The sequence below is a fragment of the Pseudorhizobium xiangyangii genome, from assembly GCF_020531965.1.
GTDB classification, from domain to species: Bacteria; Pseudomonadota; Alphaproteobacteria; order Rhizobiales; family Rhizobiaceae; genus Neorhizobium; species Neorhizobium xiangyangii.
In genome coordinates this window covers 1-57,671 of the sequence record NZ_JAJAWH010000024.1, presented here as the reverse complement: position 1 = coordinate 57,671, position 57,671 = coordinate 1, and the positions used below count along the sequence as shown (strand labels likewise).

Below are 57,671 nucleotides of genomic sequence, written 5' to 3'. Positions count from 1 at the left end.
TTGCCTGCCTTTCCGATCGTGGCCGAAATGGCTGAGCGCTTTGGGAACACCCGCATCATCATCGACCATCTGGCGCGCACCGATATTGCCGATGGCCCCCCTTACGCCAACGCACGTCCGCTCTTCGAATTGGCGAAATACGAGAATATCTACCTAAAGGTTACCCCGCGCACTTTTGACCTCGCAGCCTCGGGCGCGGCATCACCAGAGACTTTCTTCCCGGTTCTGGTCGAAGCATTCGGCGCGGACCGTTGCTCCTTCGGCTCAAACTATCCGGCATCGGAAGGCTCTCTCGCGCAGATCGTGGAACGCGCCAAGCAGAACCTTTCTTCCCTGTCGGAGGCGGATCGCGACATGATCCTCGGTGGTACCGCCGAGATACTGTATCCACGTTTGGCCTAAGCGATAGCCATGCAGAAGACTTACGCAAGCCAAGGTCCAGTAACGCTCGCGACGCTCTTAGGCAGCAACGCCAGTACCAGGTCTATGAAATCTGGACAGATCGCGAGCGACCTGATCCGCTTCGATTACACTGAGTTTCCGCAGGTCTTCGACGGCTTCAAGGACATGGTTCGTCAAGATCGTTTCGACTTTGGCGAACTGGCCATCGTAACCTATCTTCAGGCTCACGCATTTGGAAAGCCATTGATTTTGCTGCCCGCAGCGATCGGTGCACGGTTTCAGCATCATTGCATCTGCTATAACGCCCAGCGCGGGGTCATCAAACCAATGGATCTGCCGGGGCTGCGCGTCGCAGTTCGCTCCTATACGCAAACAACGGGTGTGTGGGTGCGCGGTATCCTGCAGGACGACTATGGGCTCGATCCGGACAGCGTGACTTGGGTTTGTTTCGAGGATTCTCATCTCGAAGAGTTTCGCGATCCCCCCAATGTCGTCCGGGCGGAGGAGGGGAAAAGCCCGCTGGGAATGTTGCTTGCCGGCGAGGTCGATGCTGCGCTCCTGGGAAGTGACATGCCTGACGATCCGCGCCTGCAGCCCGTCATTCCGGATCCGAAGGCCGCCGGGCTTATCTGGCACCGACGAACTGGCATTGTGCCGATGAACCACATGGCAGTCGTTCATGCAGATTTGGTCGAGCAACGGCCCGATGTGGTGCGCGAACTCTATCGCCTTCTGATCGAGAGCCGTGACCGGGACACGCCTCCGGGTAATGACATTCAGATGCGCCAGTTTGGTGTGGAAGCGCTGCGCCCCTCGCTGGAGGCCGCTGCGCGCTTCGCCTTCGCACAAGGCGTGATCCCGCGCCCGATCAATGTGGATGCACTTTTTGACGACACGACGCGTCTTCTGGGCGCGCCCGCCGGCTGAACGAACCGCGGACTTTCAAGGAATGGGTGGAGAACAAAATGACTAGATTGAACTCGGTGATCGGCGCTTTCGAACAGGGGCGTAAAGCGTTTGGTACTTTCGCGGCCGCCGGCATGGAATCGGCATTGTGGGTCACCGAGGCGCCTTATGACGGCGTCATCTACGAAATGGAACACCGCCCGTGGGATCCGGCCCAGCTGCGCGATACGTTGCAATGGATGGTGAGCCGCAAGTCCATCGCCGCAACGGGCGCCCCTGCGGTCACGCCTATTGTGCGCATTCCGGCAAACGGCGGGGAAATGAACCAGTTTCTCGCCAAGCAGGCCCTGGACATGGGGGCATTCGGTGTCGTCTGGCCCCATGTCAGCACCGCCGAGCAGGCCTACAACGCGGTTGCCGCCTGCCGTTATCCCCGGCTCTCGACAGCGCCGCTTTACGAGCCGCAGGGCATTCGCGGCGACAGCCCCAAAACGGCTTCACGGCTATGGGGTGTGGGCACGGGCGAATATTATAGCAAGGCCGATGTATGGCCGCTGGCGCCGGAGGGCGAAATCCTGGTTCTCCTCATGATCGAGGACACGGTCGGGATCGCCAACCTCGATGAAATGCTGACCAGAGTGCCGGGCATCGGGGTGGTCATGATCGGGGAGGGCGACCTCAGCCAGGAGCTCGGGCATCCCCGTGAATACGATCATCCCGAGGTTGTTTCCGCCATGGCCGAGATCGTGCGGATCTGCAAGGCCCACGGCGTTCGCGTCGGCCATCCCCACGTCGGCTCCAAGAATGTCGAAAAGGTTCTGGCCGATGGCTTCGACCTGCTGCTCGCCGCGCCGGTGCGGACGTTTTCCGCACTGGAAACCGGCCGCCGTTTGAGTGGCCGTAGCTGAAGCAGATATCATAGAGAGGAATGCGCCGATGGCCGACACACTTCGCCTGACCATATCCGTCCGCAGCGCGGGCCATACCAATCCCGTGAAGAACGGCACCGTCAAGCTGGATGGAATCGAATTCGAGTTCGTCGAGGTGGAACCGCAAATTGCTGCCTATCGCCGCATGGTGCGGGACCTGGAGTTCGACGTCTGCGAACTGGCTTCCACGACGTACTACATTGCCCGCTCGCATGGCGCTCCGTACACAGCGCTGCCCATCTTCTTCGAACGGAAGTTTCATCACACCGGGTTGGTGATCCGCCCCGATGCAGGCATTACGGCCCCTAAGGATCTCGAAGGTAAGAAAGTAGGCGTGCGCGCCTACTCGGTAACCACGGGTGTGTGGACGCGTGGTGTCCTGCAGAACGAATACGGCCTCGACTGCTCCAAGGTCACTTGGGTCGTGGACGATGAGGAGCATGTGGCGCAGATGGTTCTGCCGCCCAATGTTGTCCATGCGCCGCAGGGGCAATCTCTTGCGCAGATGATGGCGGCGGGGGAGCTGCACGCCGGTTTCACGGCAAATGCAGGGATCGGCCGCGCCGGCCCGCCCACCGCCGATTGGGCCGCGTCAACCAAGCCGGCCGACAGCTATCCCGAGCTTCTCGCAAATGGCAAGCAGGCTGAGGCGGAATGGTATGCCCGTACCGGCATATTGCCGATGCATTCGACGCTGGTCATCCGCGACGAGATCTTGGCGTCAAGACCGGACGTGGCGCCAAAGATCTACAATGCATTTCTCCAGGCCAAGGAAATCTATATGGGCCGTCTTCATTCCGGCGAGGCGGCGACCAAGCAGGATGAAGGCCGACGCAAATTGATGAAGACCGTCGGCAGCGATCCGCTTCCCTATGGATTCTCTGCAAACCGCGCCTCGATAGAGGCACTCAAGCTCTATGCCGAACAACAGCAGCTTATGGCGCGTGATGTGCCCATAGACGAGTTGTTTATCGATGAAGCCGGTTTCTGAGCCCTCCCGCTGATCTAGGATAAAGCAGATGATTATCGATTGTCACGGACACTACACCACTGCCCCTGCCGCAATGCAGGCCTTCCGCGCTCACCAGCTGGAAGCCTTCAGGGCGAAGACGGCCGCGCCGCACAAGGATGAGCTTGTCATCTCGGATGACGAGATACGGCAGACACTTGAGGACAACCAGGTGTTGCTTCAGCGCGAGCGTGGCACCGACCTGACGCTGTTTTCGCCCGGAGCAGGCAAGATGGCTCATCACCAGGGAGATGCGAAGGTCTCCCAGCAGTGGACCGAAGTCAGCAACGACCTGATCTATCGCGCGACGCAACTATTCCCGAAAAGCTTCATTGGAGTGTGCCAGCTGCCCCAATCTCCCGGTGTGCCACCGGCCAATTGCATTGGCGAGCTGGAGCGCTGCGTGACCGAATTGGGTTTCGTCGGCTGCAACCTCAATCCCGATCCGTCTGGTGGCTACTGGACGGATCCGCCGCTGACCGACCGCAGCTGGTATCCGCTATACGAAAAGCTGGTTGAGCTTGAGGTGCCGGCAATGGTGCATGTCTCCTCGTCCTGTAATCCCTGCTTCCACGGGACCGGCGCCCATTACCTCGCGGCGGATACCACGGCGTTCATGCAGTTGCTGCTGTCGGACATCTTCAAGGACTTCCCGACACTGAAGTTCGTCATACCTCATGGCGGAGGAGCGGTGCCTTATCACTGGGGCCGCTACCGCGGGCTCGCGCAGGACCTCAAGCGGCCTCCACTGCCCGAGCTGCTTCTCAATAATGTCTTCTTCGATACCTGCGTCTATCACGATCCGGGCGTGCAGCTCCTGACCAAGGTGATCCCGGTAGAAAATGTGTTGTTTGCCTCGGAAATGATCGGTGCGGTCAAGGGAATCGATCCCGAAACCGGCCATCGCTTCGACGATACCAAACGCTATATCGACAATGTCACCTGGCTGACCGAGGAAGATCGCCGCAAGATCTATTATGAAAATGCCCTCAAGGTTTACCCACGGCTTGGCGCTGCGCTGGCGCGAATAGACGCGTGAGCCTGGACCCGGCACGATGATCGACTGGTCGGCGGGCAGAATAGCAAAGGCCTTTTCAGCGCTGAGCCACCGAAACTATCGCCTGATGTGGACAGGAACGCTGGTTTCCAACACCGGTGACTGGATGGATCAGGTTGCGCTGAATTGGCTCGTCGTCTCGACGACCGGTTCGGCGTTCCATCTGGCCCTTGTCAACCTGTGCCGTGGCCTGCCGATTCTGCTCTTTGTACTCGTTGGCGGCGCCATGGCAGATCGTCTGCCACGCCGCCGCCTGATGATGCTGACTCAATCAGCCGCCATGGCTCTGGCTACGTTTCTCGCGGTCATGGTTATCTGGGGCGGTGCGCCGATATGGGCCATTCTACTGGTGGCCACGGGCAGAGGCATCTTCACCGCTTTCAACATGCCGGTCCGCCATTCCCTGATTTCGGAGCTCGTGCCCAAGAGCGATCTACCCAATGCAATCGCCCTCCATTCCATGACTGTGAACCTGACGAAGATAATCGGCCCCGCGCTGGCCGGGCTCATCATCGGGACGCTTGGCACGGGGGTCTGTTTTGCCCTGAATGCCGTGAGCTTCATCGTGGTAATCCGCTCACTTCAGGCCATGCGTTTTCCGCCGGATCCTCCTCGGGCGCCGTCACAGTCGCTTGGAAGAAGTATCCTTGAAGGCATCACCTATGTTCGTGGTGAGCGTACCGTGCTGCTGCTGGTGATGATCGCGCTGGTGCCGACGTTTTTCGGCCAACCCTATCTCAGCATCCTCACTCTGTTCGCTCATGACGTCTTCCGTATCGGACCGGAAGGTCTCGGTATTCTGATGGCCTTTGCCGCAGGCGGTTCTGTTCTTGGCGCACTTTTGCTGGCGAGCTTTCCAGCCTTGGCGGCCTCCGGGTGGTGGATGACAGTATTCCTGATTGGATTCGGCGCAGTATTGCTGGCTTTTGCAGCCAGTCCCTATTTGATGTTGGCGCCGCTGCTCCTGTTTGCGGCCGGTGCGTTCCAAATCGCCTACAATGCCACCAACAACACAATCCTGCAGATGCGGGTGCCCAACGATGTTCGCGGGCGTGTAATTTCCATTCTCATGCTGAACAGGGGACTCGTGCAACTGGGCACCGCCGCGACGGCGGGCGTCGCGGGCATGATCGGTCCACGCTGGGCCATGGCCGGCAATGGCTTGGTTATCCTGCTGCTTGGGGCATTCATCCTTTTGCGGGAGCGACGCGTGACGACGCTTACCGGTAACCAGGAGACCAGTTTGAGCGACCGCGCGAGCGAATAGGCACAAGAATACGGTGGAGGCGCGTGCTGTCTCCGCCAAAAAAATCCGAGGATAGAGGAGAACCGAAATGGCTGAGACGCAGACTCCGATCTACACACTTCTGGCTGAGTATGGCGTTACCCGCGCACTTCGCAACGGCGAAGTCAGCTCCCCACTGCTGCGGCTGGAATACGCTGACTACGACCCATCGAACCTGGGCTTCAAGGCCTTTGTTCGGGAGGCGGCCTTCCAGGCGGGGGAGCTTGCGATCGTGACGTTCCTGATGGCGAAGGCGCGCGGCGCCCCGCTTGTGCTTGTCCCTGCCCCGATCTCGGGACGCTTCCAGCATCACTGCATCGCCTACAATGCAGAGAATCGTGTGCTTCAACCGCGGGATCTGGAGGGAAAGCGAGTGGGCGTCCGTGCTTACACACAGACCACCGGCGCCTGGGTCCGAGGTATCTTGCAGAACGAGTATGGCGTGAACCTCGACAAGATCACATGGGTTTGTTTCGAGGACGCCCATGTCGAGGGATACCAGGAGCCGGCGAACGTGACGCGCGGCGAGCCTGGCCAGAAGCTCGTGAATATGTTGCTGGACGGCTCTCTGGATGCGGCGATGCTCGGCAGCAACATGCCCGACGATCCGCGTCTCAAGACCGTAATTCCCGATCCGCATGCCGCCGCTCAAGCCTGGTTCGAGCGAACCGGCGTCATTCCCCTGAACCATGTCTTTGTCGTGCGTCAGGATCTTTCGAAGGATCGTCCCGACCTCGTTCGCGAATTGTATAGCATGCTGAAGGAGAGCAAGGCGAAAGCTGGATTGAAGGGTTTCGACACGCGCCCCTATGGCGTCGAAGCAAATCGCGCAACGCTCGAGACCATTATCAACTACTCTTACCAGCAAGGGCTTATTGACAGGATACTGAGCGTCGATGAACTATTCGATGATCTGACAAGAAGCCTCGAATAACAAGCACATTCCAGCCGATTTAATAGACAAATCGAACGGCTGGGCGCCGGCTATCAAAGCTCAAGTTGTGTATTCAATAGGACCTCAGCTGTGGTTTCCGGCGGTATCTGCATGAGGATGCTCTGCTAACGGATGTAGGCGCGATCCGGCGCTTTGAAAGAGATCGACGCCGATCCGGCCGAATTCGTAGCGCACGCCTTCTTGTAACTATTGGGCGGAAGCGAATTTGCTGAGCTCTCTCAAGATGAGCGCACCGACGGTCGCGCCCGCATCCTGAAGACCGACCGTTTTCTCTTGGAAGGCCGCGGCCTTGCCATGCTGGGCGACCAGCGTCTTGGTCTGTTCCAGCGCGTCTTCTGCCGCAGCCGCCGCTGCGGCAAGGGCGGGAGCCAGCGAAACGCCGGCTGCTGCCTGTTCCTCCAAGGTGCGGGCAACCGGGTCGAGAACATCGACGATGGTCTTGTCGCCAACCTTGGCCTTGCCGCGTTCCGCGATCCCGTCACGATAGGCCGCCCAAAACGCCGCCATCTCGGGCGTGCCAAGCGATGCCGCAGTTTCTACGGCCTTGCTGGCACGCAGGAAGCCCGTTGCCGTCAGCGTACCCATGGTGGAAGGCGCCGTCCGCGCCATGGTGGCGCCGGCGGTGCGCAGCAATTTGGCGATGCCGGCGGCTTCGCCTTCGGCTTCAACGGCTTCGGCCGCCGCTGCAAAGGATTTGCTCATGGTGATGCCTAGATCGCTGTCGCCGACCTTGCCGTCGAGAGCGATCAGGAATTCCCGCTGTTCAGCGAAAAGCTGCTTCCAGGCACCGAACAGGAGGATCAGATCGGAAGCTGTGATGGCGTCCATGGCCTCTCGTCCTCAGTTTGAGAAATGTTTGAAGAAGGGTGTGTTGGCCGGTGCCGCGACGAGGCGATCCAGTTCCGCATCGAGATGCAGGATCGAGACGGAAGCACCTGCCATCTCCATCGAGGTGGCGAATTCACCGACCCAGACGTGCTTCGCCTTGACACCGCGGCCTTCCAGCAACTGCGCAACGCGGCGGAACAGGATGTAGAGTTCTTCCAGCGGCGTGCCGCCGAGCCCGTTCATCAGGACAGCCACTTCGTCGCCGGACTTGTAGTCCTGCTCGGCGAAGATGCGTTCCATCATCTCGTCGACGACCGCATCGGCAGCGCCGAGCTTCTTGCGGCTGATGCCCGGCTCGCCATGGATGCCCATGCCGATTTCCATCTCGTCCTCGCCGATGGAGAAGGTTGCATGGCCGATTTCCGGCACGACGCAGCTCGAAAGCGCGACACCCATCGTACGGGTGCGCAGGCGGGCCTTCTCGGCAAGCCGGTGAACCTCGTCGAGTGACAGGCCTTCGGCTGCAGCAGCACCCGCTGCCTTGTAAACGAAATAGATGCCGGCCACGCCGCGGCGCTTGTGTTCCTCGCCGACCTTCGAAGAGGCGACGTCATCATTTCCGACGCATTGCTTGACCTGGATGCCGTCGAGATCTGCGAGTTCGGCGGCCATGTCGAAGTTGATGATGTCGCCGCTGTAGTTTCCGTAGATGTAGAGAACGCCGGCGCCCTGATCGATCGCCTTGGTGACTTGATACATTTGCTCGGAGCTTGGCGATTGGAAGACGCCGCCGACGGCCGCCCCGTCCAGCATGCCGTCACCGACATAACCGAGGAAAAGCGGCAGGTGGCCGGAGCCGCCGCCGGTCGCGATGCCGACCTTACCGGTCTTCGGCTTTGCGGTGACCATGCAGCGTTTGTCTTCGGCCGTATAGGTCACTTCGGGATGGGCGCGGTAGATGCCGTCCAGCATCTCGTCGACGAAGTTCACGGGATCGTTCAGGAATTTTTTCATGGGTTCCTCCGGATAAGCCTATTTATTGCGTTGGCGCGTGACGAAGAACGCCGCCGCCAGCAGGATGAAGACACCGACCACCAGCCGCTGCCAGGTGCTGGGAATGCCGACAAGCACGAGCACACTGTTGATGACGACGATCAGGAGCACGCCCAAAATGGTGCCGAGCACCGTGCCGGTGCCGCCGGTGATCTTGGCGCCGCCGAGCACGACTGCGGCGATGACGTTGATCTCGGTGCCGACGAGATCGAAGGGATTGGCCTGGCGGTTGGCGCAGACATGGATGATGCCCGCAAGACCGGCTAGAGCGCCGGCATAACCGAAGATGAAGATATGCAGCTTCTTCAAGTTGTAGCCGAGGCGGCTGGCAATGTTCGCATTGCCGCCCATGGCGAAGATCGCGCGGCCCATCAGCGTGCGGTTCAGGATCAGCCAGGTCACGAAGGCGGCGATCGGCAGCACAAGGAAATAGAAGGGCAGGGTGATCGTCGCGCCATTGGCGGATTCGAACTGCAGCAGCGGAAGTCGGCCGAAGGCACCCATCTGCGGCGGCAGCGACATGATCCAGACCGTGCCGATGAAGGACAGAAGAAAGCCGCGGAAGAGATATTGGGTGCCGATCGTGACGATCAGAGACGGCACCCTGAGATGGTGTACCAGCAGCCCGTTGATGACACCGAGCAGTGCGCCGCCGACCGTGGCGATCACTAGGATAACCGTAATCGGCAGGCCTGGCAGATGGTTCTGCACCAGTACCGTTAGCGAATACATCGTGAAGGCTGCAATGGCGGTAAACGATACGTCGATACCGCCGGCCGCGAGGATGACGAGAACGCCCAGCGCAAACAGTCCCATCACCACGCTGGCGCGGCCGATATCGACCAGGGTCGAAGGCTGCAGGAAGGCCGGGTTGGCAACCGCAACGATGATGCAGATTGCGACAAGCAGTGCAGCCGTGATTGTCTCAGGCCGTCGGCGAACGAGTTCGCCAATGCTGAAGGATTGCCGCTCCGCCGCGCCTTGCTGTAATTCTTCCAGTCGCGAAGTAGTCATGGGGCCGTCTCCAGCTTGGATGTCAGCATGGCCTGGTAGAGCCGGTCTTCGGTGGCCTGTTCGGCATCGAATTCGGCAACGACCTTGCCGCCGTTCATGACCAGGATGCGGTCGGCGTTCTGCAGCAGTTCGGGAAGATCGTCGCTGACGATGATCAGCCCTATGCCCCGCTCGGCGAGCGCCTGTATGGCTCGGTAGATCGTGTCTTTGGAGCCGACATCGACACCGACGGTCGGGCCGTGCAGCACCAGCAACTTCGGCTCGATGCTAAGCCAGCGGCCGATCAGCACGCGCTGCTGGTTGCCGCCCGAAAGGGCGCCGACCGGCATATCGAGATCCTTGGTGTTGAGGCGCATCTCCTCCGAGAGCCTGGCCGCAGTCTCGCGGCCGGCCCGCTTGTCGATGACGCCAAAACTGTTGCATAGCCGTGTCAGGATCAGCGCGATCTCGTTTTCGAGGATCGACTTGTCGAGGAAGAGCCCTTCCGCCAGCCGGTCTTCCGGCACATAACCGATCCCGTGATTGATCGCGTCGGCGGGACGGCGGATCGTCACCTGCCGGCCATCGAGCGTGATCGTGCCGGATCGGGCCGGCGACACGCCCGTGATCGCCATCGCAAGTTCGTTGCGGCCGGAATCCGCCAGTCCGGTAATACCGAGGATCTCGCCCTTGCGGAGACTGAAATCCAGCCGCTCCACGCCCGCGGCACTCAGGCCCTTGACCGAAAACAGTTCGCCGTCCATCGGTTCGGCCGTGCGGTAACGGGCGGAATCGATCGCCCGGCCAGTCATCAGTTCGGCGATCTGTTTCTTGGTGTAGTTTTCGATCGGCCCCTGGGCGACGCATTGCCCGTCGCGGAACACCACCGCATTGCCGCCGATCCGGTAGCATTCGTCCAGCTTGTGCGTGACGAAGAGCACGGCGACGTTTTCCTGCCGCAGCCTCTCGACCACGTGGATGAGATTGTCGACCTCACGGCGCGTCAGCGACGTAGTGGGCTCGTCCATGATCACGAGCTTGGCACGCGTGGCGATGGCGCGAGCGATTGCTACCAGCTGGCGCGCGGCCAGTGGAAGGTCCGAAACGATCGTGTTGAGAAAGCTGCTGCTAGTGGGCAGGCCGACGGTCACCAGCGCTTTTTCGGCGGTCTCCTTCAGTCGCTTGCGATCGAAGAAGCGACCAAGCCTGCCCTGACCGGACACCAGTTGTTCGTTCAGCGCGACATTTTCGGCAACCGTCAGGTTTGGCAGCAGCGAAAGGTCCTGATACACGGTCTCGATCCCGGCGCTCAGCGACTGGATCGGCGTCATCGCCGAATGCGTTTCGCCTTCGAGAATGATCTCGCCGGCACTGGGCGGAATTGCGCCGGACATGATCTTGATGACGGTGCTTTTGCCACAGCCGTTCTCGCCGAGGAGGTGATAGGCCTGGCCTAGATCGAGCCTCAGGTCGATGCCGCGTAGTGCGTGCACGCCGCCGAACCATTTCTGGATATTACGAAGTTCCAGAAAACGGCCGGATGCCTCTTTGGTGTTGGAAGTCGCCGACAATGAACAAGTCCTCTTTCATTGCGCATCGCCACCATGGGCGCGCCTGGTCCGGCCGGCGCATGGATCGCGCCGGCCGGAATGTTAGGGAGGATCAGAACATGTGTTCCTTGTAGGTCGCCTTGTCGGCCAGAACCATGCCGTTGCCGACGATCAGCAGACCGTCACCGGCACCCTTCTTGACGGTTACCTTTTCGTAGCCCGGAACGCCGAGGTCGATTCCGTCCTTGACTTCCTTCTTCTCGATCAGAAGTCTGGCGACAGCATTCATCGCCATGCCGGCCTTCTGCGGATCCCAGAAGCCAATTGCGGTGATGGCGCCGGACTCGAGCAGGTCTGCGGACGGGTTCGGCAGGCCGGTGCCGACGAGGCATACCTTGCCTGACAGGCCGGCTTCATCGATGGCGCGGCCGACGCCGAGAACGTCGTTGCCGGCCGAAGTCTGGAAGCCTTTGATATCCGGGTGCTTGCGCAAGATCTCCTTGGCCTTTTCGTAGGTGGCGTTGGCATCGTCGAAGGACTCGTTGTTCGGATCGACGAGTTGCATGTCCGGATGCTTCTTGGCGTTTTCTTCGCCGGCCGTGACCCATTGGATGTGTGTGCGGCTGCCGAGCGAGCCGACGAAGGTCGTCCACTTGCCCTTGTTGCCCATGCATTCGGCCAGGCGTACGTTCAGCGCCGCACCATAATCAGTGTTGTCGAAGGCCTCGACATCAGCGTGGGTGTTCTTCTGGTTGTCGGCCTCATGGGTGACGACGACGATGCCGCGGTCCATGGCACGCTTCAGCGTTCCTTCGATTACGGCCGGATCCATCGGTACGACGGCAAGCGCGGTGACGCCCTTGGCGATCAGGTCCTGGATGATCTGCAACTGCTGGGCTGCATCGGCGGTTGCCGGGCCGCTCTGGGTCGCGACGACATCCGGATTGGCCTCCTGGTAAGCCTCGACGCCAGTGTTCATGCGGTCGAACCACGGAATGCCGCTGATCTTGACGACCGTTGCGATGACCGGCTTATCCTGGGCCATCAGCGGTCCAACGGTGCCGGAGAGAAGGGCGGTGATTGCGACGCCGCCGATCAGAATATGTTTCGATATTGCTTTCATTTTCTCCTCCACGAGATCCCTCAGTTGTTTGGCTTCGGTGCCTGAGGGCTTGGCGCCGAAGATTTGAGTTGTCCTTTGAAAGGCATCAGGAAGCCGACGACGTCGTAGCGACCGACGGCGAGGAAGGTCAGGAGCAGCAGCCCCCAGGCGAAATCGCGCACGAAGTTGGACAGGCCGCCGAAATTCAAGAGGCTCGACATCAGCTGCAGCGCGATAGCGCTGAGGACGACGCACACGACCCGGCCGTAGCCGCCTTCCGGCTTTACCCCGGCCATCACGACGATCAGGATCGCGATCAGCAGGTAGGAGCTGCCGTAGTCGAACTTCACGTTGACGTTGCGGGCGGCTATGATCATCCCGGCGAGGCCGGACAGCGTGCCGCTGAGCGCATAGGTACCAACGATAATGCCCGTGCGCGGGAAACCAGCATAAACGGCAGCCTTCGGGTTCGTACCCATCAGCATCAGCCAGAGGCCGTAAGGGGTGAATTTCAGCACGGCGGCAATCAGCGCCGCGACGATTGCAAAAATCAGGAAGCTGATCGGCATTCCCAGAAACATATCGTTGCCGATGCGGGACAGCAGATCCGGACTGCCAACCGTCGTCGCCCTGCCGCCAGACACGACGACCGCAAGACCCATGAAGGTCATCTGGGTGCCCAGCGTGCAAAGGATCGGCGTGATGTTGAGTTTCGAGATGAGCAGGCCGTTGATAATCCCCCCTGCCAAGCCGACGCCGACGGTCATGGCCATGAAGGCGAGGCTGAAGGCCATTTCGCTGTCGGAGCTCGACAGGAAGGACGAGAGGATTACCGCCGACAGGACACCGGAAAGATTTGCGAGTGCAATTCCCGACAGGTCGATGCCACCATTGCCAGCACACATCGCCAGCATGACGCCGATCGCGAGCAGGCCGATTTCCGGTACCTGGCTTGCCATGGATTGAAGATTGAACACAGAGAGAAACGTACCGCCTGAAATTGCAGCACCTACTGCAAGCAGAACGCAGTTGATCACGACAAGCATGACCAGCTGCTCGCCGGTTTTATGCATGGTCTCCTCCCCATGTTTAGTAAACAAGCGCGAGCTTTACTAAAGGGCTACCAAAGCATTTTTCCTTTAGCAAGTGGTTTTTTGGTTGGCCTTTACGGTTGCGCGGGGCCATGAATTGTCATAACGCTCGGATAGATGACTGGACCGTTTACTAAACATACTTGGATGCTTGAACTGATTTAGAGGTCCTCAGCCCGAATGAAAACGGCGAAGAAACTGACACTTCGGGATATCGCGCAGGCGGCTGGGGTCTCCCCGGCAACCGTCTCCCTTGTGCTCAATGGTAAGGGCGATATTCCCGGCGTGACGCGCGCCCGGGTGCTGGAAGCGGTCGCCAGGCTTAATTACGTTCCGCGCAGCCTGAAGGGCGGTAGCGAAGGCGGCGGCGAGACGCTTCGATTCCTCAAGATTTCCAAGCACGGCCATACGGTGAACCGCGATCACAGCGTCTTCATCTCGGACTATATCGACGGAATGTCAGCAGAAGCGACAAGGCGGAACTACACGCTGGAGGTCGTCAGTTTCGAGGGGCAGGCGATCAGTGCCGTCGCGGAATCGCTTGCCGGCGCGCCGATCAGCGGGGTCATCGCGCTCGGCACGGAACTGACCGAAGATGACATACGGCTCATTCAGGGCATCGGCTTTCCGACCGTATTCATCGACACGTTCTATGACGTTGTGGACGCCAATTTCGTCGACATGAACAACGAGGATGCCGTCTATAAGGTGCTGTCACGGTTCCGCAGCCATGGCTTCCAGCGGATCGGCTTTGTCGCCAGCCACGTCGACACGACGAACTTCCGGCTTAGGCAGGACGCGTTTTTCAAGAACATGGCACGGCTTGGCCTGAAGGTGCGTGAAAGCGACGTCCTTTCGATCGAGTCCACCCATGACGGTGCTTACGAAGATACGCGCGTGCTCATGGAAGGCGGGCTCGATCTCGCTGACTGCTATTTCTGCACCAACGACATCATCGCCTATGGCTTCATGAAGGCGCTGAAAGAATTCGGTGTTCGGGTTCCGGCTGACGTCTCGATCATCGGTTTCGACAACCTGCCGCAAAGCGCCACGACCGAGCCATCGCTGACGACGATCGAGGTTTCTAAGCGCAAGATCGGCTACCTTGCGGTGACGATCCTGGACGACCTCATCAACGCCGCCGAAAGCCAACCTTCGGTCAAGATGCTGGTGGGTGCCGATCTGGTACTGCGGGCCAGCGATGGACAGGATGTTCCGCGACCGCGGGCGATGCCGCACAAGGCACGTGCTGTGAAACGCCAGCCGGCGGAGTGACGACGTTCTGCCTGCGGGTGGAGGCCTGCGAAGGAATTCTCACACAGTCTCTTGGAGGAGATGATGGAATATCGCGTACTGGGAAGGTCCGGATTGAAGGTCTCTGCGATCTCCATGGGGACTTTTTCCTTCGGTGGGGTAGGAGCGTTCGCCAGAGTTGCCGATCAGGGCGTCGATGATGCCCGTCGGCTCATCGACGTCTGCATCGGCGGTGGCGTGAACTTGTTCGACACGGCGAACATGTATTCGTTCGGCCGCTCCGAGGAGATTCTTGGCGAGGCGCTGAAAGGCCGGCGAGACCGCGTGCTGATCTCGTCCAAGGCGCGCATGCGTATCGGTGACGGGCCGAATGACGAAGGCGTATCTCGATTTCACCTGATCCGCGAATGCGAGCGTAGTCTGAAGCGACTGCAGACGGACTATATTGATATCTATCACATGCACGAATGGGATGGCGTCACGCCGGTGGAAGAAATGCTGTCGGCGCTCGACAGCCTTATCCAGACCGGCAAGATCCGCTATATCGGCTGCTCGAACTATTCCGGCTGGCATCTGATGAAGGCGCTGGCTGTTGCCGACCAGCGGCATCTGCCGCGCTTCGTCACACAGCAGATTCATTACACTTTGGAAGCGCGCGAGGCCGAATACGAACTGCTGCCGATTTCGGTCGATCAGGGGCTTGGCGTAACGGTCTGGAGCCCACTCGCGGCGGGACTTCTGTCCGGTGCGTTCGGCAGAGACCGCACACCGAAGGGCTCGCGGCAGGCTGCCGGCTGGTCCGAGCCGCCCATCCGCGATCAGGAAAAACTCTGGGCTATCATCGATGTGCTGGACGAGATTGCGGCTGACCGTGGTGTCACGGCGGCACAGATCGCGCTCGCCTGGACGTTGACCCGGCCGGCGGTCTGCTCGCTTGTCGTCGGCGGACTGACGGAGAAGCATTTCCGCGACAATATCGCTGCCGTTGATATCAAGCCGACCTCGGAAGAGCTCGAAAAGCTTAACCAGGTCAGTCGGGTGCCCTATATCTATCCCTATTGGCACCAGCACAATTTTGCCCGTGATCGCTTCAGCGCCGCAGATTGGGCTCTGCACGAGAGCTATGAGGACCTTGCGCAGGTGTAATGACGTCGCACGCAACTTAAATCTGGACGGTGCTGATCAGCTACTGGACGGGTGGAAGGACCCAGATCCCGTCGAGAGCATCACAGCGACTGCCACTCGCAGAGCTGGAAGAGGCTGAAGGGTACGTATCCAAAAACGTCTAGCTTTCGTGGAGCAGGCTCGCAGATCGATGGCTCGACCGCCGATGGAAGGGAACGCCGATCAGGAAGACGTAAGGCGCGGATGATGCAGATCCAGTAAGCGTGCCTTCCACTGTCCGGCAGCAACCAGTTCGCTCATCACGTCGGCCATGATCGCTGCAACTGCTGCGCTCCCGCGAGGGTTCATAGTGCGCTCGGAAACGACCACGGACAGCCGCCAGCTCGGAGTTGGCGATATGATGCTGATCGGAACCATTTCATGCCGTTCGATTTCCTCGTGAAAGGCAAAATGCGGCATGATTGCACGGTAACGTTCCCGACTGACTAGTTTCGCGATCGCTGGAAGGCTGTCGCAGTCGATAACGTTGATGTCCACATCAGACTTGGCCGCGAGCGTCTCGATCACATTGCGTAGGACATGTGGGCGACCGGGCAGGACAACCGGTTCGTCAAAAACATCCTTGAAACGCACTTCTCGCTTGCGCGCGATCCTGTCCGCCGGATGCACGAAAAGAACCAGTTCCTCGACGATCAGCTCGGTCCAGGCCACGTTCTCGAACGCTTTGTGGTCGTAGAGGAGCGCGACATCGAGCCGGCCGGACTGCATGAAATCGTCGAGATAACCGGACATTGCCTCGACGATATGCAGAGTAATGTTGGGCTGGCGTTCCGCGACCGCGCGAAACATTGGCAGCGAAAAATTGCGGGCCGCCGACGTCGGCAGGCCGACGGAAATCTTGCCTGTCGGGTTGTTCGAATGCGCCTGGATGACATCGCGGGCGCGTTCGACACCAAGCAAAATTCTGCGGGCGTGGTCGTAGAACTGGTGGCCGAGATCCGTGAGTGTTACCCCCCGGGCATGGCGTTTGAACAGCTCGACGCCGAGATCGTCCTCCAGGTTCCTGATCTGTTGGCTGAGTGACGGCTGGGCAATGCGCAGATACTCTGCAGCCCGGGAAAAATTTCTGGTTTCTGCAATCTGCACAAAATAGCGTAGCTGACGTAAATCCATGACTGCCGATGCGTTGGAGGCCGCTCACTGTGAGAATGCCCATACCAAATGTCAACGCGATGCCGGTCCGATAGGCGGGGACTGTGGCACCCATCACCGTGCTTCGTTAAGATCGATGCGTTCTAGCGGAAATTATCGTGTCACGCCCGGCGAGAAACCGCTCACAAGCCGTCCCCCCGTTCACGTTAGTGTACTCAGCCCCGGCCGCTCCCGAGCGGTACGACGCAACTGCGCGTCCCATTTGCCGCACCTGACGAGATTGCGGGCGACTTCTCCGACAAGTTGCGCAGCCGCGGAAGCGGCCCGTACGTTAGAGGTCTTCTTGGACAGGACGACCGACAGATCCCATTTCGGCGTCGGATCAACGACTGGAATGGCGACGAATTCGCCTCTTTCGATCTCACGGGACATCGGAAAGCTGGGATAAAGCGTCGCGTGACCCGCATGCACAAGCTCCGTGATCGCAGCCAGGCTGTCGCAGTTGAGCGCGATATTGAGTTCCAGGTCGCTGCGGATGGCGTGGCGATCGACCAGGCTCCGGATGACGTTCGGAGTTGCCGGAAGGACAAGGGGCAGTGTCGATGCCTCCCGGAATGTTACCGCACGCGCAGCGGCCAGAGGGTGAGCTGCCTGAACGATCAGCCGCAACTCCTCCGTCATGACATCATTCATTTCGAGGTTCTCGAACGCTCGACGATCGTAGAGCAAGGCCACATCGATGCGGCCTGCCTGAACCCATTCTTCGAGGCTGCCGGTCATTGCTTCGACAATATGGATCGAGATCGATGGATACTGGCGTGCGGCCGCCGCAATCAGCGGAACACTCAGACCGCGACAGGCGGATGTCGGCAAGCCCACGGTCACCTCTCCGCTGGGATTTTCACCCGCGTTGAGCATCGAGTGCCGGGAACGCTCCACATCGCGAAGGATCGTGCGCGCGTGCTCGGATAACAGGTGGCCGAAGTCCGTCGGGGTAACGCCGCGTGGGTGGCGTATCAACAAGGGCACGCCCAACTCTTCCTCGAGGTTGATAATGTGTTGGCTCAGGGATGGCTGGGCGACATGAAGCAGCTCTGCGGCCCGGGAGAAGCTTCCGGCCTCTGCGATCTGAAGAAAATATCGAAGTTGGCGAAGATCCATTGTGATTATGTGTCATGCGTGCGGCATGAGCGGAAGAAAAACAACAAAAATCGAGCCGTCAAATCGGCCATTGTTTGAGCATCGTGCTCAATGCGGCGTCACCTCATCAAAAGCTATAAAGTTGAGCCGTTGTTTTTCAACGGCTTGATATTTTCGATCGGCTCGAAAATGCCTAGCCATCGCTTTCTCCTATCGGCAGCAATCGGAATTTCGTCTTTCAAAACGAAAGCACACTCGGGCATGTTTGCCGTCATCACCTGAAGCCTCGATCCGCCGCAACCTTGTTCCGCACAGTCTGGAGAGACCCATTGACCAAATTTCCGGTAACCGATTTCCGTGGCTTGCTTCCTATGCTCAACCGCCGTCAGATCCTCAAAGGCGCCGCTGCCGTTGCAGGCGCGGCGGCCTTCGATGGCGCGATGACCAAGAGCTACGCGCAGGAGAATGTGCTCAACGTGCTGACCTGGCCGGGCCATGGCGATCCGGCTTTCGTCGCGCCGTTCGAAGACCAGTATGGCGTCAAGGTCGTGGTCAAGGAGTATGTCGGCGGTGAACCCATGCTCGCCTTGATGAACCAGTCCCCTCCCGGGACGTTCGACGTCGTGCTCGCCGATGCGGAATATATTGGGATGCTGCAGGAAGGTGGCTTCATCGATGAGCTGGACCCGGCAGACTATCCGCTCGCCGATTACTGGCCGGAGTTCCAGAAGTTTCCGCTGCACTGGAGTGAGGACAAGCTCTACTCCGTTATGGTCCGCTTCGGTTATCTGGGAATGGCCTACCGGACTGATATCCTCACGGCGGAGGATGTCCAGTCCTACAAGGCGATGTGGAGCGAGAAGGTCAAAGGAAAGGTCGGCTTCTTCGACTGGTACCTCCCAACCATGGGCTGCCTCAGCCTCTACAACGGCAACAAGCCCCCCTTCGACATTTCCGAGGGTTCCTTCGAGACGCTTAAGGAAACACTCTTCTCGCTGCGCCCGCAGACCAACGGCTTCTATTCCATGGCAGACCAGTTCGCGATGCTGACAAACGGCACGGCCGGCGTCATTCCGGGCATCGGCGACTGGGTGGTCCTACTCCTGCAGAACGAAGGCGTGCCCGTTGACGCCGTTGTGCCGGATGAGGGTGGCATCCAGTGGACGGAATCGATGTCGATCGTTTCCAGTTCTTCCAAGAAGGATCTCGCTAAAGCCTACATCCAGTATGCAAGCTCGCCGGAAGGCCAGTTCCGTACGGCGCGTCTGCCGGCTTATTGGGCCTCCATCCCGAACAAGAAGGGTTGGGAAAAGATGATCGCGGACGCGCCCGAGGACGCCAAGAAGCTGCGGCACACGTTCGACGCTCGCAACGTCATGGACGAATACAAGGACGGCAAGATCTTCATTCGCCAGACCCCGGTGCAGCAGGACATCGAGACCTGGAATGATGCCTGGTCCGAATTCAAGGCCATGTGAGATCGCGGGGCGCATGTGCCGGAAAAGCATGTGCGCCACTCCTTCGTAGTCGCAGGAACCGGTGTCCCTCGACCCGGACGGCAAGGATGATGTCTCAAAAACACGCTAGCTACCGTGCCGATAAACGGCGTTTCGCCGTCCTGATCGGCGCCCCGTCGCTGATCTGGCAATTGGTCTTCTTCCTCTTGCCGCTTCTGTTCCTGGTCATGATGACGTTCTGGTCCGTCCGCAATTTCCGGCTCCAGCCGGATTTCACGCTTGCGAACTGGACGATGATCCTCAACGCCGGCTTCTTTCGGAGTGCCTACCTCTACACGTTCTCGATCTCGATGATCACCGCAGCAATTGCGGCCGTCGCCGCTTTTCCGGTGGCATACCTGATCTCGTTTCGGCTCTCCCCGGCAGCCCAGCGAATGCTGATGGGTCTTCTCGTCATCCCGTTTTTCACCAGCCTGCCAGTGCGCATCTATTCGATGCAGATCTTCTTCAGTCCCTCGGGCCTCATCAACTCGGCGCTCATCGGCGTTGGCCTGTCGCCAATCACCGTGCTCAACACACCGGTCGGTGCGTTGGTCGGCTATCTGACGTTGACCATGCCTCTCGTGATCCTGTTGCAGATCTTCGCGCTGAACGGTGTCGATCGGCAGTTGGTCGAGGCCGCTCACAACCTGCGTTGTGGCAAGTTCAGGACGGTCATCTCGATCATCATACCGTCCGCGCGCGTCGGGCTCGTGATCTCGTTTGCCATGGCCTTCGTATTCGCCTTCGGTGACTATATCAGCCCGCAATTCCTGGGCGGCTCCAATCCTCCGACGCTCTCGATCCTCATGGCTGACCAGGTCAAGTCGGGTAACCACTGGCCCAGAGCATCCGTGGTCGCCATGACCATGATCTTCACACTCATGGCGATGATGGGGCTCCTGCTCAAATTCGCCTACGGCAGGAGCGGACGATGACGAAGCGCACCGGTTCGATCGGCGATACCCTCACGCTCCTGTCTCTCCGCGGCTGGGCCTTCATCGTCTTTGCCTTCATCTTTGCACCGATCGTTTCCATGGCGGCGTTTTCGTTCAATGCCGATCGGTTTCCGAGCCTGCCCTGGGCCGGCTTCTCGCTCACGTGGTACGAGCAGGTCTTCGCCGATCCGATGATCCGGCGGGGCCTCGTCAACAGCCTTCTGGTCGCCCTGGCTGTCGCTCCGCTCTCAACGGCGATCGGCTTCCTGGCGGCTTACGTCGATCACCGCTTTCAGTTCGTCGGCAAGCGTCTCTACATGGCGCTGGCCTCTCTTCCCCCGACGGTGCCTGTCGTCATCATGGGGGTGGCGATGCTCACCTTCCAGGGGCGCATCGGCTTGTCGGGAACCCTGTTCGGCATCATCGCAGCCCATGTCGTCATCAGCGCACCGTTCGCGATGGTTCTGATCCGCATGCGGCTGGCCGAACTCGGCCCGGACATAGAGGCAGCGGCATGGAACCTCGGGGCGGGTCCATGGGCGACGTTGCGCGAAGTCGTGATCCCGTTCTGCGCACCGGCGATCCTTGCGTCGATCTTCATCACCGCCGCCGTGTCCTTCGATGAATTCATGATCGCGTGGTTCATCTCGGGCCAGAACGAAACCCTTCCTGTCAGGGTCCTTGCCCTGCTGCAGGGGCAGGTCAGCCCGCGCATCAATGCCATCGGCACATTGGTCTTCACGACCAGCATGTTGCTCGTGATCCTGGCACAGGCTCTCGCATTCAGGTCGAAAGCCGGCAGACGTTAAGATGAGAAAGCGAAAGCGAACATGAGTGTAACGATCCTCGAACTCGACGGCCTATCGAAAAGCTTCGACAAGCAGTCCGCCGTTTCGGATGTCTCGATCTCCGTTCAGAAAGGTGAGTTCATCGCCCTGATGGGTCCGTCGGGCTGCGGAAAGACGACAACCCTTCGGATGATTGCCGGTCTCGACGCGCCGACTGAAGGCCAGATCCGAATCTGGGGACGCGATGTCAGCCAGGACGCTCCGTGGAGGCGGGATACGCCTCTGGTCTGGCAAAGCTACGCGCTGTTTCCTTTCATGAGTGTTCGCCGCAATGTCGAGTTCGGGCTGAAGCAGCGGGGCATGATCGCAAAGGATCGCACCGTCAAGGCCGATGAGTGGCTTGAACGGATGGGCATTGCGGCATTTGCCGAACGCATGCCGCACCAGCTTTCGGGCGGCCAGCGTCAGCGCGTCGCACTCGCCCGGGCGCTCGCCACCGAACCGGAACTCCTCCTGCTCGACGAGCCGCTGAGCGCGCTGGACCCGCACCTCAAGGTCAGCATGCAGACCGAGCTTGTACGCCTCCACCGGGAACTCGGCATCACCTTCGTCTGTGTCACCCACAGTCATTCGGAAGCCTTCGCCATGGCCGACCGGGTTGTGATCATGGATAAGGGTACCGTCCAGCAGATCGGCGCGCCACAACAGATCCACCGTCGCGCCGACAATCGCTTCGTCGCCGAATTTCTCGGCGCCTCGAACATTCTCGACGTCAAGGTCCTGTATGCGGATGCGTCCGGCGTTGCTGCCGATAGCGCAATCGGCCGTCTCAGCACGCAGGCACCGGCACTCAAGCCTGTTCAAGTTGGTGAGGCGCTGTCTCTGGTCGTCGCCATGGACCGTGTCGAGATTGCGAGATCACTCTCGGGCGCCGTCAACCAGGTGCCCGGTCGCATCGCGATGATGGAAGTGATGGGAGCATCCATTACCGCAATCGTGGAGACCGAAGGCGGTGTGACGCTGAGGAGCCAGCTGTCGTCACGCGACATCGAAAGCAATCCCCTGGCGGTCGGCGATACGGTCGTTGCGAGCTGGGATCCGGCAAGCGCCTATTTCGTCGCCCACTAATCATCCCGCCTCGCGCGGCCATCCCATGGAGATACTAGATGACGACACTGATCAAGGGAGCAACCATCCTTGCCATGGGCGGCGCCCACGGAACGGAGCCTTTCCGCGGCGATATCCTCATCGAAGGCGACCGTATTGCGGCGATCGGGGAAACGCTCGAGGCCCCGGAGGGAGCAGATATCATCGATGGCACGGATCGGTTGGTCATGCCGGGTCTGGTGAATTCCCACCTGCATTCGAACGAAGCACTCTTCAAGGGACGTTACGACAACATGCATCTGGAAACCTGGATGCTCTATGCCTATCCAATCCTCGCCGCTAAGGCTCTGCCGCCACGCCTTGTCTATCTGCGCAGCATGCTTGTCGCCATGCAGTCCCTCAAGTTCGGCGTCACCTGCATTACCGATGACCTGTACGAGAGCCCTCGCGGGGAGATAGAGCTGATGGGAGCGGCGATCGCGGCTTACGACGACGTCGGCATTCGCGCCACTGTTTCGGCGCATGTCGTCGACCGCAATTTCCTCGATACCATTCCGTTCACGCGGGACTATGTCTCTCAGCACCTCCAGGACGAGATAGGCAAGATCACGCCGATGGGCGTCGACGACTATCTCTCCTTCGTGAAGGAAGCGCACCGCCTGTTCCATGGGCGGTCCGGGCGCATCCGCACCATGCTGGCGCCGTCAGCACCACAGCGCTGCACGCCGGAACTGATGTTTGCGGCGAACGACCTCGCTCGGCAATGGGGCACGCCCTACCACACCCACATCGTTGAAACCAAAGTGCAGTTTGTGACCGGTCCGGAATTCTACGGCAAGTCGCTGATGGCCTATATGGATGAACTCGGCCTGCTTCATCCCTGGACGACAATCGCTCATTCGATCTGGGTGACGGACGACGACATCGCCCGCATGGGGCGTGCCGGGGTCTCGGTTGCCCACAACGCGATCTCCAACATGAAGCTGGGTTCCGGTACCGCTCCGGTGCGCAAGCTTCTCGACGCCGGCGTCAATATCGGTCTGGGTTCAGACGGGATATGCTCCAACGATACGCCGCGCATGTTCGACGTCATGCACGCCGCCGGCTTGATGCATAAGGTCAACAACCCGGATACTTCGCGCTGGCTAACGGCATCCGAGGTGCTTCATATGGGAACCTTGGGCGGCGCCCGGACCGCCATGCTGCATGAGGAAACAGGATCGCTCGAAGCCGGCAAGAAGGCCGATCTTCTCGTGATCGACATGACGACTGCGAACTTTTCTCCACTCAACGACATCCGTAACCATCTTGTCTACTGCGAGGACGGAACATCGATCGAGAAGGTCTTCGTCAATGGTGAAGTCGTGGTCGAAAACGGGTGCCTCACCAAGGTCGATGAAGCCGCGCTGCTGGCCGAGCTACGCTCGCTGATGCCGGAGTTCCAGCAATATACGCTGGGTGTGGAAGAGGCCAACCGCCAACTCGAACCCGCATTCACCGAAATCATCCAGCGTTGCCACGCCATGGATATTGGCCTCACCCGCTGGGCATCGGACACATGAGGACGATCATGGCATCTCGCGTAAAACTCGCCGAAATGACGTGGTACGATTTCGCCGATCGGGTCACCGAAGGCGATCCCATCGTGATCATTCCGGTCGGCTCGACGGAGCAGCATGGTCCTCACCTGCCGCTTTCGACCGACGTCATCCTGCCGGAGGAGATCGCGATGCGCATCGCCGCCCAGCTTGACGCCATTGTCGCGCCGCCGGTGAGTTACGGCTACAAATCGCAACCCAAGACCGGCGGCGGCAACCATTTTCCGGGTACGGTAAGCCTCGATGCTTCGACGCTGATCGCCACGGTGCGCGACCTCGTCAACGAATTCGCTCGGCACGGCATACGTAAGATAATTCTTTTCGATGGCCATATGGAAAACCAATGGTTCATCGTCGAGGCGATCGATCTGGCCTTGCGTGATCAGCGGTGCGAAGGAAATCGCGACCTCCAGGTCCTTAAGATCGGCTACTGGGAATACATCAACGCGGACACCGAGAAGGTGCTCTTCCCGGAAGGCCTGTTGAGCTGGGCGCTCGAACACGCTGCGGTCATGGAAACATCCGTCATGCTTTATGTCCGCCCCGATCTGGTTCGGGCGGACTTGGTTCCGGACCATCCAGCCGCAGATTTCCCGGTCTACGACAAGTATCCGATCGATCCATCCAGGATTCCTTCCGACGGCGTGTTGAGCCCGGCACGATCCGCGAGTTCTGAGAAGGGCAGGGCGGTGATCGAGCAGGTGGTGCCTGACATCGTCTCCTCCATCCGGGAGGCGTTCTCGTCATAGCAATGACCATGCGCAGCCAGCTACGAGCGGGTATTTTCGACCGCAAGAGCGTCAACCGAAATAGAACCTGGAGATTTCCAGAACCGGGAGCTTCCCTATGACTTTCGACCTTCTCGTCAAGAATGCCAACCTCGTGGATGAACGGACGGGTATCGACATCGCCGTCAACGGCGGTCGCATCGTTGCGGTCGAGGCTGGTATTTCCGCTGAAGCTGCGAGGACGATCGATGCGGGCGGCAAGCTCGTTACCGCTCCGTTCATCGATATTCACTTTCATATGGACGCAACCCTTTCACTCGGAACGCCGCGGCTGAACCGCTCAGGAACGCTACTGGAAGGCATACAGCTCTGGAGTGAACTGAAGCCGCTTCTCACAAAGGAAGCGGTAATCGAACGCGCCCTGCGTTACTGCGACCTTGCCGTCTCGCAAGGGCTGCTTGCCGTGCGAAGCCACGTCGACGTCTGCGACGACAGGCTTGTGGGTGTCGAAGCTTTGCTGGAAGTCCGCGATCTCGTGAAGGACTACCTGGATCTCCAATTGGTTGCCTTTCCGCAGGATGGGCTCTATCGCTCGGCGACCGCGGAAAACAACCTTCTTCGCGCCCTGGATATGGGCGTCGATGTCGTCGGCGGCATTCCCCATTTTGAACGGACCATGGAGGACGGCCGCCTTTCGGTGCGAGCGCTATGCGAGATCGCAGCAGAACGAGGCCTCATGGTCGATCTGCATTGCGACGAGACGGACGATCCCCTGTCGCGCCACATCGAGACGCTTGCTTACGAGACCCAGCGCCTCGGACTTCATGGAAGGGTGGCTGGCTCGCATTTGACGTCCATGCATTCGATGGACAACTACTACGTTTCAAAACTCTTGCCGCTAATCGCCGAAGCCGAGATCCATTGCATACCCAATCCGGTGGCCAACATCGTGCTGCAGGGACGCCATGACACCTATCCGAAGCGCCGCGGCATGATGCGGGTGCCGGAACTGATGGCGCTCGGCGTCAACGTCGCCTTCGGGCAGGATAGCTGCATGGATCCATGGTATCCATTCGGCAATGCCGACATGCTGGATGTTGCGCACATGGCGGTCCATACCGGCCACATGACGAGCCAGGACGCGGTGAAAGCGTGTTTTCGTGCGATTACCGAAAACGCAGCACGCGCTTTTGGTCTCGAGGGATACGGCGTAAGCCCGGGCTGCAATGCGGACTTCGTGCTGCTGGATGCCCGCGACGCTATCGAGGCAGTGCGCTTGAGGGCGAGCCGTCTTGCAGTCGTTCGACGTGGCAAGGTGATCGCCGAAACGTCCCCCCGCAGCACTGCTCTCTTGATCGAAGGCAGGCCTGCTTCGGTTAAGCCGTGGCGATATGCGCCGGTGGAGCATTCCGTTTCCTGACAGTCGAGCAACTCCACTCTAGATCTATCCTGTCTGCCAGAACTGAAGAGGCGCAGTCGAACCTGGCTGCGTCTCGGCACCGAAAGGCAGGTGATGATTCCCCTGTGCAAAATGAAATGATGACGATGTAGGCTAGCTTGAGGACAGTTGCTGTTCGACATAGGCGTGGAAGCACTGGCCCTTGATCGGGCCGTCGAAGACGCAAGGAGCCAGCCGATCTTTCTCAACGCCCGAGGAATGTCGCCGGGCGCCTCCCCCTGATGTCCGGCAATTTGCGGGACTAGCCAAGTCGGATTTCATGCTTTCGCGATAAGTTTTTGCTATCGCCAGGATGGCAACCACCGAACTATCGCTATTGGAATAGCATTATCTTATGGACAGTCCGAGATTTTAAAATGGCAGGGGAACCGGGCCTGAGATGCGCGTGGCACTTGCCAAGGGGCTGAAATAAATCTGCGGACGGCATTCCCTGCCCGTGGATGTGTAGGGGCCTTCCAAAGGCGCCTATTTTTTCTGGCGCGTGACTTACGGCTGGATACCGCGAACTGCGACGCCCTGTTGCCTTAGATCATGACCTCGCCGGATATCCGCCAGATGGACGGCATCGGAGGCGCCCATCCGCTGACCTCGAAGGTTGCCGTGACGTCACCCTCGACCCGTGGCGACGCTGACGTCGATTACCTTTCCGGGAGGTGTTTGTCGATCAGCCGATCGATAGCGATGCGCAGGCCCGCGGCAACATCATAGCCGGCGTCGATCGAGCGGGGTCTTGTCGCGAAAGTCGCGATGAGACGGAAGTCCGGTTTTACTGTCGAATATCGGCGAGGTGGGCATGGCGCGGATCCAGACCCCGAACGGCCGCGTTCGCTGTGACGGGGATACCGAGATCGCCGGAGTTCCGGGCGCACGCGCCGCGGTGTCGGGATGCTGGCGGCGGTGACGGTTGCCACCGCCGCGCTCCTTGCCGGCAGCACCGCTGCCGACAAGCGGTGGCGCCGGCCGACCATCGTTTTAGGATCGAGCATCCAACCGCGATGATGGAAGTCTTCCTCGATGTAGTCGATGACGGCTCCATTCACGGCGCCGGTACTGTCAGAACGGTGCGCAAGCTGTTCGATTGTAAAGTTTTCCCCCGATAAGAATGCGACGGCTGAAAAGCCGCCGATCACTGGGCGCAGGAGAAGTATACCGTGCAGGACAGCGCGCCGTTCGTCTCGGTTGATCATCCGCTATAGCTACTTCTTATCGGCCAGCTATAGATCTAATGCGCATTCCGGCAAGCGCGATGTTATCTCATTTGCAACGGAGGAACACGCATGGACACCCTGGGAGTTGGCCGCCAAGTTGCGGAGGACGCAAGTCTGGATCTTCTGTTTCGGCAAGCGCGGACCTATTACGGATGGTTGCTCAAGCCGGTGACCGACGCAGTGCTGACCCAGATCTACGATCTGGCGAAGATGGCGCCCACCAGCGGCAACTGTAACCCGATGCGTATAGTCTTCGTTCGTTCGGCTGAAGCCAAGCAGCGGCTGCTACCAGGACTGAAACCCGGCAATGTCGACAAAACCATGGCAGCACCTGTTACCGCGGTGCTCGGCTTCGATACCCAGTTCTACAAGCATTTCGACCTTTTGGCACCGCATGCCCTGGATCGCATTGCCGTATACGAGGCGGATCCAGACCTTGCGCTCAGGGCTGCCTTCCGCAACGGCACGCTACAGGGCGCCTATCTGCTGCTGGCGGCGCGGTCGCTGGGGTTGGATTGCGGACCAATGTCCGGCTTTCTGCACGATGTGGTCGACGAAGCGTTTTTCCCGGGAGGACGGGTGAAGTCGAATTTCCTGATCAATATCGGTTACGGCGATCCGGCAAGCCTGCGTCCGCGCGGTACCCGGTTCGATCTGGAGGATATCAGCACCATTCTCTGAATGAGGCCGCGCGCAGGCTGTAACAGGCCTATGAAACTTATGAGTATGGAAGAGATCCCATTTTATCTCGCCGCCGCATTGCCGAAGCATTTTTTGAAAGCGGCACCAGTTCGCGCGAGCTTTTCGGTTCGCCTCCATGGTCCGCCCGGAATTGGGAAGAGGAAAACCGATGACCGCTAAATTTGAACACTCCAACGCGCCAGCCGCCGGCGCATCCGTCAACGACTGCCTGCCGAACCACCGCGAACTCTATTACGGTGGCGCCTGGCACCCGTCGATCTCCGGCTGCCGCACCGGCGTCATCAGCCCGAGCACCGGGGAATCGTTGGGCGACGTTGCCGAAGCCGGCCCCGCCGACGTTGACGCGGCGGTGGCGGTGGCAGCCGCTGCCTATCTCGAATGGCGCCGGGTGGCGCCTGCCGAGCGGGCGAAGATCCTGCGGCAGGTCGCCGGCATCATCCGCGCCAATGCCTACGAGCTGGCGCTGATCGATGCCATCGACGGCGGGATGCCGGTCGAAGAGATGCTGCGCGACGTTGCCAATGCGGCGTCGCAATACGAGTTCTTCGCCGGACTGGTCACCGAGATGAAGGGCAGTTCCGTTCCGCTCGGGCCGGACTCGATCAACTTTTCCGTCCGCGAGCCGCGCGGCGTCATCGGCCGCGTCATTCCGTTCAACCATCCCTTCATGTTCTGCGCCGCCAAATCGGCAGCCCCCATGGCCGCCGGCAATACCGTCATCGTCAAACCACCGGAACAGGCGTCGCTGAGCGCACTGCGCTTTGCCGAACTGGTCGATGGCATCCTGCCGCCCGGCGTGTTCAACGTGCTGCCAGGCGGGCGTGACGCAGGTGCGGCACTTGCCTCGCATGTCGACATTGCCATGGTATCGCTGATCGGCAGCGTTGCCGCCGGCCGCGCGGTCATGCGTTCGGCGGCCGAAACCATCAAGCCGATCCTGTTGGAACTCGGCGGCAAGAACGCGCTGGTTGCCATGGCCGATGCCGATGCCGACGAGGTGGCCGATGGCGTCATCGCCGGCATGAATTTCACCTGGTGCGGCCAGTCCTGTGGCTCGACCAGCCGCGCCTTCCTGCACACGTCCATCCACGACAAGGTGGTCGAACGCGTCAAGCAGCGGATGGCAAAATTCCAGCCCGGCGATCCGACCGATCCGGCCACCACGATGGGCGCGATCATCAGCCAGATGCAGATGGATAAGGTGCTGGGCTTCATCGAGCAGACGAAGAGCGAAGGGGCGACGCTGCTGTATGGCGGCAAACGTTCCACGGATCCGCAGCTTGTGAACGGCTTCTTCGTCGAACCAACGGTGTTTACAAATGTGACCCAGTCGATGCGGATTGCCACGGAAGAAGTGTTTGGGCCGGTGCTGTCGATCTTCCGCTGGTCGGACGAAGCCGAGATGCTGCGGCAGGTCAATGGCGTCGAGTACGGCCTGACATGCTCGATCTGGACGAATGATATCCGCAATGCCCACCGGCTCGCAGCCAACGTGCAGGCCGGCTACGTCTGGATCAACGAAGTGTCGCGGCATTTTCTCGGCACGCCGTTCGGCGGCTACAAGCAGTCCGGTCTCGGCCGGGAGGAATGCTTGGAAGAACTGCTCGCCTACACCCAGGAAAAGCACATCCACGTGAACTTGAAACGGCCGGCGCGGTAGGGGAGGCCAACCACCACGGCTGACGATATCAACCAAGGGGAGAGAGAAAAAATGATTACTACAAAGCATTCGCGGTTTGCCGCGGGCACAGCCTTTGCAGCCGTTTTGCTGATCAGCGGCACTCCGGCATTCGCCCAGTCGGCCGACTATCCGTCGGACCGCATCACACTGACCGTCGGTTTTGCCGCCGGTGGGTTTGCAGATACCTATGCACGCATTCTTGGCGATGAACTCGGCAAGAAATGGAAGACCGTCGTTACGGTCGAAAATACCGCCGGCGCCGGTGGCAACACGGCGGCGTCGTTCATCGCCAATCAGGAGCCGGATGGCTACAACATCCTGGTTACAACGACAGCGATTGCCATCAACCCGACGCTCTACAAGTCGTTGGATTATAAGCTCGACGACCTGACCGGCATTGCCGTCCCGGTATCCTCGCCGGAAACGATAGCCACCCATCCGTCGCAGCCGGGCACGCTCAAGGCCTTCCTCGAGGCGCATCAGGGTAAAGAAATCACCTTCGCCACCGCCGGCGTCGGTTCCGGCTCGCACATCGCTGCCGAATACTTTCTCAAGGTGATAGCAAAGGTGAACGCTGCCCATGTGCCGTTCCGCGGCGGCGCCCTCTCGGTCCAGGCCGCCCTCGGCAATCAGGTCAACATGGTCGCATCCTCGTTCGGCGTGACTCCGCAGGTGGTCGAAAAGGCCCTGACCGGCCTGGCGGTTGCCAGCGCCGAGCGCAACCCGGCCATGCCGGACGTGCCGACCTATGCCGAGGGCGGCTATCCGTTCATCGCCGAATCGTGGGTCGGGCTGTTCGCTCCGTCGAAGACACCCCCGGAAGTCGTGGAGAAGCTCAACGGAGCCATCAACGAGATCATGTCCGAACCCGAAGTGCAGAAGAAGCTCAGCGACATGGGCTACCAGCTTCATATCCGCACCGTTCCTGAAGTCGCTGCCTATGTGAAGGAAGAGGGCGCGAAATGGGGCGAGATGGTCAAGGCCATCGGCGTGACCGTCGAATAGCCCCAAGCATTCATCGCCGAGCAGGATCGCGTTCGCGCGGTCCTGCATCGCCGGGGAGGAAACATCAGACCATGAAAACAGATCTCGTCAAATCATCGCAGAACCTCATCTCCGGGCTGATCCTCATTGCCTTCGCAGCAATCGCAGTCTGGTCACTGAGCAATCTTTCCCAAGGCACGGTCACCTCGATCGGCCCGGCCATGGTGCCGCGCACGGTGGCACTGCTGATCGGCCTGGGCGGGGTTGTCCTGGTCGTGCTCAGCCTGCTGCACGAGAGCGAGCCGTTGGAGCGCTGGCATGTGCGCGGCCCGGTCTTCGTGTCGCTTGGGCTGATCGCCTTCGCCCTGACGATCAAGGTTCCGGGCTTCCTGGTGGCGGCGCCACTGTCGATGATGATCGCCGGCTGGGGGTCGCAGGACGCCCGGCTGCGCGAACTGATCATTTTTTCCGTCGTGCTGACCGGTTTCTGCATCCTGCTGTTCAAAGTCCTGCTCGGACAACAGTTGCCGATCCTCGTCATTCACAGTCTTTCGATAAGGATCTGAATCCGATGATGGAATTCTTTGGGCATCTCGGCCTCGGGTTTGCCGTCGCGCTGACGATGCAGAATATCATCCTCTGCTTCGTCGGCTGCCTGGTGGGTACGCTGATCGGCGTGCTGCCGGGGATCGGGCCGATCGCCACGATTTCGATCCTACTGCCGCTGACTTTCGGCCTTGAGCCGACCTCGGCGCTGATCATGCTCGCCGGCATCTATTATGGCGCTCAGTATGGCGGCTCGACCGCCTCCATTCTTCTCAATATCCCCGGCGAATCCAGCGCCGTCGTCACCGCGCTCGACGGCCATGCCATGGCACGCAAGGGCCGGGCCGGCGTTGCCCTCGGTATCTCTGCGATCGGCTCATTCTTCGCCGGCTGTTTCTCGACGCTACTGATGGCCGCCATGGCGATACCGCTTGCCAGCATCGCCCTGATCTTCGGCCCGGCCGAATATTTCTCGATGATGGTAATGGGCCTTGCCTTCGCCATCCTGCTGGCCCGTGGCTCGATCCTCAAAGCCATACTGATGGTGCTGGTCGGCCTGCTGCTGGCCGGCATAGGTCCGGACCTGACCACCGGCCAACTGCGCATGACCTTCAGCCAGCGCTGGCTTTCAGACGGCATCGAGATCTCGCTGCTCGGCATGGGCCTGTTCGGGATGGCCGAAGTGTTCCGCAGCCTCGAGCACGGCGAATCCCGCGACACCGTACGCACCGCAGCTATCGGCCGGCTGCTCCCCAATAGGGCGGAAATGAAGCAATCGGCCAAGCCGATCATGCGCGGCACGCTGCTCGGCTCCATCCTCGGCTTGTTGCCCGGCAATGGCGCGGTGCTGGCGCCGTTTGCCTCCTATACGCTGGAAAAAAGGCTGGCGAAGGATCCCAGCCGCTTCGGCCACGGTGCCATCGAAGGCGTTGCAGGTCCGGAAAGTGCCAACAACGCTGGCGCCCAGACCTCGTTCATTCCACTGCTGACTCTCGGCATTCCGCCGAATGCGGTGATGGCGGTGATGGTCGGCGCCATGACCATCCACGGCATAGTCCCGGGTCCGCAGATCATCAGCAAGACGCCGGACATCTTCTGGGGCATCATCGCCTCGATGTGGATCGGCAATCTGATGCTGCTGGTGATCAACCTGCCGCTGGTCGGCCTGTGGGTGAAACTGCTGAAAGTGCCTTACCGGCTGATGTTCGTCGGCATCATGATTTTCTGCTGTCTCGGCGTGTATTTCATCCGCCGCGAACCGATCGACATCCTGATGCTCGGCGGGCTGGGGATCGTCGGCTACGGCCTTGCCAAGCTAAATTTCGAGCCGGCGCCGCTGACGCTCGGCTTCGTACTCGGGCGGATGATGGAAGAGAACCTGCGCCAGGCACTGATCATCTCGCGTGGCGACATACTCACTTTCGTCGAACGGCCGATCAGCCTGGTTTTTCTGCTGCTGGCGATCGTCATGCTCGGTATCGGATTCCTGCCCAAGGTCAGCAAGCGGCGTGAGGAAGTTTTTGTCGAGTAGCCCGTTAAGCCCAGCATGATCGTGCGGTGTCGCGGTCAAGCGACACCCTAATAGACGTCTTTTGGAAGTTATCAGATATGAATGAGACACCTGTGCGCATCTCCGACGGCCCCGTGGTATGGGGCAGCGATGTGGTCGCCGACACGATCAGGGCACTCGGCTACCGCTATATCGCGCTGGTGCCCGGATCGAGCTTCCGTGGCCTGCACGACAGCATCGTCAACCACCTCGGCAATCATGATCCGTCGATGATCGTCTGCCTGCACGAGGCGCATGCGGTGGCGATTGCCGACGGGTTTTCGCGGGTCGCCAACGAACCGATGGCGGTTGCCCTGCACGCCAATGTCGGCGTTATGAATGCGTCGATGATGATCTTCAACGCTTGGTGCGACCGCCGTCCGATGTTGATTATCGGCGCTACGGGTCCGGCCGATGCGCATAAACGCCGGCCTTGGATCGACTGGATCCATACCGCCAAAGACCAGGGAGCGTTGATCCGGAACTATGTCAAATGGGACGATCAGCCCACCTCCGCCGAAGCTGCGATCGAAGCGGTGCTTCGCGCCGACCAGATCAGTCGTACCGCACCGCATGGACCGGTTTATGTTTGCCTCGAAGTCGAGATGCAGGAAACAGCGCTCGACCGCGAAGTGAAGGTTCCGGCCGTGCGCCGCTATGCGGCCCCCGATTCTCCGGCGGCTTCCGCCGACACGCTGAAGCGCGTCATCGACATCCTACGCACTGCGAAATCGCCTGTGTTGCTGTTCGGCCGCGGCTCGCGCGAAATCGAGGCATGGGACAATCGCATCGCGCTGGCCGAGGCGCTGGGTGCCGTGGTCATGACCACCATGCACAACGCCTCCGCATTCCCGACTGAACACAAGCTGCACGTCCTGGCGCCGGTCGGCGAGCGTCCGGATGCGGCGGAAGCGGAACTGCTAAAGGGCGCTGATGTCGTGCTGTCACTCGACTGGCACGATCTTGCCGGCTTCCTCAGCGCCCGCTGTGGCGGTAGCCAGACCCAGACTCCGGCGGCAGCGACCATCATGCATTGCTCGCTTGACGGTTATCTGGCCAATGGTTGGAGCATGGATCATCAGGCGCTCGCGGCAGCCGACGTCAGGGTGCTTGCCGATCCGGACAGTTTTGTCGCGCAGCTGTTGGCTGAAATTCGCGGCGAGGGCAGTTGGACGCCGCTGGCGACGGCTGCGGATGCAGGTCCGCACTGGGCACTGGCCGCACCACTGGCGCCGGATGCCAGCCTGCCGTTCAATGCAGAGCAGCTCGCATTTACAGCCTCCGCCTTCGCACGCGACCGCGACGTCACCTTTGCCCGCCTGTCGTTCGGGTGGCCGCGCTCAGCCAGCCGCTTCACCTCGCCGCTCGACTTTCTCGGCAAGGATGGCGGCGGTGCGGTAGGCACAGGCCCCGGCCACACCGTCGGGGCTGCGCTTGCCCTGCGGGATAGCGGCAGGCTGACCATCGGCGTGATGGGAGACGGCGACTACCTGATGGGCGTGAACGCGCTGTGGACCGCCTCCAATCTGCAGCTACCGATGATGATCGTCGTGGCCAATAACCGCTCCTATTTCAACGATGAGATTCACCAAGAACGCATGGCGGTGCAGCGTAACAGACCTGTCGAGAACAAGGGTATCGGCCAACGGCTCGAAAATCCGGCGCCGGATCTGATCGGTCTGGCGCGCGCCCAGGGCTTCGAGGGCGGCGAACCCGTCACGGATGTCGTATCGCTGCGGCTGGAGCTGGAGAAGGGTGCGGGGATCGTGGCTGCCGGCGGTCGCTACATCATTGATGCCCGGATTATCGCCGGCTATTCCGACAAATAGGCCTTGGAGAGTTTCTGTGAACAAGTTTCTTTCCGTCGGCTGCGGGGCCTACGACCGGACGTGGCCGCTGATTGCAAACCGCATTCCAATCGTCGGCTATGATCTGGACTGGAAGATCCTGCCTGCCGAGGAAGTATTTTTGCGCGGCATGCTCGGTGGTGAATTCGCCATCGCCGAGATGTCGATGAGTTCCTACCTGCTGCAATGCTCGCGCGGGGAACACCTCTACGAGGCCATCCCAGTCTTCGTCTCGCGAAAGTTCCGGCACGGCGCGATTTACATCCGCGCCGATGCAGGCATCACCAAACCCGAGGACCTGCGTGGCCGCCGGATCGGGCTGCCGGAATATCAGCTAACCGCCAATGTCTGGATCCGGGGTCTGCTTTCGGATGAATACAGTGTGCGGGCGGAGGATATCGACTGGGTAATCGGCGGTATCGATGCGCCGGGGCGGGACGAGAAAATTCCGGTAACCCTGCCGGATACCTTCCGCACCACCAAGCTCAAGCCGGGCGAAACGCTGTGGTTGCTGATGCAACGCGGCGAGATAGACGCGATCATCGCGCCACGGGCGCCGCAGGCTTTCATCGACGGCGATCCTGGTATCCAGCGGCTTTTCCGCGATGTGATTGTAGAAGAACAAGCCTACTACAAGAAAACTGCGCTGTTTCCGCTGATGCACGTCATCGGCCTTCGCAAGGATCTCGTTACTCAGTCGCCGGATTTGCGCAAGATCGTGTTCGATGCATTTGAAGCCGGGCGGCGCTACGCCGTCCATGAAATGCATCAGTCAAATTTCGACGCCGTCATGCTGCCATGGATGAGCGAGCAGCTCCGTGAGGCGGAGGCGGTCATGGGGGCGGATTACTGGCCCTATGGCCTTGAGCCAAATCGACATGCTATTGATACTCTGTGCCGATATTCCCATGAGCAGGGCATTACAAACAGCCGGATGACGATCGAACAACTTTTTTACATCCCAGATTAATCTAGTTCTGCTGGTCGTTGGTGCAACCACTAATCGCTATTGTCTTCTGATCAACTCTGTCGTTCGGCAGGCATGATGAAGGGTCGCGGCTAAGCAGGAGAATCTTCGCCTGCGTCTATCCTCGATCCTATGAAATACTCAACGTAAAGTTCCTTGATCAAGACGATCGCGAGCGAGCAGATTGGTGTCGCCAGAACCGGCCTGCCGATTCGCATCTGAGAGGAGCGTCCGGCAACGACAACGGGATAGGGCGGTTGTCCTCGACGAAGAGGGTCGATCGGATTTCGGGCTGCTGCAACGCTCGCTTGGCGCCAGCGGCCGTGGACAAGGCAAGCTATACGAGATCCTGCTGCCCATGTGCCTGCAGCCCCACCATTTGCATATCCGTCGCCTCGATCCGGCCAGAAACATGGCCCGCTTCTACGAGCAGTCGATCGAGCCGACCCTGCAGCCGTCGCCTTGAGGCATGCTGCCGGCTGGCACCACCCCGCGCCTGATGAGCCTATTCATAGGCAGATAGTGAGCAAAATTCATCGATGAATGAGATGTAAGAATTTTTCTCTTAATTCCCCCCGTGGCAATCTGCCGCATGCGGCTGGAGGAGCTGCGTCATCGATTGAATTGATCGTCGGCTGCACGCGGGCAGCGCTACGAGCGCTGCCAGTGATCATGGGAGGGAAATCTGATGAACCTACGGAATATGGGCCGCACCGTTCTTGGCGGGATGGTGGCCGGCGTTGTCGCAACTGCGACCGTCCAGGCACAGGATCTGTCCGGAAAAACAGTGGAATTCGTTATTCCATTCGCAGAATCGGGGGGGTCCGCCGCGTGGGCGAACTTCTTTGCGCCTCTGCTCGGCAAGCATCTACCCGGAAAGCCTACCGTGGTGGTGCGTTATCGCCCTGGCGCAGGATCGACAGAAGGCGCCAACTGGTTCCAGCAGCAGTCGACTTCTGACGGCACCCTGATTTTCGGACCCTCCGGCAGTACGCAGTTTCCATACCTGCTCGACGACCCGCGCGTCCGCTACGAATATAAGGATTGGAAGGTGATCCTTTCATCCGGTACCGGCGGGGTGGTCTTTCTTCCCCCGGATCTCGGGGAACGGTTCGATGGCGACTTCGACGACTTGAAAAGCGAATCGTACCTCTACGGTTCGCAGGGCGCCACCACGCTTGATCTCGTCCCGCTTCTGGCATTCAAGCTCCTCGGCCTTCAGGTCGATCCGGTGTTCGGTATCGAAGGACGCGGTGACGGCCGGCTGATGTTCGAACGCGGTGAAGCCAATATCGACTACCAGACGTCTTCAGCCTACCTGAAGAGCGTGGTGCCGCTGGTGGAGCAGAAGCTTGCGGTGCCCGCCTTTACCTATGGCTCTCTCGATGCTGACGGCAACATCATCCGGGACCCGACGTTCCCGGATATTCCCACTTTCAAGGAGGTTTGCGAGGCAACCGAGGGATGTGAGACTTCCGGCATCGGCTGGGATGCCTGGAAGGCGTTCTTCGTTTCCGGCTTTGCCGCGCAAAAGCTCATCTATCTTCCTGGCTCTGCAAGCCAGGAGGTGGTCGACATGTACAGCAAGGCCTTCGAAGCAATCATCGCGGAGCCGGATTTTGCGAAGAACTCCGAAGAGACCCTTGGTGTCTATCCTCAGGGTATCGGTAAAGCGGCGCAGGTCGCCCACGAGCAAGCAATCGCCGTATCGCCGGAGGCGAAGCAGTATGTGCTCGATTGGCTGAAGGACGACTACGGTATCACGATGCAGTGACGCGTGAACCCGACGCACGATAGCGCGTCGGGTTTCCTCAACCCGCTGCTCGAAAGGTCTCACTGATGGATATCTTCAACACGGCCCTGCCGGCACTCGGCGAGGCCTTCTTCCTCCTGTTGCAGCCGCAGCAGATCATGTACCTGCTGCTCGGTGTCTTCCTGGGCCTTCTCGTGGGCGTCCTGCCCGGGATCGGCGGCATTGCCGGCTTGTCGCTGCTGCTGCCGTTCATATACGGCATGGATCCGGTTTCCGGCCTGGCGCTGATGGTTGGTCTCCTGGCCGTCAATCCCACGTCGGATACATTCTCCTCGGTGCTGTTGGGAATCCCGGGCGGTGCGTCCTCGCAAGCGACGGTCCTCGATGGTTTCCCGATGGCGAGGCGCGGAGAGGCTGCGCGTGCCCTTTCCGCAGCCTTCATGTGCTCACTCTATGGGGGGCTCATCAGTGCGCTGGCGCTGACCGCCTTCATTTTCGTTGCCCGCCCGCTCATTCTTATGTTCGGCATACCGGAAATGCTGATGCTGGCAGTGCTCGGCATGTCCATGGTGGCGATCCTGGCGGGACGCGTACCGCTCAAGGGCGTGATTGCGGCCGGGCTCGGCCTTCTTGTCGGAACGATAGGAGCGGCAGGTGCCGGCGGAAGCCTGCGGATGGCAACCTATGACATGCCGTATCTGGTCGACGGCCTGCAGATCGTGATCGTCGGCCTTGGAATCTACGCCATTCCGGAAATCGTATCGCTCCTTCGGGAAGATCAGAGCATCGCTCAGGGCAACAGCCTCGGGACCGGATGGTTGCGGGGCCTCGGGGACTGGTGGCGTAACAAGTGGCTGTCCACCAAGTGCGCCATCATCGGAGTGGTTGTTGGGATCATCCCCGGTCTCGGCGGTTCCGTCGTCGACTGGATTGCCTACGGCTATACGGTTCAATCGACCGCAGACAAGAGCCAGTTCGGGAAGGGGGACATCCGGGGTGTAATCGGACCGGAGTCGTCGGCCAATGCGAACTACGGCGGAGCCCTCATTCCAACTCTTATCTTCGGGATTCCTGGTTCGGGCTCGATGGCGGTCTTCCTGGGTGGGATGGCGCTGCTCAACCTGTCACCGGGGCCGCACATGGTGCGGCAGAATCTCGACATCACCTATACGATTGTCTGGTCTCTCGCCCTTGCGACACTGTTCGGCGCCGGCCTTTGCATTTTGCTTGCCAGCCAGATCGCCAAAATCACGAAGGTTCGTTTCACGCTCCTGGCGCCGCTCCTGTTCATGGTGATCGCGTTCGCGGCCTTCCAGTCGCGGATGTCTCAGGGTGATCTGATTGCTCTGATCTTCGTCGGGTTCCTTGGCATTCTTCTCCGGCGCTTCGATTATTCCCGACCTGCGTTTCTGATCGGCTTTGTGCTGTCGGGCCAACTGGAAGCGTTTGCCAATATGGCCAACCAGATCGCCGGCGCGCGATTCACTCGTGATTTCGCAACGGGGATGCACTACATCGCCTCGCCGCTCGTGCTCGTTATCCTGACGCTTACCGTCGCCTCCCTGTGGTTGGGGCTGCGCAATGCCAAGCACGTTATCGAGACGGAGGCTACGGCGACAGGCGGAAAGCGAACCCCGGTTTTCTTCCTCTTGTGTATTACGGCCTACGTGACGGTGGCTTTGGTCAATGCGCTTTTGATCGAGCGCGTCGGCGACAAGATCTTCCCGGTCGTCGTCGGTACGGTGACATTGATTGCCTGCGTGGTGCTGCTGATACAGATGCGTCTCGTCTCGGAAAGCCATCCCATGTTCATCGATCTGGAGACCGGCGGCGCGGAGGCAAACCTGCCGCATGGTCTATGGAGAACCCTGTCCTGGTTTGCTGCACTTCTCCTCTTGTCCGTCCTGTTCGGCTTCGTAATCGCGTTGGTGCTCTTCTTCCTAGCCTTCTTCCGTTACCGAGCCGGGTTAACGCCTCTGATGGCTTTGCTCTACACCGTGGGGGGCGTGGCAGGCATGCTTGCCTTTGCGGGGCTTCTCGGCCGTGATTTTCCGCCTGGCTTGCTGCAGGCCTACACGGATCTGCCGTGGCCCTTACGATAACTTTCGGCCGTTCCGGAGTTGTTCCGGAATGGCGATCTCCGGTCGTACGGCATGTCCTTGACCGTCACGATGATGACACCAACAGCATTGGAGCTGCCGCGTGAGTGAACGCAAGACATATCAGGTTCTCGCCGAGGCCTTTTCACAGGAGGGCGTGACCACATGCTTTGCCCTTCTCGGGGATGCCAACATGAACTGGGCGACCACACTTGCTGGTCTCGGCACCAGAATGATCTACGTTCGTCACGAACACTGCGCCGTCGCATCTGCAATGGCGTATGCGCGCAAGACAGGAGATGTCGGCGTTGCCACGGTGACCTGTGGTCCGGGCCTGACCCAGATACTCACAGCTCTGCCGGCCGCAGTGCGCGCCAGGCTGCCGCTGGTGATTTTCGCGGGCGAGGCGCCGCTGAAGGCAACCTGGTATAATCAGGCCATCGATCAGGCCCCGTTCATCCGTGCGGCCGGCGCGACCTACCAGCCTTTGCACCACCCATCCCATATGGCAGAAGCCATCCGGGACGCATTTCTGGAGGCACGGACGACAAGCCGGCCTGTGGTGGTGGGGGTTCCTTTCGATCTTCAGGACCTCCGATGGGAAGGGCCGGACGTTCTACCGGTTCCCTCGCGGGACCTCGTCCCCAAAGTCGGAGCGATCCCGCCTCATTCGGACGATGTCGCAAGGGCAGCGGAGCTTATCGGCTCGGCGAAGCGGATCGTCGTGATGGCGGGCATGGGGGCGGTGGCTGCCGGTGCCGGGTTTGCCTGCCGCCGGCTTGCTGAGCGCTGCGATGCACTTCTCGCCACCACCTTGCCGGCACGTGGGCTTTTCCACGATGATCCGTTCTCGATAGGTATCGTTGGCGGCTTCTCGTCCGCCGCGGCCCGCGAGCTATTGGGCGAGGCGGATCTGGTGATCGGCGTCGGCACCATCCTGGCCCATCACAATGCCGAGGGCGGAAAGCTGTTCGGACAGGCGCACGTCCTGCAGATCGATGTCGAGCCACTGACGGTCAGCCAGGGTCGCATTGCTGCTGACAGCCATATTCGGGCCGATGCCAGACTCGGGGTCGAAGCATTGATGGAAGCCATCGAACAGCGCCAGCCGAGGTGGCGCAGTGCACAGACGGCCCGGCTGATCCGTGAGACGCCGATCGACCCGGAGCCCTTTGCAGCAGAGCCGGGGCTTCATGATCCGCGCGATGTCGTGGAGGCGCTTGAAGCGAACATGCCGGTCGAATGGGAAATGGTGAATTCGTCCGGCCATTGCTCCTTCTATTTCGCCCACATGCGGTCGCGACCGCAAGAGCGGTTCCTGACGATCCGGGAATTCGGGGCGATCGGCAATGGCATTTCCTTCGCGATCGGCGTCGCGGCCGCGCGTCCGGATCAGACGGTGGTACTGTTCGACGGCGACGGTAGCCTGATGATGCACATCCAGGAGATCGAGACGATCCGGCGGCACGGAATGAATATCCTCATCTGCGTATTGAACGACGGTGCTTATGGCTCCGAAATTCACAAGCTCCGCTCCGAGGGCCTGTCCGATGAAGGCGCTGTCTTCGGTCGTCCGGACTTTGCCTCTATCGCAAACGGCTTCGGCATCGGAGGGGCGACGGTCAAACACCTTACCGACCTTCCACGGCTGATTGCCGAATTCGGTCGGGCCGGGGGGGCGGCGATATGGGATTTCCCCGTTTCGGACAAGGTGATCTCGCCGGTGATCCGCAAGGCTCATCCGCCGGGCAGGCACGGATGACGTGTCGGCTTGCTTGTTGCGAGTAGGGACCACGCGGCACCTGCAAAGGAACCTGCCCCGCCAGCAATCAGATGTGCATGAGGCGGTTGCGGATCAGTTCCAGCAGCGCCTCCGCGGGCGGCGAGAGGGGCGAACCCCGCCGCCTGATCGCGCCGATGTTACGCGACAGATCGACGTCGGCAAAGGGCAGGCCGACAATGTTTGCCGGTGATTGGTGCATGGTCAGGCGCGGCAGGACGGTCAGTGCGACACCCGACGCCACGAGGCTCATGGCTGTCGCCGCGTTCTGAACCTCGAACCGCCAATCCAATTGCCTGCTAACGTCTCCGAGCGAGTTTTCCACCAGCTGTCTGTTTGTAGACTGCGTCCGTATCCGCACCATCGGCTCACCCAAAAGGTCCTCACGAGTGACGCTCGTTTGTTCTGCGAGACGGTGCTGCCGATTGACGAGCAGAACATAGGGCTCCCGGCACAGCGATTCGACTTCGAGGTCCCACGGCGTGGCGCCGATAATGGTGATGCCGAATTCTGCCTCGCCTTCCTTTACCAGATCCATGATCCGGCCGGCCGGCTGGTCTAGAAGTACCACCTGAAACCCTCGGTGGCAGTCCGAAAAGGTCTTCATCAGATGGGGCAGGTAATAGCTGGCGATCGTCGGAAGGCAGGCGAACACCATGCAACGCCGCGCCTCATGGCCCGTTCCGCGGGTGGCCTCATAAAGCTCTGCCAGGTTCGCCAACTGATCGCGAACCTGCGGTAGCAGCAGCTGACCGGCCTTGGTCAGGGAAATCTCGCGCGAGGTTCTGACAAGCAGGCGCGTGTTGAGGTCCGTCTCAATCTTGCGCACCCGGTGGCTCAGCGCCGTTTGCGTCAGGTTGAGTTTGCGGGCGGCCTTCGAAAAGCTGCCGAGTTCGGCCACCGCGACAAAGGCTTCAAGACCGAGATAGTCAACGCGCATGGCCTGTCCTGTCCTAATTCTGCTGCACGGCAAAGTTTCTACGTTGGTCGATCCTACCCAACGTAACCTGTCGTGCAGGAAGTGGCGTGAAGCGGCTGGAGCAGCTTGGGCTATAGGGTATCGAACCGATGGCCCTTGTCACCATGTTCGCCCCCAGATCCCGGTTGGGGGCATTATCCGGTTGAGCTCAAATGTTTGACCTCGTACTGACATCTGGTCGGGCCTGCGGATGTTATCAGCGCCATCCCGTCAACCGCCACCCCTCTCGCGCTTCCTTGGCGTAGCGGAAGAGCGCCCGGAAGCGATAGATGCCGCACATGATACAGCCGACCCAGCTGCCGTCGAGATGGTGAAGCGTGCAGATTTTTTGGATCGCCTGCCAAATCGAGGCTTCTTGCCTGAGCGTCGCGGCAGGTTCGCCGGTGTCCCGCTAGAAGGCACGGATTTCGTACCCGTTTAAGCGCACGCTCATGCACGGTTCGCCCTCTTTTCATTGTTGCATGCATTTGTATACGATGATTATGATGGGACTTCAGCGATGTCAACGGTGTGGCATCGCAGGTCCTGTGAAGGGTAATCCATTGACGCAAGTCTTCGTACCGGCCGCCTTCTACCGTGGTGGCAGCAGCAAGGGTGTTTTCTTCCACGCCCGCGATTGCCCGCCTGATCGTGATGCACTTGACAGCATGCTGTTGTCGGCTCTCGGCAGTCCGGATCCCTATGGCCGACAATTGGATGGACTGGGCGGCGGGAGTTCGAGCCTGTCCAAGGCGGTCATCATCGGTCCGCCGACCCACCCGGAAGCGGATGTCGACTACACGTTTGCACAGGTCGCAGTTGATCGTCCAGTGGTCGATTGGGGCGCCAATTGCGGCAATCTCTCTTCGGCGGTCGGGCCTTTCGCGGTAGACGAGGGCCTTGTGTCCTTTGCCGATGGGGAGGCGCTGGTTCGCATCCATCAGGTCAACACAAAAAAGATCATCCACGCCCGTTTTCCTGTCCACCAGGACAGTGCAGTGACCAGTGGGGATTTCACAATAGACGGAGTTTCCGGCAGCGGCGCACGTATCTCGCTCGAGTTTCTCAGCCCCGGCGGTTCAGTCACGTCTGGTCTGCTCCCCACCGGAAAAGCAATCGAAATCATTGAACTCGACGGCCGCTCATTCGAGGTCTCAATCGTGGATGCCACCAATCCGGTCGTCTTCGTGGCTGCCGGGCAACTCGGAAAGGACATCTCCACTTTACCTGATGTCATCGAAGCGGACCGCGATCTCATGGCGCTTCTGGACAGGCTACGGCGTCTCGCGGCGGTCCGGATCGGACTGGGCGTTTCTCCCGACAGCGTCGGGCTCGCCAATCCCAAGATAGCGGTCATTGCATCACCCGGCATTTTCACGACGCTGGACGGCCGGCGCCTTGGCCCCGCCGAGCATGATATCGCCGTTCGAATGTTGTCGATGGAACGCGTTCACCGGGCCGTCACACTCACTGGCGCCATGTGCCTGGCGGCTGCCTGTGGCATCCGGGGATCCCTTGCCCATCGCCTTGCCAGCACGCCTACCGAGGCAGATACCTTCCGCGTAGGGCATCCTTCGGGCGTCGTTGCGGCTGGTGCTCGTGTCGCGGCCAATGGAGCCGGCTGGGACGTGGCCAGTTGCACGGTCTATCGCACAGCACGCCGGCTCATGCAGGGGGAGGTCGCCGTTGCATCATTCGCGGGAGGCCAACCATGACGCTGGGTCGGGTCGAGCACCCGCTTCGTTCACTGCTTTTGGCCGTCGGTTGGGCCGACGCTCCGGTCGAGCGGCTCATCGTCGAGGAGCGGCCGAAGGTACTCGCGACGCCTTGGCCGATCGCACCGATGGCCACTGCCGCACTAGGTGCAGTGGGTCTTGCAGTCTCCCGCATTCAGGAGTTGCGCTCGGGAAAGGTGTCATCCGTGGCCGTGGATACGCGGGCAGCCGAGGTGGCGATGGCGAGTTCCAGCTATCTCATGGTCAATGGAAGGCCCGCAAAGTTCCGCGATCCCTTCACCGGCTTTTATCCGGCGGCAGACGGCGAGTGGGTCTATCTCCACGGGAACTTTCCCCATCTGCGCGACGGTCTTCTCAATATGCTTTCAGTGGGCAAGGATCCGGAAGAAGTCCGGGCTGCGGTTGCAAGCCGGTGTGCTTACGATATTGAGGCAGAGGCAATCCGGCTGGGTTTGTGCGCGGCACGTGTGCGCTCCCGTGATGCCTGGGTGTCAGAACGGGAGAGCGTGGAGGGGGGCAGCGGATCACCGATTTCCCTTGAACGCCTGGCCAGCGGGCCCGTCAAGCCGTTTGGCCATGCATGCGGCGGGCCGCTTGGTGGCCTGCGAATGCTTGACCTCTCGCGTGTGATCGCCGGCCCGATGGCCGGCCGAACCATGGCGGAGCATGGCGCGTCCGTTATTCGGATCGCCGGTGCCAACTTGCCGTCGATTACCTCGCTGGTGATCGATACCGGCTTCGGCAAACGCTCGGCCTTCATTGATCTGGAGACGGAGGAGGGACGGACGCAGCTGCGGACATTGGCGCGCGATGCTGATATCTATCTCGATGCCTATCGTCCCAGCTCGCTGGACCAGCGCGGTTTTGGGGCTTCGGCGCTTGGCGAGTTCAACCCGAGTCTTGTCTCGGTGTCGCTATCGGCCTTCTCGAAGGAGGGGTCGTGGCAGTCGCGTCGAGGCTACGACAGTCTCGTCCAGGCGACCACTGGCATGGCTCTCGACGGCCTATCGGACAGACCCGCGCTTCTGCCGTGCCAGCCGCTCGACTACCTGTCCGGGTATCTGGCCGCTTTTGCCGCGATGGTCGCCTTGATCCGCCGCCACGAGACAGGTGGACGCTGGCATGCCGCAATGTCGCTTTCGGCGACGGCCGAGTGGATGTGGCAAATGCGCGCCGACCTCGGTGACGACCCCCTTCAGCCGCATGCCAACCCGGGCCATGCGGAAGTCTCCGACCTTATGGAAGGCTTTGACACCGCTTTTGGTCATGTGAGGGCACTGCGGCCGGCGTTGCGGTTCGATGGGTATCCGACCGCCTGGACTAGCTTGCCGGTTCCGCTTGGTACTCATGCCGCGGTCTGGCCGGACATGTGAAGGGAGGTGGCGCAAGCCAGGCTGTCCCTTCAATTCTCCGTCTTGGTGATCAGGAGGCGTACATTGAGCGCTGCCTTGATGTGGTTGATTGCGGCCTTCTCTGCGACCTCGGGATCGTGCCGGCGGATTGCTTCGATGATCGCAACATGCTCGTCGGTCGCGGTGCCTGTCCGGCCGTCCTGGACGAAGGTCGTGTCGGGCAGCAGCGCTATCGTTTCCTGGAGATCCTCGACGGCCTGGCGGAGGTAGCGGTTGCGCGCAGCGTCATAGAGCCGCGCGTGAAACTGGCGATTCCACTGCGCGGCAAGCTGGGGGTCTTCGCTGGCAGCGGCAAATTTTTCGTTGATGCGCTCGAGATTGGCTATCTCTGCGTCCGTTGCGTGGCGTGCAGCAAAGCGGGCGACGATACCTTCCAGTTCTTCGCGAATGGCGTAAAGCTCGAAGAGCTGCTGCATGGAAAGGATCGATACAGCTACGCCGCGACCGGGAGCGGCTTCCAAAAGGCCCTTTTCCTGGAGACGACCGAGCGCCTCGCGAACGGGGGTGCGACTGACGCCAAGGCGGGCCGCCACCTCTTCTTCGCGCAGTGGGTCACCGGGACGGTAGATCCCATCGCGGATCGCAGCCAGGATCGCCTGATAGGTGCTCTGTCCTCTGGTTTTGGAAAGCAGGTCCTTCTGCGGGCTCATGGCTGCCGTTTCCTCGTTGTTGCGCATTCCGGCTATAGAACCCCGTGTAGATTGTCTATGGCATTGTACATTTGCATACGAAGGTATGCAACGACTGCCGGAAAAGCTATAGCATCTCCTCATGACTGATACCGAAACGCGAGCGTCAATGGCAGGCCAGCCCGACCATTCCCTACCATACACGATGCGAACGCTCGCGCTCGGGACTGGCGGTGGGTATTGCGGTTATGCGCTCGGCCTGCCGCTCGGCTGGCTTTTGGGAGCGATGGCGGTCACCATGGCGCTGGCGGTGGTCGGCGTACGTGTGACGGCTTCACGCAGTCCGCGTACCGCCATGATTGCTGTCATCGGACTCATGGTCGGGAGCGCCTTCAAGCCGGAGGTCCTGGCGCATGTCGGGAGCTGGTGGGTCAGTCTGACGGCTGTCGGGGCCTACACCGTGATCACGGCGCTCTTCGGCATCTATGTTTGTTATCGCGTTGGCAGGCTTGCTCCGACCACAGCGGCATTCAGCGGCGTACCGGGCGGCTTGAGCGAAATGATCGTGATCGCGCCGTCTTTCGGTGCCGATATCCGCAGCGTCAGCATGGTGCATGCAACGCGATTGGTCCTCCTGATCGCTGTCGTGCCAACTTCGCTCGGGCTGTCCGGCCTGCTGGCGGACGTCGGTGACGGACGTGTCAACCGCACGATCGATTGGACCGCGACCCTGCCGCTTACCGATACCCTCGTCTTACTAGGCTGCGCCGTCCTCGGGCTCCTGCTGGGCAAGTGGCTTCGGCTTCCTGCCGCCGGTCTGACCGGTCCGCTGTCGTTGAGTGCGGCAGCGCATCTTCTGGGTTTGACGGCAGCTGATGTTCCCGGTCCTGTCATTGCCGTCGCCCAGATTGTCATCGGCGCCACGATCGGGCAGCATTTTGCCGGGGTCGAGCGGCGCGTCATGACGACAGGCATCGTCCTTGGTGCGCTGCTGACATGCTTCAGCCTCGGTATGGCAGCGCTGTTTGCCTGGGGCTTGGACCGCTTTCTTGATGTGCCGTTTGCAATTGGCCTTCTCGCTCTTGTTCCGGGAGGGCTGCCGGAAATGAGCCTGATTGCCATTTCACTCGATACAGACCCTGCCTTTGTCAGCCTGCATCATCTTTTCCGCGTCGTGCTGATCGTGGTCTGCGCCCCGCTCCTGCTGCCGGTATGGTTGCGGTTGATGGGGGCGGCGAATAAGGATTAACCAGTGGCGTCTGGTCTTGCCGAGCCGCGATGCCGCCTTCGCCAATCGGTGCTACCGCACTGCAACAGGAGCCGTTAGACCATGGGTATCGAACAACCCACAATTGGTGGAAGAGATCATGCCAATGGTCATCCTGCACAAGGTCGTCAACGCATTGGAGCGCTATTTTGCGCTCGTCCGACGTTGCAACGATTTTCACCTGCACCGCTTCGATGCGGAAATGCTGAGGCGTGTGCGGCGCGACTTCGGCCTCGACGAACAGCCGGTCTCGGTTACGACCGCGGGAGGAGCGCATGCGGCCCTTCGACCCGCTAACGGCGCGACTGGTCGTCTCGGTGGCCCAACTCGGCTCCATCGGGCGGGCGGCAGAGCGTGAGAATATAGCAACGTCCGCCGTCAGTCGACGGATCAGCGAATTGGAGGCGCGACTCGGCGTTGCGCTCTTCGACCGCTCCGTTCAGGGCGTGCGGCTAACCGCTGCGGGGCAGATCTATGTCCGCGGTTGCGTGGAGATACTTCGGCAGATCGCTGACCTCGATACACAGATGGTCGATTACGCCACTGGCGCGCGCGGGGCCTTGAGGCTGGCTTGCACCAGTTCCGCCTTGTCCGGGAGGCTTCCCGAACTGCTGGCAAACTATGTCGAAAGCCATCGGGGCGTCCGCCTCGACATCCAGGAAATGTCGGCGGCGAGGGCGCTAGCTGCCATGGATGACGGCCAGGCCGACATCGCCTTTGTTGCCGACAATAATGATGTCGATCGCTTCGAAACGAGTGTCTTCGAGGACGATAACGTCCTCGTCATATGCTCGCCCGATCATGTGTTGGCTGAGCGCCTGCGATCGGCGGTACCGATCGGCTTTGACGAGGTCGCGGAACACGAAGTCGTCGGTATCCATCACAGCGGTGCACTCGACCGGCTGTTGAGTGCCGCAGCCGCCAGTAGTGGCCGGGCGCTGGGCGAGCGGGTGAATGTGGAAACATTCTCCTCGCTGGTTCGGATGGTCGAGGCTGGCTTCGGTATCGGTTTCATGCGTTCCACCAGCCTTCATCTGCTGGCAGGAACAGATCTGGTAAGCGCCAGTCTGGCTGATCATTGGGCACGTCGCTCGCTCTTGATGGCGAGGCGAGCCTCCAGCCCGCTTTCCGGCCCGATTCGCGATTTCCTGACGATAGCGAAGAAGAGCTACATGTCGAGTTAGCTGTTCGCGGCATTCTTTGGATACAATAGTATACAAGCCGAAAATGACCTGCTACGCAGACAGTGTCGTGACACTGGCTCGGAGGAGAATGCCATGCCATCAAACGCCGGGGAGGCCGTTTTTTCCGTCGATGCGCCGCGTCTGGAGAATGCCGTCGCCGACATTTTCCGCGGTCTTGGTCTTTCCGCAGAAGACGCTGCGATTGTTGGCCGGTATCTCGTTCTCGCAGATCTGCGTGGGGTTGGCACGCACGGCATTTCGCGGATCGCTATTTATACGGACCGGCTGCGCCGGGGTGTCGTACGCGCTCGGCCGGAGATCCGCGTGACCCATCCGATGCCTGCAGCAGCGCATGTCGACGGTGATGATGGTCTCGGCTTCATAGTTGCGCGCAGGGCTCTGGAAGAGGCCATCGCTGCCGCTGAAAAATATGGCATCGGCATAGCAGGTGTGTCCAACAGTACGCATTTCGGTATGGCGGCGGGCTATCTGCTGGATGCCGTCGAGGCCGGTTACGCAGCGTTTGTCTTTACCAATGCCTCGCCCAGCATGCCCGTATGGGGCGGACGCACCCCCTTTCTCGGCACCAGTCCCTTTGCATTCGGCGCTCCCGGCGGCAACGGATCGCCACCCATCATCCTCGACATGGCGACGTCGGTGGTGGCGCGCGGCAAGATCAGGCGCGCCATGCAGAAGGGTGAGGCCATTCCGACCGGCTGGGCACTCGATGCCGAGGGCAGGCAGACCACGGATGCAGGACGTGCCTATGAAGGGATCGTGCTGCCGCTCGGCGGTCCGAAGGGCTCCGGCCTGTCACTGATGATGGAAGTGCTGGCCGGCGTCATGACCGGAGCCGCCTTTGGCGGCCAGGTTGGCGATCAATATCGTGACCGGGATCGGCCGCAGAATGTCGGGCACAGCATTATTGCCTTTCGCCCGGAACTATTTGGCGACGCTTGCGCCTATCGGACGCGCATGGACGACCTCGTGGAACGTGCACGTGGATGCCCGCGCCTTGATGAGGACCAGCCGATCCTGATGCCGGGAGAACCCGAAGCGGGACGGATGGCAGAGCGGCTTGCTCACGGCATACCCCTTGGTGAGGCTGATCTCGCCATGCTTGCGGAACAAGCCGCACTTGTGGGCCTGTCGATCGATACGAATGCTCTCTTGAAAGGACAGTAGAATGCTGCGGGTTGCGGTTCTTGATGATTATCAGGATGTGGCGCTGTCGCTGGCCGACTGGGCCTCGCTCGGACGCGACTGCGATGTCGTCCGGTTCGGGCATAATCTGGGCAGCGAGGATGAAGCCGCTCGCGAACTTTCCGGCTTTGACGTCCTATGCCTCATGCGCGAACGCATGCCGCTTCCGTCCTCACTGATCGAAAGGCTTCCGTCGCTGAAGCTGGTCGTGGTGACCGGTGCGCGTGTCCGCACGATCGACATGGAGGCAGCAGTCGCCCGCGGCATCACCGTCTGCCACACCTATGCGGGTGAATCCGCACATGCGACGCCGGAGCTCGCCTGGGGACTGATCCTGTCGCTCGCCCGCTTTATCCCGAGTGAGGATCGCCGTGTCCGCGCCGGCGGCTGGCAGGAGACGATCGGAACTGTCCTCGGTGGCAAGACACTCGGCCTTGTCGGTCTCGGCAAGCTTGGCAGCCGCATGGTAACGATCGCGAAAGCCTTCGGGATGAACGTCATTGCCTGGAGCCAGAACCTGACGGATGAGCGAGCGGCCGAAGTCGGTGTCCGTCGTGTCGACAAGAAGACGTTGTTTCAGGAAGCCGACGTTGTCTCCCTGCATCTGATCCTGAGCGAGCGGAGCCGACATATCGTTGCCGCCGACGATCTGGCGCTGATGAAACCCGGTGCTCTGCTGATCAACACGTCGCGCGGGCCCCTTGTGGATGAGACGGCCTTGCTGGAGGCGCTCAACGCCGGCCGCATCAGGGCCGGTCTGGATGTCTTCGAAATCGAACCGCTGCCTGCCGATCACCCGTTGCGCAGCGCGCCCAACACCGTTCTCACACCGCATCTTGGCTATGTCACCGAAGGCGCCTACGCCGCCTTCTACCGCGACACGGTCGAGAACATCAAAGCCTGGCGGGAGGGAAAACCCATCCGCGTCCTCGCTGCACCGAACACCAAGGAAAAGCCATGACGAACAGCCTCAAGACAGCCGATCTCGTTGATACGAACGATACCGAGGTCCGCTTCTGCGAAATGCAGTGGAAGTCATTCGGCAGCCGGAACGGATTCCACGGCGAGATCGTGACGATCAGGACGTTCGAGGACAACCGCCTGCTGCGCGAGACGCTCGAAGGGGACGGGCACGGCAAGGTGCTGGTGGTCGATGGCGGGGGCTCGTTGCGTTGCGCCCTCGTGGGCGATCTGATCGCCGCGCTGGGTCAGGCGAACGGCTGGCAGGGGATCTTAATCAACGGTGCTATCCGCGACAGCGCCGATCTTGCCGGGATGGATTTCTGCGTCATGGCACTGGGTCAGTCACCGAAGAAGAGCGGCAAGACGGGCCATGGTATCCGGGGTGTGCCCGTCCGCTTCGGCAATGTCGAATTCGCAACCGGCCAGTACATCTATGCCGACGGCGATGGTGTGCTCGTCGCCGATCGCCCGGTACACGGATAGGGTATCAAGGATGACGGTGCCGACGCGCATGGCGGCACCTTTCTGTTTCGGGGTGTTTCAGGCGAGACTGGAGATGACGGTGTCGGTGAATTGACGCGTCCCGAGTGGGCCGCCGAGATCGCCCGTACGGGTCGATGGCTCTGCGATCACCCGGTCGATCGTCTGCTCGATCCTCGTCGCGGCATCGACAAAGTGCGTCTTGTCCAGCCGTTCACCATGCCAGCGAAGCAGCATGGCAGCGGAAAGGATCATCGAAGTCGGATTGGCCTTGTCCTTGCCGGCGATATCGGGTGCCGAACCATGTTGTGCCTGTGCTACGGCATTTTCGGTTCCCGAATTCAGCGACCCTGCCAACCCAAGGCTGCCGGAAAGCTCGGAGGCGAGATCCGACAGGGTGTCGCCGTAGAAATTCGTCGTGCAGATGACGTCATATCGATCGGCATGGCGAACCAGAAGGGCGGCCATGGCATCGATCAGCACTTCCTCCAGTTCCACGTCGGGATAGTCGCTCGCGACCTTGCGCACCTCCTTGAGGAACAGGCCGTCGGTCAGCACGAAGGCATTCGCCTTATGCACTGCCGTCACTTTTCTTCGGCGCTGCCGTGCCAGTTCGAAGGAGGCTATAGCGATGCGATTGATCGCCTTTGCGGTGACCTTGCGCATCGAAATCGCTACGTCCTCGGTGGGCATGTATTCGCCGCTGCCGGCAAACATGTTGCGGTCCGGGTACATGCCTTCGGTATTCTCCCGCATGATCACCAGGTCCATGTCGGTGCCGCGGTGGAAGACCCCTTGGCGCGTCCTGGCAGGCCTGACATTGGCGTAGAGATCGAGCTGGGTTCGCAATGCGGCCGATACGTTATATCCGCCCTGCTCTCGGGGCGGATAGTCAAGGTGCGAAATGGGGCCGAGCAGCGTGCCATCCATTCCCCGGGCCATGTCCACAAGGTCCGGCGGCAGTGTCGTTCCGGTCTTTTGAAGCGACGAAAAGCCGATGTCGCGCCACGTATAGTGGAAACCGAGCGAGAGGCGGCGATCGACCGCGTCGAGGACGGCCACCGTCGCCTCGATGATTTCCGGTCCGATGCCATCGCCCGGAAGAACAAGCAGTTTCATGATATGAGGATGCTCCTGAAAGGAAGAATGCTGCAAGACTGCGATCACGCCGCAGGCTTTGCCTCATCCATGTAGGACGGCACGAACACGTAGCCTTCCATGAGTTTGCGGGCCGTGCGGATGACGCCGCCGCCGACGATCTCGATGCTATTGCCGTTCGGTCTTGTCGTCATCGCGACCTCAATGATACCGGTTGGATGTTCGATGGCGATCGTGCAGTCATGGCCCTCCGGTCGATCGGCTATTCCGTCGGCCACCGTGCCAGCCACCATCACACAGGAAGAGACGCAGAGCCCGCCGGTCACGGCAAAGGCGGCATGCGTCTTGTGCGGCACGAAATAGCGGGCGGCGATATTGCCGCCCTCGCGTGGGGCTCCAAGCATCGCCATCTTTGGTACGACCTTGCCTGTAACGTCGCCAAGTCCCATGCGTCTTCCCGCCTCCATGCGCATCGCTTCCATGCGAGCGAATAGGGCCTTGTCGGCATCGAGTTCGGCGGCTGTCTCGTAGCCGGTTTTACCGAGATCGGCGGCGCGGAAGATCATCATCGGTACGGCGACGTCGATCAGCGTGACCTTTATGCCGTCGATCTCTTCTACGGGGTGGCCGGTGGGCAGCAGCGACCCGGTCTTGGAGCCGACGATATCCATGAAATTCAGCCGAATTTCTGCCGCCGTGCCCGGAACCCCGTCGATGCGTGCATCACCTTCGTAGTTAACGGCCCCATCGGGCGTCTGGATGATGGCCTGGATCCGGCTTTTCGTGTTGATGTCGTAGATCACCACGCTTGTGGTGTTGCCCGCCACCGGCACCATGCCGCTTTCGATGGCGAACGGGCCGACACCAGACAGCATGTTGCCACAGGACGGCGAGGTGTCGACGGTGGCCTGGTCGACCGAGACCTGTGCGAAGAGGTAGTCGACATCGACGCCGTCGCGGGTCGATGGACCGACCATCGCCACCTTGCTGGTCAGCGTGTCGGCACCCCCTATGCCGTCGATCTGGCGCGCGTCAGGCGATCCCATCGCCGCCAGAAGAACACGGGCGCGTCCTTCCGGATTTGCGGGAATGTCCTGCATCTTGAAATATGGCCCCTTGGAAGTGCCGCCGCGCATCAGGATACAGGGAATGGGGGTCTGTCTTGGCATACTCGTCCTCGTTCAGATCTGTGGACCAATGGATGCGATTGCATACATCGAAAAAAGTCGTATAAACCCCGGCCCTCAGGCCGGGGAGGCAGTCAGCGGAGGGGCCAGACCATCGAGTCGTAGAAGTAGTGCTGGAGCAGGCCGCCCGGCAGGATCATGTACAGAACGGACGTGAGCATGAGCACGAACCCCACGGCAGCGGCCGTTAGTATGACCACCTGCAGCCAGCCTGCCTTGGCGACGATCCGCAGGAAGGCCAGGAAGAACCCGATCAGCGCCAGCGTAAACCCGAGCAGTCCGATGGCGGCGACGAACCCGACGAGCCATCCGACAAACCGCCAGAGGCTGCCGTTGTCCGGCCCGCTGTCCTGATCGAAGTTGAGATTACCGGCGTCCCCTTGGCCGATGGCGCCTCGATACTGATTGAACAAGACGAACGCGGCCATCAAAAACCCGACGATCCCGACCGAGATCGGAAACACGGCGTCGAGGAAGGAGTTCTGCGCCCCTTCGATAATCGTGAACACAAAGAACGCGACTGCAGCGGCAGTGAAGGCGACCTGCGGCCAAAGGTTCTTGGCAACCGCGGTCACATTCTCTTCCGGCTCGAATTCGATGTCTGTCACGATACCGCCGGGTGCGTCTCCGGCCTTCTTCTTCGACCGTGACCGGCTGGTGAACCAGAGCGAAGCGATTGTTACCAAGCCGATTGCCACCGCAATCGGACGAAGTGGGAAGGTGTAACCATAGAACTGTACCGCTTGGTAGAAATAGGTTTCCACCTGGCCGGCGAGCACGAAGCCGATCAGGAATGCCGGGCGCGGCCAACCGAAGCGCTTCAGGAAGATACCCGTGAGGGCGACAATCAGGAGCGCCAGAATATCCTCGAATGAACGTGTCGACTGAAATGCACCGAACACGATGATAAGAATCATGAAGGGTGCGAACAACACGAAGCGGATCGTCGTCAATCGGGCGATGCTTGGTGAGAGGGCGATGCAGGCAGCCGTGCCGACAACATTGGCGAGCGCAAGCGTCCAGACGACCGTATATGTCAAGTGGAGGTCGCGGTTGGGATCCGCCATGCCTGGTCCCGGCTGGAGGCCGATCAGGATCATCGCTGCAAGGAAGATCGCCATCGAGCCGGAGCCCGGAATGCCAAAGAGCAGGGTAGGGATGAGATTGCCGCCGGCACAGGAATTGTTGGCGGCTTCCGGGCCGATCACGCCCCGGATATCTCCCTTGCCGAATTGTGACTTATCCTTCGCGGTCTGGACCGTATGGCCATAGGATATCCAGTCGGAAACGCTGCCGCCCAGACCGGGCATCAGTCCAACGCAAGCGCCGATCGTGGAGCAGCGCAAGACCAACCATTTTTCCCGCCAGGTGTCACGGACGCCGGCCAGCCAACCGCGGCCGAGCTTTCCGGTGCTGGAAATGCTCGAATTGCCGCGTAGCAGATCGAGCACCTCGGGCAGTGCGAAAATTCCGAGGCCGATGATGGTGATCTCGAGGCCGCTCATCAGATAGAGCGAGTTAAACGTCATACGCTCGCCGCCATTGGCCGGCGCCGTTCCAATCGCACCAAAGGCAAGTCCGAGCGAGCAGGCTGCCACTCCCTTGGCAAGGCTGTTGCCGGATAGGACACCAACCATCGAAAGCCCAAACAATGCCAGCATGAAGAGTTCCGCCGAGGTGAAGCTCAAAATGATAGGGCGGGCCACAATAACGATAGCGGTGAGACAGAGGGCGCCAAAGAGACCACCAATCATGGAGGCGGCGAAGGACGCGCTCAGGGCACGTGCAGCTTCACCCTTGCGGGCAAGCGGGAAGCCGTCGAGTACCGTGGCTTGGGAAGCGGATGAGCCAGGTATCCCCATCAGGATACATGAGAATGTGTCCGACGTCGGAATTACGGCGAGCAATCCGACCATCATTGCAATGGCAGCCGTGGGCTCCATGCCGTAGACGAAAGGCAACAGCAGAGACATGCCCGCAATACCGCCAAGCGCGGGCAGGATGCCGACGATCAGACCGACGGCAACGCCGATCATCATAAAGCCAAGATGGTGAAGCGTCAGTAGGTTATGGAGCGAGGTGATGAAGACATCGAGCACGAATGGTGTCCTTTCGCTAGACAACGCCCTAGGCCCGCTGTTCTTGAGCCGGATCGTCTATGCCAGGATGGGTGTTATCGGCTGCGGGCAGCCAAACAAATGCCGGTGCTCGCCGTTCCGACGGCGAGCACCGCGTGGGTCAGAGCTTGACCTGATATTCGGTGGTCAGGAAGTTTCGCACCCAGTCGCGCGCTTCCGGCTTGATCGACGTTGCCACCTTGTAGAGCTGCTCGATATCGCCGCCGACGGCCTGATCATAATCGCCCAGAACATCCGCTTTGGCCTTCTGCAATTCTGGGTCGGCGACAGCGTCGGCGAAGGCCTTCCGGTAGGTTGCAACGATATCGTCAGACGTTCCTTCCGGCAGCATGCATGGCTTTTGAGCCGCAAAACCGGAGCCAAAGAACGCGAGATAGGCATCGTATTCCACGCCAGATGGCTTGGACCCATGCAGCATTTCGTAGGCTTCCACGAAATGCGGCAGATCGGGGAAGGTCGGGTCGCGGGCGACATTGCCCTGAGCATCGAGAACGCCCCAGGAGAACATCGGAACGGCGGTACCAGCTTCGACCAAAGGCCTGACGTTGGTCAGATAGGCGGAGGAGGTCTGATAATCGATGGTCGCCTCACCGCGTTCAAAGGCAAGACGTCCATCGCCGCGGCCCTGCATGCCGAACACGTGTCGCACGTTGAGACCGAGCAGGCGGAAGGCGAGCATGGGTACCAGGTCGAGCGAGGTGGCGCCCTGGCTGCCGTAAATCAGTTCCTGATCTTTGATCTTGCCCAGTTCGGCCGGAGTCTTCACCTCGAACTTGGCAGGCAGATAACAGACGCCCCCGGTCGGCGAGACGAGCACCGGGATGAGTTTGGCGTAGTCATAGCGCACGCGTGCATCACCGAGCAGGAAGGGGAACTGCGTGGAGCCGGAAGTACCGAGGATCGCCAGACCGTCGGGCCTTGCCCGCGCGACGAACTCGTTTGAGCCGGTGATGGAGCCACCGCCCGGCACATTGCGGACGATAACATTGGGATTGCCCGGCAGATATTTCGACAGATAGGGTGCGAAGAAGCGAGCCCAGACGTCGGACCCCCCGCCCTCGGAGAACGGCATCCACCATTCAACTGTCTTGCCGGCAAAGTCGACAGACGCCTGCGACAAAGCGGGCCGGACGCCTGCAAGTCCGAATGCCGCGGCGGCAGAACCGGCGGCCAGTAGTTTACGACGAGTAAGATCGATCATGTTTTCCTCCCGATATAGAACTGCGCTCATATGTATACAAACGTACACATAAAAAAGAGAAAGGGAAGCGCCTTCCTTCTCGAGACGCCCCGACCTTCTCTTGAAGTCTATGAACTTTTTAGATTATTTGGTGAAATGCAAAGTTTCAGGGAAATAATGTGAAATGCGCATTAATTGTGAAATCCTTGATCTGCGAGCCTTCCTCGCGGTGGTCGAACTGGAAGGCTTCAACCGTGCGGCGGAGGCGCTACATCTGTCGCAGCCTGCCCTCAGCCGGCGTATTCAGAAGCTCGAGGCATCGATCGGTGCGACCCTCCTCGAACGAACGACGAGGCATGTGTCACCGACAGCGCTTGGCCTCGAACTGATGCCCCTGGTGCGGCGGATGCTCGAGGAATTTGATGGATCGCTATTTGCGGCGCGAGACCGCGGAGCGCGCCGCAATGAACTGGTAACGATTGCCTGTCTACCGACAGCCGCGTTCTATTTCCTGCCTACGGTGATCAAGCAGTTCAATCGCGACTATCCAGACATACGCTTTCGCATCCTGGATCTGACGGCAACGGAGGGACTGCAGGCTGTGCTGCGTGGCGAGGTGGAATTCGGCATCAACTTCATGGGCACCGCAGATCCGGATCTTATCTTCGATCGCATCGCAGAAGATCCGTTCGTTCTAGCTATTCGGCGGGACCACCCGCTGGCGGAGGAGGAAGAAGTCGGATGGCAAGATCTCCTGCCTTACCGGCTCATTACGGTGCACCGCTCAAGCGGGAACCGGACGCTTCTCGATGCGACGCTGGCGCGTGCGAATATCGAGCTTCAATGGTTTTACGAAGTCACCCATCTCTCGACCTCGTTGGGGCTCGTGGAAGCCGGGCTGGGCATTTCCGTTCTACCGCGGACCGCAACGCCGGGACAAGACCATCCCTTCATCGTCACACGTCCCTTGCTCAATCCCCAGATATCGCGGACCATCGGTGTCGTACGCCGCCGGGGGGCTACGCTCTCACCGGCGGCGGAGCATTTCCGGGCTATGCTGATGGGTATGTGGAGCAACGAGCCTGCGGATAGCGAGTAGAATTGGATAGCTATCTCCCGGATCCTTACCGATGGGAACGGCAGAGTAGGTTCCTTCACGTCAGTTGCTGCAGTCC

The 57,671-nt window shown here is 60.3% G+C and carries 52 protein-coding genes (1 of these 52 running past the window's edge); 37 read left to right on the top strand and 15 right to left on the bottom strand.

Annotation, left to right across the window (positions count from 1 at the left end; genetic code table 11):
* From LH464_RS19345 to LH464_RS19315, 7 genes are all read left to right on the top strand, one after another.
* Positions 1 to 402, top strand: the 3' portion of a protein-coding gene (locus LH464_RS19345) for an amidohydrolase family protein (protein ID WP_226788048.1). Its footprint begins 450 nt before the window's first position; the window shows 402 of its 852 coding nt (coding positions 451–852); the start codon falls outside the window, past its left edge; its stop codon occupies positions 400 to 402.
* A 9-nt stretch (positions 403 to 411) separates the two neighbouring features.
* Positions 412 to 1,329: a phosphate/phosphite/phosphonate ABC transporter substrate-binding protein gene (locus LH464_RS19340; RefSeq protein WP_226788047.1), complete on the top strand. Its 918-nt coding sequence runs from the start codon at positions 412 to 414 to the stop codon at positions 1,327 to 1,329.
* A 38-nt stretch (positions 1,330 to 1,367) separates the two neighbouring features.
* Positions 1,368 to 2,216: an HpcH/HpaI aldolase family protein gene (locus LH464_RS19335; RefSeq protein ID WP_226788046.1), complete on the top strand. Its 849-nt coding sequence runs from the start codon at positions 1,368 to 1,370 to the stop codon at positions 2,214 to 2,216.
* Positions 2,217 to 2,244: 28 nt separating this feature from the next.
* The gene (locus LH464_RS19330) at positions 2,245 to 3,228 is read left to right on the top strand and encodes an ABC transporter substrate-binding protein (RefSeq protein ID WP_226788045.1); all 984 of its coding nucleotides are present in this window, start codon (positions 2,245 to 2,247) and stop codon (positions 3,226 to 3,228) included.
* 28 nt (positions 3,229 to 3,256) lie between these two features.
* Positions 3,257 to 4,285, top strand: a complete 1,029-nt coding sequence (locus LH464_RS19325) for an amidohydrolase family protein (RefSeq protein ID WP_226788044.1) — start codon at positions 3,257 to 3,259, stop codon at positions 4,283 to 4,285.
* A 16-nt stretch (positions 4,286 to 4,301) separates the two neighbouring features.
* Positions 4,302 to 5,570 carry an MFS transporter gene (locus LH464_RS19320; RefSeq protein WP_226788043.1) on the top strand — a complete coding sequence of 423 codons (1,269 nt, stop codon included), beginning with the start codon at positions 4,302 to 4,304 and terminating at the stop codon, positions 5,568 to 5,570.
* 67 nt (positions 5,571 to 5,637) lie between these two features.
* Positions 5,638 to 6,522, top strand: coding sequence for an ABC transporter substrate-binding protein (locus LH464_RS19315; RefSeq protein WP_226788042.1), 885 nt, complete (start codon positions 5,638 to 5,640; stop codon positions 6,520 to 6,522).
* A 207-nt stretch (positions 6,523 to 6,729) separates the two neighbouring features.
* Here the strand turns inward: LH464_RS19315 and LH464_RS19310 are convergent, their stop codons facing one another.
* The 6 genes from LH464_RS19310 to LH464_RS19285 all read right to left on the bottom strand — a co-directional run bounded on the left by LH464_RS19310 (position 6,730) and on the right by LH464_RS19285 (position 13,142).
* The gene (locus tag LH464_RS19310; RefSeq protein ID WP_226788041.1) at positions 6,730 to 7,371 is read right to left on the bottom strand and encodes a dihydroxyacetone kinase family protein; all 642 of its coding nucleotides are present in this window, start codon (positions 7,369 to 7,371) and stop codon (positions 6,730 to 6,732) included.
* Between the two features lie 12 nt (positions 7,372 to 7,383).
* A complete protein-coding gene (locus LH464_RS19305) occupies positions 7,384 to 8,385 on the bottom strand; it encodes a dihydroxyacetone kinase subunit DhaK (protein WP_226788040.1) in 1,002 nt (333 codons plus the stop codon).
* An 18-nt stretch (positions 8,386 to 8,403) separates the two neighbouring features.
* Positions 8,404 to 9,438, bottom strand: a complete 1,035-nt coding sequence (locus tag LH464_RS19300) for an ABC transporter permease (protein WP_226788039.1) — start codon at positions 9,436 to 9,438, stop codon at positions 8,404 to 8,406.
* On the bottom strand, positions 9,435 to 10,988 hold the full coding sequence (locus LH464_RS19295) for a sugar ABC transporter ATP-binding protein (RefSeq protein WP_226788038.1): 1,554 nt from the start codon (positions 10,986 to 10,988) through the stop codon (positions 9,435 to 9,437). The genes LH464_RS19300 and LH464_RS19295 overlap by 4 nt, the downstream gene beginning before the upstream one ends.
* A gap of 91 nt (positions 10,989 to 11,079) precedes the next feature.
* A complete protein-coding gene (locus tag LH464_RS19290; protein WP_226788037.1) occupies positions 11,080 to 12,090 on the bottom strand; it encodes a substrate-binding domain-containing protein in 1,011 nt (336 codons plus the stop codon).
* 20 nt (positions 12,091 to 12,110) lie between these two features.
* Positions 12,111 to 13,142, bottom strand: coding sequence for an ABC transporter permease (locus LH464_RS19285; protein WP_226788036.1), 1,032 nt, complete (start codon positions 13,140 to 13,142; stop codon positions 12,111 to 12,113).
* 198 nt (positions 13,143 to 13,340) lie between these two features.
* Between LH464_RS19285 and LH464_RS19280 the strand changes: the two genes are divergently transcribed.
* The gene (locus tag LH464_RS19280; RefSeq protein ID WP_226788035.1) at positions 13,341 to 14,435 is read left to right on the top strand and encodes a LacI family DNA-binding transcriptional regulator; all 1,095 of its coding nucleotides are present in this window, start codon (positions 13,341 to 13,343) and stop codon (positions 14,433 to 14,435) included.
* A gap of 63 nt (positions 14,436 to 14,498) precedes the next feature.
* A complete protein-coding gene (locus tag LH464_RS19275; RefSeq protein WP_226788034.1) occupies positions 14,499 to 15,560 on the top strand; it encodes an aldo/keto reductase in 1,062 nt (353 codons plus the stop codon).
* A 201-nt stretch (positions 15,561 to 15,761) separates the two neighbouring features.
* Here the strand turns inward: LH464_RS19275 and LH464_RS19270 are convergent, their stop codons facing one another.
* Together LH464_RS19270 and LH464_RS19265 are read right to left on the bottom strand one after the other, a co-directional pair.
* On the bottom strand, positions 15,762 to 16,712 hold the full coding sequence (locus tag LH464_RS19270) for a LysR family transcriptional regulator (RefSeq protein ID WP_226788033.1): 951 nt from the start codon (positions 16,710 to 16,712) through the stop codon (positions 15,762 to 15,764).
* Between the two features lie 180 nt (positions 16,713 to 16,892).
* Entirely contained in the window at positions 16,893 to 17,852 is a 960-nt protein-coding gene (locus LH464_RS19265; protein ID WP_226788032.1) for a LysR family transcriptional regulator, read from the bottom strand.
* A 308-nt stretch (positions 17,853 to 18,160) separates the two neighbouring features.
* Between LH464_RS19265 and LH464_RS19260 the strand changes: the two genes are divergently transcribed.
* From LH464_RS19260 to LH464_RS19215, 8 genes are all read left to right on the top strand, one after another.
* Entirely contained in the window at positions 18,161 to 19,309 is a 1,149-nt protein-coding gene (locus LH464_RS19260; RefSeq protein WP_226788031.1) for an ABC transporter substrate-binding protein, read from the top strand.
* A gap of 86 nt (positions 19,310 to 19,395) precedes the next feature.
* Complete coding sequence (locus LH464_RS19255) at positions 19,396 to 20,265, top strand: ABC transporter permease (RefSeq protein ID WP_226788030.1); 870 nt, start codon at positions 19,396 to 19,398, stop codon at positions 20,263 to 20,265.
* On the top strand, positions 20,262 to 21,074 hold the full coding sequence (locus tag LH464_RS19250) for an ABC transporter permease (RefSeq protein ID WP_226788029.1): 813 nt from the start codon (positions 20,262 to 20,264) through the stop codon (positions 21,072 to 21,074). Before LH464_RS19255 ends, LH464_RS19250 begins: the two co-directional genes overlap by 4 nt.
* Positions 21,075 to 21,095: 21 nt before the next feature.
* On the top strand, positions 21,096 to 22,181 hold the full coding sequence (locus tag LH464_RS24890) for an ABC transporter ATP-binding protein (RefSeq protein ID WP_390625017.1): 1,086 nt from the start codon (positions 21,096 to 21,098) through the stop codon (positions 22,179 to 22,181).
* 38 nt (positions 22,182 to 22,219) lie between these two features.
* Positions 22,220 to 23,722: an amidohydrolase family protein gene (locus tag LH464_RS19235; protein WP_226788028.1), complete on the top strand. Its 1,503-nt coding sequence runs from the start codon at positions 22,220 to 22,222 to the stop codon at positions 23,720 to 23,722.
* A gap of 8 nt (positions 23,723 to 23,730) precedes the next feature.
* Positions 23,731 to 24,507 carry a creatininase gene (locus LH464_RS19230; RefSeq protein WP_226788027.1) on the top strand — a complete coding sequence of 259 codons (777 nt, stop codon included), beginning with the start codon at positions 23,731 to 23,733 and terminating at the stop codon, positions 24,505 to 24,507.
* A gap of 97 nt (positions 24,508 to 24,604) precedes the next feature.
* Positions 24,605 to 25,906 carry an amidohydrolase family protein gene (locus tag LH464_RS19225; RefSeq protein WP_226788026.1) on the top strand — a complete coding sequence of 434 codons (1,302 nt, stop codon included), beginning with the start codon at positions 24,605 to 24,607 and terminating at the stop codon, positions 25,904 to 25,906.
* A 570-nt stretch (positions 25,907 to 26,476) separates the two neighbouring features.
* Positions 26,477 to 26,653 carry a PrpF domain-containing protein gene (locus LH464_RS19215; protein WP_226788025.1) on the top strand — a complete coding sequence of 59 codons (177 nt, stop codon included), beginning with the start codon at positions 26,477 to 26,479 and terminating at the stop codon, positions 26,651 to 26,653.
* Here the strand turns inward: LH464_RS19215 and LH464_RS19210 are convergent.
* Positions 26,584 to 27,132: a hypothetical protein gene (locus LH464_RS19210; RefSeq protein ID WP_226788062.1), complete on the bottom strand. Its 549-nt coding sequence runs from the start codon at positions 27,130 to 27,132 to the stop codon at positions 26,584 to 26,586. The two genes, LH464_RS19215 and LH464_RS19210, sit on opposite strands and share 70 nt — an antisense overlap.
* 90 nt (positions 27,133 to 27,222) lie before the next feature.
* On the opposite strand from LH464_RS19210, the gene LH464_RS19205 reads away from it, so the two are divergent.
* From LH464_RS19205 to LH464_RS24715, 11 genes are all read left to right on the top strand, one after another.
* Complete coding sequence (locus LH464_RS19205; protein ID WP_226788024.1) at positions 27,223 to 27,834, top strand: malonic semialdehyde reductase; 612 nt, start codon at positions 27,223 to 27,225, stop codon at positions 27,832 to 27,834.
* Positions 27,835 to 28,003: 169 nt separating this feature from the next.
* On the top strand, positions 28,004 to 29,515 hold the full coding sequence (locus LH464_RS19200) for an aldehyde dehydrogenase family protein (RefSeq protein ID WP_226788023.1): 1,512 nt from the start codon (positions 28,004 to 28,006) through the stop codon (positions 29,513 to 29,515).
* A 51-nt stretch (positions 29,516 to 29,566) separates the two neighbouring features.
* Positions 29,567 to 30,541 (top strand): Bug family tripartite tricarboxylate transporter substrate binding protein, encoded by a 975-nt coding sequence (locus LH464_RS19195; RefSeq protein WP_226788022.1) that lies wholly within the window; start codon positions 29,567 to 29,569, stop codon positions 30,539 to 30,541.
* A gap of 71 nt (positions 30,542 to 30,612) precedes the next feature.
* Positions 30,613 to 31,086, top strand: a complete 474-nt coding sequence (locus LH464_RS19190; protein ID WP_226788021.1) for a tripartite tricarboxylate transporter TctB family protein — start codon at positions 30,613 to 30,615, stop codon at positions 31,084 to 31,086.
* A 5-nt stretch (positions 31,087 to 31,091) separates the two neighbouring features.
* The gene (locus LH464_RS19185; RefSeq protein ID WP_226788020.1) at positions 31,092 to 32,597 is read left to right on the top strand and encodes a tripartite tricarboxylate transporter permease; all 1,506 of its coding nucleotides are present in this window, start codon (positions 31,092 to 31,094) and stop codon (positions 32,595 to 32,597) included.
* 77 nt (positions 32,598 to 32,674) lie between these two features.
* The gene (locus tag LH464_RS19180; RefSeq protein ID WP_226788019.1) at positions 32,675 to 34,444 is read left to right on the top strand and encodes a thiamine pyrophosphate-binding protein; all 1,770 of its coding nucleotides are present in this window, start codon (positions 32,675 to 32,677) and stop codon (positions 34,442 to 34,444) included.
* Positions 34,445 to 34,460: 16 nt separating this feature from the next.
* Positions 34,461 to 35,432, top strand: coding sequence for an ABC transporter substrate-binding protein (locus LH464_RS19175; RefSeq protein ID WP_226788018.1), 972 nt, complete (start codon positions 34,461 to 34,463; stop codon positions 35,430 to 35,432).
* 184 nt (positions 35,433 to 35,616) lie between these two features.
* Positions 35,617 to 35,895, top strand: a complete 279-nt coding sequence (locus LH464_RS19170) for a hypothetical protein (protein WP_226788061.1) — start codon at positions 35,617 to 35,619, stop codon at positions 35,893 to 35,895.
* A 222-nt stretch (positions 35,896 to 36,117) separates the two neighbouring features.
* Positions 36,118 to 37,203 carry a tricarboxylate transporter gene (locus LH464_RS19165; protein ID WP_226788017.1) on the top strand — a complete coding sequence of 362 codons (1,086 nt, stop codon included), beginning with the start codon at positions 36,118 to 36,120 and terminating at the stop codon, positions 37,201 to 37,203.
* Between the two features lie 65 nt (positions 37,204 to 37,268).
* Complete coding sequence (locus tag LH464_RS19160; RefSeq protein WP_226788016.1) at positions 37,269 to 39,284, top strand: tripartite tricarboxylate transporter permease; 2,016 nt, start codon at positions 37,269 to 37,271, stop codon at positions 39,282 to 39,284.
* 100 nt (positions 39,285 to 39,384) lie between these two features.
* On the top strand, positions 39,385 to 41,043 hold the full coding sequence (locus tag LH464_RS24715; protein WP_226788015.1) for a thiamine pyrophosphate-binding protein: 1,659 nt from the start codon (positions 39,385 to 39,387) through the stop codon (positions 41,041 to 41,043).
* Between the two features lie 67 nt (positions 41,044 to 41,110).
* Here LH464_RS24715 and LH464_RS19150 read toward each other — a convergent pair whose 3' ends face one another.
* The gene (locus LH464_RS19150) at positions 41,111 to 42,001 is read right to left on the bottom strand and encodes a LysR family transcriptional regulator (protein WP_226788014.1); all 891 of its coding nucleotides are present in this window, start codon (positions 41,999 to 42,001) and stop codon (positions 41,111 to 41,113) included.
* Positions 42,002 to 42,582: 581 nt separating this feature from the next.
* On the opposite strand from LH464_RS19150, the gene LH464_RS19145 reads away from it, so the two are divergent.
* Together LH464_RS19145 and LH464_RS19140 are read left to right on the top strand one after the other, a co-directional pair.
* Entirely contained in the window at positions 42,583 to 43,734 is a 1,152-nt protein-coding gene (locus tag LH464_RS19145; protein ID WP_226788013.1) for a 2-methylaconitate cis-trans isomerase PrpF family protein, read from the top strand.
* Complete coding sequence (locus LH464_RS19140; protein ID WP_226788012.1) at positions 43,731 to 45,128, top strand: CoA transferase; 1,398 nt, start codon at positions 43,731 to 43,733, stop codon at positions 45,126 to 45,128. The genes LH464_RS19145 and LH464_RS19140 overlap by 4 nt, the downstream gene beginning before the upstream one ends.
* Positions 45,129 to 45,157: 29 nt before the next feature.
* On the opposite strand, the gene LH464_RS19135 is transcribed toward LH464_RS19140, so the two are convergent.
* Positions 45,158 to 45,817, bottom strand: coding sequence for a GntR family transcriptional regulator (locus LH464_RS19135; RefSeq protein ID WP_226788011.1), 660 nt, complete (start codon positions 45,815 to 45,817; stop codon positions 45,158 to 45,160).
* A 121-nt stretch (positions 45,818 to 45,938) separates the two neighbouring features.
* On the opposite strand from LH464_RS19135, the gene LH464_RS19130 reads away from it, so the two are divergent.
* The 6 genes from LH464_RS19130 to rraA all read left to right on the top strand — a co-directional run bounded on the left by LH464_RS19130 (position 45,939) and on the right by rraA (position 50,896).
* Complete coding sequence (locus LH464_RS19130) at positions 45,939 to 47,045, top strand: AbrB family transcriptional regulator (RefSeq protein WP_226788010.1); 1,107 nt, start codon at positions 45,939 to 45,941, stop codon at positions 47,043 to 47,045.
* A gap of 118 nt (positions 47,046 to 47,163) precedes the next feature.
* Positions 47,164 to 47,421, top strand: coding sequence for a hypothetical protein (locus LH464_RS19125; RefSeq protein WP_226788009.1), 258 nt, complete (start codon positions 47,164 to 47,166; stop codon positions 47,419 to 47,421).
* Positions 47,339 to 48,247, top strand: a complete 909-nt coding sequence (locus tag LH464_RS19120) for a LysR family transcriptional regulator (RefSeq protein WP_226788008.1) — start codon at positions 47,339 to 47,341, stop codon at positions 48,245 to 48,247. Before LH464_RS19125 ends, LH464_RS19120 begins: the two co-directional genes overlap by 83 nt.
* Before the next feature lie 93 nt (positions 48,248 to 48,340).
* Entirely contained in the window at positions 48,341 to 49,432 is a 1,092-nt protein-coding gene (locus tag LH464_RS19115; RefSeq protein ID WP_226788007.1) for an Ldh family oxidoreductase, read from the top strand.
* A 1-nt stretch (position 49,433) separates the two neighbouring features.
* The gene (locus LH464_RS19110) at positions 49,434 to 50,411 is read left to right on the top strand and encodes a D-2-hydroxyacid dehydrogenase family protein (protein WP_226788006.1); all 978 of its coding nucleotides are present in this window, start codon (positions 49,434 to 49,436) and stop codon (positions 50,409 to 50,411) included.
* The gene (gene rraA, locus LH464_RS19105; RefSeq protein WP_226788005.1) at positions 50,408 to 50,896 is read left to right on the top strand and encodes a ribonuclease E activity regulator RraA; all 489 of its coding nucleotides are present in this window, start codon (positions 50,408 to 50,410) and stop codon (positions 50,894 to 50,896) included. The genes LH464_RS19110 and rraA overlap by 4 nt, the downstream gene beginning before the upstream one ends.
* A 57-nt stretch (positions 50,897 to 50,953) precedes the next feature.
* On the opposite strand, the gene LH464_RS19100 is transcribed toward rraA, so the two are convergent.
* The 4 genes from LH464_RS19100 to LH464_RS19085 all read right to left on the bottom strand — a co-directional run bounded on the left by LH464_RS19100 (position 50,954) and on the right by LH464_RS19085 (position 56,517).
* A complete protein-coding gene (locus LH464_RS19100) occupies positions 50,954 to 52,012 on the bottom strand; it encodes an isocitrate/isopropylmalate dehydrogenase family protein (RefSeq protein ID WP_226788004.1) in 1,059 nt (352 codons plus the stop codon).
* 44 nt (positions 52,013 to 52,056) lie between these two features.
* Positions 52,057 to 53,160: a 4-oxalomesaconate tautomerase gene (locus tag LH464_RS19095; protein ID WP_226788003.1), complete on the bottom strand. Its 1,104-nt coding sequence runs from the start codon at positions 53,158 to 53,160 to the stop codon at positions 52,057 to 52,059.
* Positions 53,161 to 53,252: 92 nt separating this feature from the next.
* Complete coding sequence (locus LH464_RS19090; RefSeq protein WP_226788002.1) at positions 53,253 to 55,277, bottom strand: tripartite tricarboxylate transporter permease; 2,025 nt, start codon at positions 55,275 to 55,277, stop codon at positions 53,253 to 53,255.
* Positions 55,278 to 55,416: 139 nt separating this feature from the next.
* Complete coding sequence (locus tag LH464_RS19085; RefSeq protein WP_226788001.1) at positions 55,417 to 56,517, bottom strand: Bug family tripartite tricarboxylate transporter substrate binding protein; 1,101 nt, start codon at positions 56,515 to 56,517, stop codon at positions 55,417 to 55,419.
* Positions 56,518 to 56,680: 163 nt separating this feature from the next.
* On the opposite strand from LH464_RS19085, the gene LH464_RS19080 reads away from it, so the two are divergent.
* Complete coding sequence (locus tag LH464_RS19080) at positions 56,681 to 57,595, top strand: LysR family transcriptional regulator (RefSeq protein WP_226788000.1); 915 nt, start codon at positions 56,681 to 56,683, stop codon at positions 57,593 to 57,595.
* The last annotated feature ends 76 nt before the right edge of the window (positions 57,596 to 57,671 follow it).

Bases quoted from the DNA above. Each gene is read 5' to 3' on its own strand.
- LH464_RS19340 (WP_226788047.1), top strand. From the start codon at position 412: ATGCAGAAGACTTACGCAAGCCAAGGTCCAGTAACGCTCGCGACGCTC.
- LH464_RS19335 (WP_226788046.1), top strand. From the start codon at position 1,368: ATGACTAGATTGAACTCGGTGATCGGCGCTTTCGAACAGGGGCGTAAA.
- LH464_RS19330 (WP_226788045.1), top strand. From the start codon at position 2,245: ATGGCCGACACACTTCGCCTGACCATATCCGTCCGCAGCGCGGGCCAT.
- LH464_RS19325 (WP_226788044.1), top strand. From the start codon at position 3,257: ATGATTATCGATTGTCACGGACACTACACCACTGCCCCTGCCGCAATG.
- LH464_RS19320 (WP_226788043.1), top strand. From the start codon at position 4,302: ATGATCGACTGGTCGGCGGGCAGAATAGCAAAGGCCTTTTCAGCGCTG.
- LH464_RS19315 (WP_226788042.1), top strand. From the start codon at position 5,638: ATGGCTGAGACGCAGACTCCGATCTACACACTTCTGGCTGAGTATGGC.
- LH464_RS19310 (WP_226788041.1), bottom strand. From the start codon at position 7,371: ATGGACGCCATCACAGCTTCCGATCTGATCCTCCTGTTCGGTGCCTGG.
- LH464_RS19305 (WP_226788040.1), bottom strand. From the start codon at position 8,385: ATGAAAAAATTCCTGAACGATCCCGTGAACTTCGTCGACGAGATGCTG.
- LH464_RS19300 (WP_226788039.1), bottom strand. From the start codon at position 9,438: ATGACTACTTCGCGACTGGAAGAATTACAGCAAGGCGCGGCGGAGCGG.
- LH464_RS19290 (WP_226788037.1), bottom strand. From the start codon at position 12,090: ATGAAAGCAATATCGAAACATATTCTGATCGGCGGCGTCGCAATCACC.
- LH464_RS19285 (WP_226788036.1), bottom strand. From the start codon at position 13,142: ATGCATAAAACCGGCGAGCAGCTGGTCATGCTTGTCGTGATCAACTGC.
- LH464_RS19280 (WP_226788035.1), top strand. From the start codon at position 13,341: ATGAAAACGGCGAAGAAACTGACACTTCGGGATATCGCGCAGGCGGCT.
- LH464_RS19275 (WP_226788034.1), top strand. From the start codon at position 14,499: ATGGAATATCGCGTACTGGGAAGGTCCGGATTGAAGGTCTCTGCGATC.
- LH464_RS19270 (WP_226788033.1), bottom strand. From the start codon at position 16,712: ATGGATTTACGTCAGCTACGCTATTTTGTGCAGATTGCAGAAACCAGA.
- LH464_RS19265 (WP_226788032.1), bottom strand. From the start codon at position 17,852: ATGGATCTTCGCCAACTTCGATATTTTCTTCAGATCGCAGAGGCCGGA.
- LH464_RS19255 (WP_226788030.1), top strand. From the start codon at position 19,396: ATGATGTCTCAAAAACACGCTAGCTACCGTGCCGATAAACGGCGTTTC.
- LH464_RS19250 (WP_226788029.1), top strand. From the start codon at position 20,262: ATGACGAAGCGCACCGGTTCGATCGGCGATACCCTCACGCTCCTGTCT.
- LH464_RS24890 (WP_390625017.1), top strand. From the start codon at position 21,096: ATGAGTGTAACGATCCTCGAACTCGACGGCCTATCGAAAAGCTTCGAC.
- LH464_RS19235 (WP_226788028.1), top strand. From the start codon at position 22,220: ATGACGACACTGATCAAGGGAGCAACCATCCTTGCCATGGGCGGCGCC.
- LH464_RS19230 (WP_226788027.1), top strand. From the start codon at position 23,731: ATGGCATCTCGCGTAAAACTCGCCGAAATGACGTGGTACGATTTCGCC.
- LH464_RS19225 (WP_226788026.1), top strand. From the start codon at position 24,605: ATGACTTTCGACCTTCTCGTCAAGAATGCCAACCTCGTGGATGAACGG.
- LH464_RS19215 (WP_226788025.1), top strand. From the start codon at position 26,477: ATGACCTCGCCGGATATCCGCCAGATGGACGGCATCGGAGGCGCCCAT.
- LH464_RS19210 (WP_226788062.1), bottom strand. From the start codon at position 27,132: ATGATCAACCGAGACGAACGGCGCGCTGTCCTGCACGGTATACTTCTC.
- LH464_RS19205 (WP_226788024.1), top strand. From the start codon at position 27,223: ATGGACACCCTGGGAGTTGGCCGCCAAGTTGCGGAGGACGCAAGTCTG.
- LH464_RS19200 (WP_226788023.1), top strand. From the start codon at position 28,004: ATGACCGCTAAATTTGAACACTCCAACGCGCCAGCCGCCGGCGCATCC.
- LH464_RS19195 (WP_226788022.1), top strand. From the start codon at position 29,567: ATGATTACTACAAAGCATTCGCGGTTTGCCGCGGGCACAGCCTTTGCA.
- LH464_RS19190 (WP_226788021.1), top strand. From the start codon at position 30,613: ATGAAAACAGATCTCGTCAAATCATCGCAGAACCTCATCTCCGGGCTG.
- LH464_RS19185 (WP_226788020.1), top strand. From the start codon at position 31,092: ATGATGGAATTCTTTGGGCATCTCGGCCTCGGGTTTGCCGTCGCGCTG.
- LH464_RS19180 (WP_226788019.1), top strand. From the start codon at position 32,675: ATGAATGAGACACCTGTGCGCATCTCCGACGGCCCCGTGGTATGGGGC.
- LH464_RS19165 (WP_226788017.1), top strand. From the start codon at position 36,118: ATGAACCTACGGAATATGGGCCGCACCGTTCTTGGCGGGATGGTGGCC.
- LH464_RS19160 (WP_226788016.1), top strand. From the start codon at position 37,269: ATGGATATCTTCAACACGGCCCTGCCGGCACTCGGCGAGGCCTTCTTC.
- LH464_RS19150 (WP_226788014.1), bottom strand. From the start codon at position 42,001: ATGCGCGTTGACTATCTCGGTCTTGAAGCCTTTGTCGCGGTGGCCGAA.
- LH464_RS19140 (WP_226788012.1), top strand. From the start codon at position 43,731: ATGACGCTGGGTCGGGTCGAGCACCCGCTTCGTTCACTGCTTTTGGCC.
- LH464_RS19135 (WP_226788011.1), bottom strand. From the start codon at position 45,817: ATGAGCCCGCAGAAGGACCTGCTTTCCAAAACCAGAGGACAGAGCACC.
- LH464_RS19130 (WP_226788010.1), top strand. From the start codon at position 45,939: ATGACTGATACCGAAACGCGAGCGTCAATGGCAGGCCAGCCCGACCAT.
- LH464_RS19125 (WP_226788009.1), top strand. From the start codon at position 47,164: ATGCCAATGGTCATCCTGCACAAGGTCGTCAACGCATTGGAGCGCTAT.
- LH464_RS19120 (WP_226788008.1), top strand. From the start codon at position 47,339: ATGCGGCCCTTCGACCCGCTAACGGCGCGACTGGTCGTCTCGGTGGCC.
- LH464_RS19115 (WP_226788007.1), top strand. From the start codon at position 48,341: ATGCCATCAAACGCCGGGGAGGCCGTTTTTTCCGTCGATGCGCCGCGT.
- LH464_RS19110 (WP_226788006.1), top strand. From the start codon at position 49,434: ATGCTGCGGGTTGCGGTTCTTGATGATTATCAGGATGTGGCGCTGTCG.
- rraA (WP_226788005.1), top strand. From the start codon at position 50,408: ATGACGAACAGCCTCAAGACAGCCGATCTCGTTGATACGAACGATACC.
- LH464_RS19100 (WP_226788004.1), bottom strand. From the start codon at position 52,012: ATGAAACTGCTTGTTCTTCCGGGCGATGGCATCGGACCGGAAATCATC.
- LH464_RS19095 (WP_226788003.1), bottom strand. From the start codon at position 53,160: ATGCCAAGACAGACCCCCATTCCCTGTATCCTGATGCGCGGCGGCACT.
- LH464_RS19085 (WP_226788001.1), bottom strand. From the start codon at position 56,517: ATGATCGATCTTACTCGTCGTAAACTACTGGCCGCCGGTTCTGCCGCC.
- LH464_RS19080 (WP_226788000.1), top strand. From the start codon at position 56,681: ATGCGCATTAATTGTGAAATCCTTGATCTGCGAGCCTTCCTCGCGGTG.